This window comes from Staphylococcus sp. EG-SA-17, from assembly GCF_017151845.1.
Taxonomy (GTDB): Bacteria; Bacillota; Bacilli; order Staphylococcales; family Staphylococcaceae; genus Staphylococcus; species Staphylococcus aureus.
Window position 1 is genome coordinate 57672 of record NZ_JACVZO010000007.1, and the last position, 57671, is coordinate 115342.

Here is a 57671-nt window from a genome sequence, read left to right on the forward strand (position 1 = left end):
AGTTGTCATCTGTGCTGGTGCTGCACAAAAACCTGGAGAAACACGTTTAGATTTAGTATCTAAAAACTTGAAAATATTTAAATCAATTGTTGGTGAAGTAATGGCATCAAAATTTGATGGTATTTTCTTGGTAGCTACAAATCCTGTTGATATTTTAGCGTATGCAACATGGAAATTCTCTGGTTTACCTAAAGAACGTGTTATAGGTTCTGGTACAATTTTAGACTCTGCACGCTTTAGATTATTGTTAAGCGAAGCGTTCGATGTTGCGCCACGTAGTGTCGATGCTCAAATTATTGGTGAACATGGTGACACTGAATTACCAGTATGGTCACACGCTAATATTGCGGGTCAACCTTTGAAGACATTACTTGAACAACGTCCTGAGGGCAAAGCGCAAATTGAACAAATTTTTGTTCAAACACGTGATGCAGCATATGACATTATTCAAGCTAAAGGTGCCACTTATTATGGTGTTGCAATGGGATTAGCTAGAATTACTGAAGCGATTTTCAGAAATGAAGATGCCGTATTGACTGTATCAGCATTATTAGAAGGCGAATATGATGAAGAAGATGTTTACATTGGTGTTCCAGCAGTCATCAATAGAAACGGTATTCGCAACGTCGTAGAAATCCCATTAAACGACGAAGAACAAAGCAAGTTCGCACATTCAGCTAAAACATTAAAAGATATTATGGCTGAATCAGAAGAACTTAAATAACTTTTTATAAAATCTATACCATTCCAAAAATTGTAAAACCTTACCCCAAAAAATTGTATAAAGGGCTATTTGATACAACTATATGTGTCGAGTAGCCCTATTTTTAATGTAGTGAAAGTCGTTGTTGAAATTAAATTCAAATCTGGCACTTAAGCGTTAATCATAGCATTAAGATGATTGTCTAGCAGAGGCGATTTGCGGGCTCACTACAGTGCATGATGAACTTAATGCTTCAAATGTAACATTAAAAATAAAAGCAACGATGTCACTTCTTACTTCGTACATCGTTGCCATTAGTTCTGTTGATATTTCGGTTAGTCTTAATCCCCGAGCAATTCTTCAATTTCATTTTTGATAACTGTAACGTGAGGCCCATAAATTACTTGCACACCAGTGCCTTGCTGGATTACACCTTTGGCACCAGTACTTTCGAGTAATACTTTATCGACTTTGTCATTTTGATGAAGTGTGACGCGTAGTCTCGTTGCACAACAGTCAACGATTTCAATGTTATCTTGGCCTCCCAAACCAGCAACAATAGTTTGTGCTCTTTCAGTAGCCTCAACTTGTTGTGCTGCAGCTTTATCTTCTCGACCAGGTGTTTTGAAATTAAATTTCGTAATTAAGAATCTGAAAACGATGTAATACAAACAGAACCACACAATTCCAATAGGTATGACGTATAGGTAGTTTGTTTTACTATTACCTTGTAGCACACCAAAAAGTAAGAAATCGATAAAGCCTCCACTGAAGGTTTGACCAATTGTAATGTTGAAAATGTCTGCCATCATAAATGCTAATCCATCAAAGAAGGCATGGATTACATAAAGAATAGGTGCGACAAACAAGAAACTAAACTCTAAAGGTTCGGTAATACCTGTTAAAAATGAAGTGAGTGCAGCGGATAACATTAAACCGCCGACAACTTTTTTATGTTCAGGTTTAGCTGTGTGATAAATTGCAAGTGCGGCACCACATAAGCCGAACATCATCGTAATAAAACGGCCTGACATAAAGCGTGACACACCTGAATAATACTTCGTCACATCTGGATCACCGAGTTGAGCAAAGAAGATGTTCTGCGTACCTTGAACTAAGTGCCCTTTGACTTCTAAAGTACCACCAAGTGCCGTCTGCCAAAACGGTAAGTAAAAAATATGATGTAAACCGAGTGGACCTAACAATCTTAAGATGAAGCCATAAACAAAAGTACCGATGGCACCTGTTTTCGTTACAAATCCACCAACATGATAAATGCCGGCTTGTATGCTTGGCCAAATGAAAAACATCAATACACCTAAAAAGATTGCGGCAAATGCTGTGACAATAGGGACAAATCTAGAGCCACCAAAGAAACCTAAATACGGTGGTAATACCACTTTGTGATATTTGTTGTGAAGTATTGCGGTCATAATACCTGTGGTAATACCGCCAAAAACACCGGTTTCAACCGTTTGTATACCGAGCACCATGCCTTGTCCATTTTGTGCAAGCTGATCTTTTGCCAATGTGCCCGTGATAGTTAATAAGCCATTCATAGTTGCGTTCATAATTAAGAAACCGAGCAGCGCAGCTAAACCTGCAGTACCTTTATCGCTTCTAGATAATCCGATTGCGACACCAATTGCAAAGATGACCGGTAAATTTTGGAAAACAATACTACCTGCAGCTGACATTAATGTAAAAATATTTTGTAATAAGGTAATATCTAAAATAGGGTATGCTTTAACGGTGTTTGGATTACTTAATGCACCACCGATACCCAACAATAGACCTGCAGCTGGTAAGATTGCGATAGGTAGCATAAAGGACTTGCCGAACTGCTGTGCTTTTTCAAATAAAGATTTCATCAACATCCCTCCTAATTATTCTCAATATAGCTTTTGAGAAATTTAATATCAATATATATTCTGTGTATGAAAATATTTTTCATAAAAATTGTTTGAATCATGTAACAATCATATAAATTGCTGTTTATATTGTTGTGAAAATGAGTTGACAAAAGTCGGTATAGATATGTAGACATCCTATTTTTAGCGAGGTAGGTTGATAAGGCATATCGGATAAATTTATAAGCCATAAAATAGATAAATAGTGTTTGTATCCAAAAATATGAGAAAGTTAAAACTATTTTTCAAAATAAACATGATTCACCACATAAATAAATATACATAAGCTATCGATAACAACTTAAGAAAGGTGGATATATAAATGAAAAGAAAGATTATTATGGATTGTGATCCAGGACACGATGATGCAATAGCATTAATTTTAGCGGGGGCAATTGACAGTCCACTAGAGATATTAGCTGTAACAACAGTCGCAGGTAATCAATCAGTTGACAAGAATACGACAAACGCCTTGAACGTATTGGATATTATGGGACGTCAAGATATAGCAGTAGCGAAAGGTGCGGATAGGCCGTTAATTAAATCAGCTGCCTTTGCTTCTGAAATACATGGGGAATCTGGATTAGATGGCCCGAAACTACCGTCGACACCATCACGTCAAGCAGTTGCAATGCCAGCATCAGATATGATTATAAACAAAGTGATGACGAGTGATACACCTGTAACAATTGTAGCGACAGGTCCTCTTACGAATGTAGCAACGGCATTGATTCGTGAGCCAAGAATCGCTGAGCATATTGAATCTATTACTTTGATGGGTGGTGGTACATTTGGAAATTGGACGCCTACAGCAGAATTCAATATTTGGGTTGATGCTGAAGCAGCGAAGCGCGTTTTTGAAAGTGGGATTACTATAAATGTGTTTGGTTTAGATGTAACACATCAAGTTTTAGCCGACGATCTCGTGATTGAACGCTTTGAAAGTATCAATAATCCTGTTGCACAGTTCGTCGTAGAATTATTGCAATTCTTTAAGAAGACATACAAGACTCACTTTAATATGGACGGTGGTCCAATACATGATGCTTGTACAATTTTGTATTTGTTACAACCAGAATTGTTTACAATGGTACCCGTTAATATCGACATTGAACATCAAAGTCCACTAACTTATGGTACTATGGCTGTCGATTTAAATCATGTTACAGGTAAGCCTGCCAATGCTTATTTTGCTACAGCAGTTGATGTTGAAGAAGTGTGGAACTTGATAGATTATAAGTTACGTACTTACGAATAATAATACTTAATTAAATAGATACAGTTAGCCCTAAGGCGCCTGATATAAGCGTCCTTAGGGTTTTTGTATTGGATTACAATGGTCATGACAATTTGATAATGATTGAGATATGTATGTTAAAAATGCTTCAAAAAAACACAAAAATATATGTAAAAATTTCAATTGCTTTATTTTAAAAGATTAAAATCACAAAGAATACCGATATAATTGGAATGTTGTCGAAACATCACAATGATGTACATACTCATTTTGAAAATATGTGTTCAAAGTGTGTACATCGGTGTGACGATTGATGATAAATTGAGCTCAGATGCTCAAAGGAGGATCGAACATGAACGGGGATAATCAGCAAATACTCAGAGAAATTGTATTGAATCCTACTATTCATGGTAAAGAACTTGAATCGATATTTGGTTTATCTCGTAGACAACTAGGATATCGCATTCAAAAAATCAATTTGTGGCTTGAACAAGAGGGTTATCCAAAACTTGAAAGAACAAGCCAAGGAAATTTTATTGTAAGTTCTGAAATCATGACGTTATTCAAGCGAGATGTATCGGAGCAGCAAATGTTAAACGGTAACAATGTCATTTTTAGCATAGAAACACGTCGTTATTATTTAATGCTCATGCTTTTTAGTAAGGAAAACGCAATGTCTCTAAACCATTTTTCAATTGATTTACAAGTCAGTAAAAATACTGTCATTCACGATATAAATCATGTGAAAGAGCAATTGGAAAATCATGGTTTGTCACTTAAGTATTCTCGAAAACATGGTTATGAAATTGTTGGTGATGAATTTGAAGTTCGCCGTTTCTTCATTAAATTGATTGATCAAAGGTTGAATCATGATATTACTAAAAGTGAAGTTTTAAAGGCGCTCAACTTAACATTCGAAGATATCGCATATCAAAAAGACAAAATCAAACAGGTAGAACAATTTTTGAAGAGTCGCTTTATAGACAAATCACTTAGTTCACTGCCTTATGTCCTTTGTGTGATTCGTAGACGAATTCAAAGTGGTCATGTGATGAATCCATTAAATATTAATTATCAGTATTTGAGGGATACGAAAGAATATCAAGCAACGGAGATTATGACGCAACATGAGCCGGATTTGCCAGAAGCGGAAAAGTTATATTTGACATTACACTTACTTTCAACAAGTGTGCAATGGACTGATTTGCAAGAATCAGATAGCATATCGAATTTAACGATGGCCATCGCTCAAATGATTCACCATTTTGAACAAATCACTTTTATTAACATTGAAGATAAGGAGAAATTATCACAGCAACTCTTGTTACATTTAACGCCTGCTTTTTATAGGATTAAATATAACTTAACGGATCGTGATGAATTAATCAATCCTTTACAAGGAAATTATCAATCCTTATTTCATATGGTGAAACAATCATGCCAATCGTTAACTGAATATTTCGGAAAATCGTTGCCTGATAATGAAATAGCATATTTAACCATGTTGTTCGGAGGTAGTTTGAGACGTCAAGATGAAAACTTCGATGGCAAGATAAAAGCTATTATCGTGTGTACACAAGGCACGTCAGTATCACAAATGATGTTATACGAGTTGCGAAACTTATTTCCAGAAATTATTTTCTTAGATGCGATTTCACTTAGAACATTTGAAAATTACACATTAGATTATGACATCGTCTTTTCACCAATGTTTGTCCTAACACATAAAAAATTATTTATCACAAAAGTAGCTTTATCTGAAAATGAGCAACGAAAGTTACGTAAAGAAGTGATGAAGTACATTAATAAGGAATCGGCTGACATTGATAAGGAAATAAACAAGTTAATGGCATTAATTGAACGCACAACGACAGTTAATGACATTACAGAACTACGTGATGGTTTAGAAGATTTTATTGCGAATTATAATTCAATTTCAACCATTAATGGATCGATTGTCACACAAAATAAGACATTAGATTTAGCTGACTTGATACCAGCAAGGCACGTGAAAAGAATACATCATGTTGAAAATATTGATGAAGCTATTGCTAAAGCAAGTGATGTGTTAGTTGCTAATCATTTTATTGATATTAAATATATTCATGAGATGCAACAGGTATTTGATGATTCGTATATGGTTATCATGCAAAATATTGCTATTCCACATGCATACTCTGAAAAGCATGTACATAAAACGGCGATGAGTATGTTGATATTACAAGAACCAATATACATGTCAGATGGCACAGCAATCCATATTATTGTACCTATTGCTGCTGTTGATAAAGTGACACACTTAAGAGCGTTACTACAATTGAGAGATGTGGCGCAAGACAATGATGCAATTAAGCGCATCATACAAAGTCGCAAAAATTCTGATGTAAATGAGATTTTAAAAAATTATTCAAATAAAGAAGCGAGGGAAAATGGATGGGACAGCAATTAGTGCATAAAGAAAATATAATGCTCAATTTGTCGGCAACTGATAAAGAATCCGTATTGTCACAAATGTCAGATGTGTTATTTCAAAATGGGTTCGTGAAGTCAACGTTTAAAGATGCAGTCATCGACAGAGAAAAAGAATTTGCTACTGGTTTACCAATGCATCTATGTTCGGTCGCTATACCGCATACAGATGTCGAACATATTAACCATAGAACGATAGGTGTGGCTGTTCTAGAAAAAGAAGTGCCGTTTATTGAAATGGGAACACTTGATCAACAGACAGAAGTGAAAATCGTTTTTATGTTAGCAATGGATAAAGTAGATGATCAACTTAAGCTGTTACAACAGTTGATGCAAATTTTTCAAAGTGAAGAAAAATTGGAGCAGATTCTGCGAACGAAAGATGAAACAATTTTAGCAACACTAATCAATGATTATTTGGAATATAACTAAAAATTAATTGGAGGAATTGAAAATGAAACAAGTATTAGTAGCATGTGGTGCAGGTATTGCAACGTCAACAGTAGTAAATAATGCAATTGAGGAAATAGCAAAGGAACACAATATTAAAGTAGATATTAAACAAATCAAAATTACAGAAGTTGGACCTTATGAAGACACTGCAGATTTATTAGTTACAACTGCAATGACAAAAAAAGAATATAAATTCCCAGTTATCAACGCACGTAATTTCTTAACTGGTATTGGTATTGAAGAAACAAAACAACAAATCTTAACAGAGTTACAAAAATAACGGAATTGATATGTAACGTGGTTCAATAACATATAAATATATGCAAATTGCATATAAATGACTATCACGACAAATGATTGTTGATGACATAGAAACGCAGTGACTGTAATTCAAAGGGACTGCAGTCGAATGTAGCAAGGGTTGTCGTTGAAATGACTGTAACGTCAAATGTAATCACAATCGGAAAGTATCGTGACAATGCATATATAACAGGGAGGGTTTAAATATGAGTTACTTCACTGATTTTGTAAGGGGATTTTTAGATTTAGGTGCAACTGTTATTTTACCGGTTGTCATATTCTTGCTTGGCCTATTCTTTAGGCAGAAAATTGGAGCGGCATTTAGGTCTGGTTTAACAATAGGTGTGGCTTTTGTAGGGATTTTCTTAGTCATCGATTTATTAGTTAAAAATTTAGGGCCAGCAGCACAAGCGATGGTTAAAAATTTAGGCGTCAGTCTGAATGTGATTGATGTAGGTTGGCCAGCAACATCATCTATCGCTTGGGCATCATCTGTCGCAGCATTTATTATTCCACTCGGAATCATAGTTAACGTTGTATTGCTAGTAACTAAAGTGACAAAGACGATGAATGTAGATATTTGGAATTTTTGGCATTATACGTTTACAGCAGCAATGGTTTATGCCGTATCAGGCAGTATTTGGCAAGCGTTATTAGCAGCAGTTATTTTCCAAGTTATCTGTTTGAAAGTAGCAGATTGGACAGCACCGATGATGAGTGAGTTCTTTGATTTACCAGGTGTATCGATTGCTACAGGAAGTACAATTTCTTATGCACCAGGTATTTACTTAGTTAAATTGTTACAAAAAGTACCCGGTCTGAATAAGTTAGATGCTGATCCTGAAACAATTCAAAAACGTTTTGGCGCATTTGGAGAATCTATCTTTGTCGGCTTAATTTTAGGTTTAGGTATTGGTGTGTTAGCAGGTTACAAACCTGGAGACATCATTAATTTAGGAATGTCAATGGCTGCAGTAATGGTATTAATGCCTAGAATGGTAAAAATCTTAATGGAAGGTTTAATGCCAGTTTCAGAGTCTGCAAGAACATGGCTAAACAAACATTTTGGCGAACGTGAAATTTATATTGGATTGGATGCGGCTGTAGCATTAGGTCATCCAGCGGTTATTTCGACAGCCTTAATTTTAGTACCTATCACTGTTTTATTAGCCGTTATTTTACCAGGAAACCAAGTACTACCTTTTGGTGACTTAGCAACTATACCATTTGTTGTCGCGTTTATTGTTGGTGCAGCAAGAGGAAACATTATTCATTCTGTCATTGTGGGTACGATTATGATTGCAATTTCACTATATATTGCAACAGACGTAGCACCCATTTTCACAGATATGGCGAAAGGTACGAATGTACAAATGCCAAAAGGTTCATCTGAAATTTCAAGTATTGATCAAGGTGGTAATATCGTTAACTATCTTATCTTTAAACTATTTAGTCTATTCAATTAAAAATCGAGGTGTTTGTGGTGAAAGCTTTAGTAAAAACAAGAGAAGGACATGGCAACTTAGAACTTCTTGATAAAGAAGTTGCAACACCGCTAGATGATAAAGTAAAGATTAAAGTACATTATGCAGGAATTTGTGGCACAGATATTCATACTTATGAAGGTCATTATAAAGTTAATTTTCCAGTGACATTAGGTCATGAATTTTCTGGTGAAATCGTTGAAGTTGGAGCAGACGTTAAAGATTTTAAAGTTGGTGACCGTGTCACTTCTGAAACGACATTCTATATTTGTAATGAGTGTGAATACTGTGAATCAAAAGACTATAATTTATGCAACCATCGAAAAGGTATTGGAACACAAGTTGATGGCGCATTTACTAATTATGTCATTGCACGTGAAGAAAGTTTGCATCATATTCCAGACGAAGTATCGTATCAGTCTGCAGCTATGACAGAACCATTAGCATGTGCACATCATGGTGTTTCTAAGATTCAAGTCAATTCAGGCGATGTAGCAGTTGTAATGGGACCTGGGCCAATCGGATTACTTGTAGCACAAGTGTTGAAAAGTAAAGGCGCAACTGTTGTGGTAACTGGATTGGACAATGACAAAGTCAGATTAGATAAAGCAGAAGCATTGCACATGGATTATGTAGTCAATTTACAACAAACAGACTTAAAAACGTATATCAATGGCATTACAGACGGTTACGGTGCAGATGTTGTTGTTGAATGTTCAGGTGCAGTTCCAGCAGCACGACAAGGTTTGGATATTTTACGCAAAAAAGGTTTCTACAGTCAAATAGGTATTTTTAAGGATGCTGAAATTCCATTTGATATGGAAAAAGTGATTCAAAAAGAAATAACAGTTGTTGGTAGTAGAAGTCAAAAGCCAGCAGATTGGGAACCTTCATTGCGACTTATGGCGGATGGTTTAGTAAATGCTGAAGCTTTGGTGACAAAAATATATGATATTTCGAAATGGGACGAGGCGTATCAACATTTAAAATCAGGCGAAGGTATTAAAGCATTACTTAAGCCGCTCGATTTAGATGAAAATGAAGGAGAGAATTAATATGGTAGAATCAATGCTAACTTTTATGCTTGGGCCATTAAGACAAATCACTGATTTTTATATGGAACATTTACTCGTAAGTAATTCCATTGTCATTGCAGGTTATTTTGCGACAGGTATTTTTAAAAAGAAAAAAGTTGTGAATTAAATCAGAGTTGAGGTGATTTACAAGTGAAAGCTTTGAAATTATATGGCGTGGAAGATTTACGGTATGAGGATAATGATAAGCCAGTCATTGAAAGTGCGAATGACGTTATTGTTAAAGTGCGCGCAACGGGTATATGTGGTTCAGTCACGTCACGATACAAAAAAATGGGCCCATACATTCAAGGTATGCCATTTGGTCATGAATTTTCAGGTGTTGTAGATGCCATTGGAAGTGATGTTACGCATGTTAAGGTCGGCGACAAAGTGACAGGTTGTCCAGCCATACCTTGTTATCAATGTGAGTACTGTTTGAAAGGTGAATATGCACGATGTGAAAAGTTGTTCGTCATTGGCTCATATGAACCTGGATCGTTCGCGGAATATGTCAAATTGCCAGCGCAAAATGTTTTAAAGGTTCCAGACAATGTTGATTACATTGAAGCAGCAATGGTTGAGCCATCAGCCGTTGTTGCGCATGGATTTTATAAATCGAATATACAACCTGGTATGACTGTTGCAGTAATGGGGTGTGGCAGTATAGGATTGTTAGCTATTCAATGGGCACGAATATTTGGTGCTGCACATATCATCGCTATAGATATAGATGCGCATAAACTAGATATTGCTACATCATTGGGCGCACATCAAACAATCAATTCAAAAGAAGAAGATCTTGAGAAATTCATCGAAAATCATTACGCCAATCAAATCGATTTAGCTATAGAATCATCAGGTGCTAAAGTTACGATTGGTCAAATATTGACGCTACCTAAAAAAGGTGGCGAGGTGGTATTACTCGGAATACCATATGATGATATTGAGATTGATCGCGTTCATTTTGAAAAAATTCTGCGTAACGAGTTGACAGTATGTGGCTCTTGGAACTGTTTGTCCAGTGATTTTCCGGGCAAAGAGTGGACGGCAACCTTACATTATATGAAGACGAAAGATATTAATGTAAAGCCTATTATTTCTCATTTTTTACCGTTAGAAAAAGGCCCAGAGACATTTGATAAATTAGTTAACAAGAAAGAACGATTTGATAAAGTCATGTTTACGATTTATTAGTATGCACCTTCGAGGACGAAAACGCTGGTATAGTTATAGCTATGAAAGTGCGAATGCCGTCTGGTCTACAGATACTATCGAAATAATTCATCTTCGAATATACGTTGCTAAATAGCCGGTTTACTTGTGTGAAATATGCTTGTGAATCGGTTGTTTTGCATTTTGTATACTTAAAATGAGATGGCAATATTTGATAATTTTTAAAGTGAAAATCAAGTACAGCCACTTAATAAGATAAATTTATTATAATATATGGTAAAATGATGGCAGTAATAATGAATTTGAAAAAGAGTAAACATTAATACCTTTAACAATTTAATATCGTCAGTGTTAATGATTAACTGCATGGCAAAACAACTTAGAATGGTCAGTTACAAAAATACATTTTTATAAAAAATTATCACACTATTGTGACAACTACCTTTGGCTTAATAATAGAGGCAAGTGAGCAATAGGTTAGGCTTATGTGCGGGCATAGGTCAGTAATGTATAAATGGAAATGATGTAATGACAGAATGGAGGACAACATGATTTATGCAGGTATTTTAGCAGGAGGTATTGGTTCGAGAATGGGGAACGTGCCATTACCAAAACAATTTTTAGATATTGATAATAAACCGATTTTAATCCATACAATTGAGAAGTTTATTTTAGTGAGTGAATTTAATGAGATTATTATCGCAACGCCAGCACAGTGGATTTCCCATACACAGGATATTTTAAAAAAATATAACATTACAGATCAACGTGTCAAAGTAGTTGCAGGTGGCACGGATCGAAACGAAACAATTATGAACATTATCGACCACATTCGCAATATAAATGGAATTAATAATGATGATGTGATTGTAACTCATGATGCCGTAAGACCATTTTTAACTCAACGTATTATTAAAGAGAATATTGAAGTAGCAGCAAAATATGGTGCAGTAGATACAGTCATTGAAGCAATTGATACGATTGTAATGTCTAAAGATAAACAGAACATACACAGTATCCCTGTAAGGAATGAAATGTATCAAGGCCAAACACCACAATCATTTAATATTAAATTATTACAAGATAGTTATCGCGCCTTAAGTAGTGAACAAAAAGAAATCTTATCAGATGCATGTAAAATCATTGTCGAATCTGGACATCCAGTTAAATTGGTACGTGGAGAACTATACAACATTAAAGTGACAACACCGTATGATTTAAAAGTAGCAAATGCCATTATTCAAGGTGATATTGCCGATGATTAATCAAGTATATCAACTCGTTGCACCGAGACAGTTCGACGTCACATATAATAATGTTGATATTTATGGTAATCATGTCATCGTAAGACCTTTATACTTGTCTATTTGTGCAGCTGATCAAAGGTATTACACAGGTCGAAGAGATGAAAATGTACTGCGCCAAAAATTACCAATGTCATTAGTTCATGAAGCTGTTGGTGAAGTTGTATTCGATAGTACAGGGGTATTTGAAAAAGGTACGAAAGTAGTAATGGTGCCGAATACACCTACAGAGCAACATCATATTATTGCGGAGAATTACTTAGCCTCTAGTTATTTTAGATCTAGTGGTTATGATGGTTTTATGCAAGACTACGTTGTGATGGCACATGATCGTATCGTTCCGCTGCCTAATGACATTGATTTGAGTACGATTTCATACACAGAATTAGTGTCAGTAAGTTATCATGCTATACAACGATTTGAACGTAAATCTATACCTTTGAAAACCAGCTTTGGTATTTGGGGTGATGGTAACTTAGGTTATATTACTGCTATTTTGCTACGTAAGTTGTACCCAGAAGCTAAAATTTATGTATTTGGTAAGACAGACTATAAATTAAGTCATTTTTCATTTGTAGATGACATCTTTACAGTAAATCAAATACCAGATGATCTTAAAATTGATCATGCATTTGAATGTGTTGGAGGTAAAGGAAGTCAAGTTGCACTTCAACAAATAGTTGAACATATTTCACCAGAAGGCAGTATTGCTTTGTTAGGCGTAAGTGAATTACCCGTGGAAGTGAATACACGATTAGTACTTGAAAAAGGATTAACGTTGATTGGTAGTAGTCGAAGCGGCTCTAAAGATTTTGAGCAAGTTGTTGATTTATATCATAAGTACCCAGACATTGTTGAAAAGTTAGCCTTATTAAAAGGACATGAAATTAATGTATGTACGATGCAAGATATCGTCCAAGCGTTTGAAATGGATTTATCGACATCTTGGGGAAAAACAGTATTGAAATGGACGATTTAATAAACCAATGGGGGAATAACAATGACAAAAACGAAACAAGCAATACATATTGATAACATATACTGGGAACGTGTTCAGTTATATATTGAAGGACATAGTGAAGGTGTAGATTTAACATCAGGACAATTTGTTCTGAGGAATTTAACCGAAACAAAAACATTAGAAGCAAATGAAATGAAAATAGACGGTAATACATTTATATGTAGATTCAACGTCGCAATATTAGACGATGGGTATTATTTACCAATGGATAAATATTTGTTTGTTTATCATGACCAGTTAGAGTATATTGGACAACTTAATCCAAATATTATTGATCAAGCTTATGCGGCATTAAATGAAGAGCAAATTGAAGAATACAATGAGCTGACTACACAAAATGGAAAAGCAAACTATGTGTTAGCCAACGAAGCTAAAGTTTTCCGCAAAGGTGGCGTATCACAACATACGGTTTATACCATTACTCCAGAAATAGCAAGTGACGTTAACGAATTTGTATTTGATATTGAAATCACCTTACCTCAAGAGAAATCAGGGGTCATTGCGACAAGCGCACACTGGCTTCATAAACAAGGCCATAAAGCTTCATTTGAAAGTAGAAGTTTCTTATTTAAAGCTATTTTTAATATTACAAAGTTACTACATATTAAAAGAAGCAAAACAATATTATTCACATCAGATTCACGTCCGAATTTATCAGGTAACTTTAAATATGTATATGATGAGTTACTACGCCAAAAAGTAGATTTTGATTATGATATTAAAACGGTATTTAAGGCGAATATTACGGATAGACGTAAATGGAGAGACAAGTTTAGATTGCCATATTTACTTGGTAAGGCCGATTATATTTTTGTCGATGATTTCCATCCATTAATTTATACGGTTCGCTTTAGACCATCACAAGAAATTATTCAAGTGTGGCATGCAGTTGGTGCTTTTAAAACAGTTGGCTTTAGTCGTACAGGTAAAAAAGGTGGTCCGTTTATCGATTCATTAAACCATCGTAGTTACACGAAAGCATATGTTTCATCAGAAACCGATATTCCATTTTATGCTGAAGCATTTGGAATTAGAGAAGAAAATGTTGTACCAACAGGTGTACCACGTACTGATGTACTATTTGATGAAGCTTATGCAACACAAATTAAACAAGAGATGGAAGATGAATTGCCAATTATAAAAGGTAAGAAAGTTATTCTATTCGCACCGACATTTAGAGGTAATGGTCACGGTACGGCACATTATCCATTTTTTAAAATTGATTTTGAACGTTTAGCAAGATACTGCGAGAAGCATAATGCAGTTGTGTTATTCAAAATGCATCCGTTCGTAAAAAATAGACTTAATATTTCACGTGAACATAGACAATACTTTATCGATGTGTCAGATCATCGTGAAGTTAACGATATTCTCTTTGTTACAGACTTGTTGATTAGTGATTATTCATCTTTAATATATGAATATGCAGTATTTAAAAAGCCGATGATTTTCTATGCATTTGACTTAGAAGATTACATTACGACGCGTGATTTCTATGAACCATATGAATCATTTGTTCCAGGTAAAATTGTACAGTCCTTTGATGCATTAATGGATGCTTTGGACAATGAAGATTATGAGGTTGAAAAAGTTGTGCCATTCTTAGATAAACATTTTAAATATCAAGATGGTCGCTCAAGTGAACGTTTAGTCAAAGATTTGTTTAGACGCTAATGTTGGCATATATTACTTGCCATGCAAATGAGTCATAAGGCATAGTTTTCAAGAAGGGTTCTGACAATGAAGTGAGCAACATGTCATGATGAGAAGCAGGACTATACAATGAGAATAACCTTTTGATTTTTCATGCATAAGGCGATTCAATCAAAAGTAATCACCCTTCCAACTGAATTGTCATTTTGTAAAATAAAATAATCAATCCAATCGTTATCTAATTCATAAACGTGTAAACACATACGTTATGAATGGATAACGATTTTTTGTTATGTTAAAGTGGTACATTAATCATGTATTTCGTATGATAATTAACGACAAGTGTAATGGTTAAATGTATTTTATGATGAAATGCTATAATAAGCATGGTTACAATGAGCTTGCTCATACATATTAATATAATTACAAAAACACGTCGGAGGTACGACATGATTAAAACTACAATTAAAAAATTGATAGAACATAGTATATATACGACATTTAAATTACTATCAAAATTGCCAAACAAGAATCTAATTTATTTTGAAAGCTTTCATGGTAAACAATACAGCGACAACCCCAAAGCATTATATGAATACTTAACTGAACATAGTGATGCCCAATTAATATGGGGTGTGAAAAAAGGATATGAACACATATTCCAACAGCACAATGTACCATATGTTAAAAAGTTTTCAATGAAATGGTTTTTAGCGATGCCAAGAGCGAAAGCGTGGATGATTAACACACGTACACCAGATTGGTTATATAAATCACCGCGAACGACGTACTTACAAACATGGCATGGCACGCCATTGAAAAAGATTGGTTTGGATATTAGTAACGTTAAAATGCTAGGAACAAATACTCAAAATTACCAAGATGGCTTTACAAAAGAAAGCCAGCGTTGGGATTATCTAGTGTCACCTAATCCATATTCGACATCGATATTTCAACATGCATTTCATGTTAGTCGAGATAAGATTTTGGAAACAGGTTATCCAAGAAATGATAAATTATCACATAAACGCAATGATACTGAATATATTAATGGTATTAAGACAAGATTAAATATTCCATTAGATAAAAAAGTGATTATGTACGCGCCAACTTGGCGTGACGATGAAGCGATTCGAGAAGGTTCATATCAATTTAATGTTAACTTTGATATAGAAGCTTTGCGTCAAGCGCTGGATGATGATTATGTTATTTTATTACGCATGCATTATTTAGTTGTGACACGTATTGATGAACATGATGATTTTGTGAAAGACGTTTCAGATTATGAAGACATTTCGGATTTATACTTAATCAGCGATGCGTTAGTTACCGACTACTCATCTGTCATGTTCGACTTCGGTGTATTAAAGCGTCCGCAAATTTTCTATGCGTATGACTTAGATAAATATGGCGATGAGCTTAGAGGTTTTTACATGGATTATAAAAAAGAGTTGCCAGGTCCAATTGTTGAAAATCAAACAGCACTCATTGATGCATTAAAACAAATCGATGAGACTGCAAATGAGTATATTGAAGCACGAACGGTATTTTATCAAAAATTCTGTTCATTAGAAGATGGAAAGGCGTCACAACGAATTTGCCAAACGATTTTTAAGTGATAACTTAAAAACAATAAAAAATTATAAATTAATTAGTTAAGTGATATAAATAATAAACGAAATGTTTGCTTGTATGTTATTATTTGTGTATGAAAACGTCTGATATAATGTAATATAGGTTTAAACAAAATATGCTAAAATATAAGCAAAATATGTATAATTTTAAGTAATACATAGACATTTAGAGTTTTGATTTTAAAATGAGTTTTCAATTGGAAAATGCAACGAAATTTAAATAATTAAATATAGATATAGTTGAATGGAGGAAGTATTTTATGAAATACGCTGGTATTCTAGCTGGAGGTATAGGCTCAAGAATGGGTAACGTACCTTTACCTAAACAATTTTTAGATTTAGACAACAAACCGATTTTAATCCATACATTAGAAAAATTTATTTTAATTAATGATTTTGAAAAAATTATTATCGCGACGCCACAACAATGGATGACGCATACGAAAGATACACTTAGAAAATTCAAAATTTCTGATGAAAGAATTGAAGTCATTCAAGGTGGTAGCGATCGTAACGATACAATTATGAATATCGTTAAACATATTGAATCAACAAATGGTATTAACGATGACGATGTTATTGTGACACATGATGCAGTTAGACCATTTTTAACGCATCGTATTATTAAAGAAAATATTCAAGCTGCTTTAGAGTACGGTGCAGTAGACACAGTGATTGATGCTATAGATACGATTGTTACATCTAAAGATAATCAAACGATTGATGCAATTCCAGTGCGTAATGAAATGTACCAAGGTCAAACACCTCAATCGTTTAATATAAATTTATTAAAAGAAAGCTATGCACAGTTGAGTGATGAGCAAAAGAGTATTTTATCTGATGCTTGTAAGATTATTGTAGAAACAAACAAACCGGTTCGACTTGTAAAAGGTGAGTTATATAACATTAAAGTAACAACACCTTACGATTTAAAAGTAGCGAATGCTATTATTCGAGGTGGTATTGCCGATGATTAATCAAGTATATCAATTAGTTGCACCTAGACAATTTGAAGTTACGTATAACAACGTAGATATTTACAGTGACTATGTCATTGTACGTCCTTTATATATGTCAATTTGTGCTGCCGATCAAAGATATTATACTGGTAGCCGTGATGAGAATGTCTTATCTCAGAAATTGCCAATGTCTTTAATTCATGAAGGTGTTGGTGAGGTCGTATTTGACAGTAAAGGTGTGTTTAATAAAGGTACAAAAGTAGTTATGGTACCGAATACGCCGACAGAAAAAGACGATGTCATTGCTGAAAACTATTTAAAATCGAGCTACTTCAGATCAAGTGGACATGATGGGTTTATGCAAGATTTTGTGTTGCTAAATCATGATAGAGCTGTACCACTACCTGATGATATTGATTTAAGTATTATTTCATATACAGAGCTTGTAACAGTAAGTTTGCATGCTATTCGTCGTTTTGAAAAGAAATCTATTTCAAATAAAAATACATTTGGTATTTGGGGTGATGGTAACTTAGGTTACATTACAGCCATTTTATTACGTAAATTATATCCAGAGTCTAAAATATATGTCTTTGGTAAAACAGATTATAAATTGAGTCACTTCTCATTTGTTGATGATGTCTTCTTTATTAATAAAATACCTGAAGGCTTAACATTTGATCATGCATTTGAGTGTGTGGGTGGTCGCGGTAGTCAATCAGCCATAAATCAAATGATCGATTACATTTCACCAGAAGGAAGCATTGCACTGTTAGGTGTAAGTGAGTTCCCAGTAGAAGTTAATACACGTCTAGTATTGGAAAAAGGACTAACGTTGATTGGTAGTAGTCGAAGTGGTTCAAAAGATTTCCAAGATGTTGTAGACTTATACATTCAATACCCAGATATTGTAGATAAATTAGCGTTGTTAAAAGGCCAAGAATTTGAAATTGCAACAATTAATGATCTTACAGAAGCTTTTGAAGCAGACCTGTCTACATCTTGGGGTAAAACAGTATTAAAATGGATTATGTAAATAGAAAAGGATGAATTAACGTTGGTTAAAAGTAAGATATATATAGATAAAATCTATTGGGAACGTGTTCAGTTATTCGTTGAAGGACATAGTGAAAACCTAGATTTAGAAGATAGTAATTTTGTATTAAGAAATTTAACTGAGACACGTACAATGAAGGCGAATGATGTCAAAATAGATGGGAATCAATTCGTTTGTCGTTTCAATGTAGCTATCTTAGATAATGGTTATTACTTACCTGAAGATAAGTACTTATTAGTGAATGAGCAAGAACTTGATTATATTGCACAGTTAAACCCAGATGTGATTAATGATGCATATCAAAATCTAAAGCCAGAACAAGAAGAAGAATACAACGAATTAGAAACACAAAATGGTAAAATCAATTTCTTATTGCAGACTTACCTAAAAGAATTTAGAAAAGGCGGCATTTCGAAGAAAACGGTTTATACTGTTACACCTGAAATTTCTAGCGATGTTAATGAATTTGTCCTTGATGTTGTTGTAACGACTCCGGAAGTTAAAAGTATTTATATCGTTCGTAAATATAAAGAATTACGTAAGTATTTCCGCAAACAATCATTTAATACAAGACAATTTATTTTTAAAGCGATATTTAATACGACGAAATTTTTCCACTTGAAAAAAGGGAATACGGTGTTGTTCACATCAGACTCTAGACCAACGATGTCTGGAAACTTTGAATACATCTATAACGAAATGTTACGTCAAAATTTAGATAAAAAGTATGATATTCACACTGTTTTTAAAGCGAATATTACAGATAGACGTGGCATCATCGACAAGTTTAGATTGCCATATTTACTTGGGAAGGCAGACTACATCTTTGTTGATGACTTTCACCCATTGATTTATACAGTGCGTTTTAGACGTTCTCAAGAAGTTATTCAAGTATGGCATGCCGTTGGTGCCTTTAAAACAGTTGGCTTTAGTCGTACTGGTAAAAAGGGTGGACCATTTATTGATTCATTAAATCATCGTAGCTATACAAAAGCTTATGTATCATCTGAAACCGATATTCCATTCTACGCTGAAGCATTTGGTATTAAAGAGAAAAATGTAGTGCCTACAGGTGTTCCACGTACTGATGTACTATTTGATGAAGCTTATGCGACACAGATCAAACAAGAGATGGAAGATGAATTACCAATTATTAAAGGTAAGAAAGTCATTCTTTTCGCACCAACATTTAGAGGTAGTGGTCATGGTACAGCACATTACCCATTTTTCAAAATTGATTTCGAACGTTTAGCAAGATATTGCGAAAAAAATAACGCGGTTGTATTATTTAAAATGCATCCATTTGTGAAAAATAGACTTAATATTGCAGACAAACATAAACAATATTTTGTTGACGTTTCTGACTTTAGAGAAGTTAATGATATACTGTTCATAACAGATTTATTAATTAGTGACTATTCATCTTTAATATATGAATATGCAGTATTTAAAAAGCCAATGATTTTCTATGCATTTGATTTAGAAGATTATATTACGACGCGTGATTTTTATGAACCATATGAATCATTTGTTCCAGGTAAAATTGTGCAATCATTTGACGCATTAATGGACGCCTTGGACAATGAAGATTATGAAGGAGAAAAAGTCATTCCATTCTTAGATAAACATTTTAAATATCAAGATGGCCGATCAAGTGAGCGTTTAGTCAGAAATTTATTTGGTAGCTAAGTTTATATAGTATTCAAAGTGGGAGAGGTATAATGATGAAATTTTCAGTAATAGTTCCAACATACAATTCAGAAAAGTATATAACAGAATTACTTAATAGCCTTGCGAAACAAGATTTTCCGAAAACTGAATTTGAAGTGGTTGTAGTTGATGACTGTTCAACAGATCAAACGTTACAAATAGTTGAAAAGTATCGCAATAAATTGAACTTGAAAGTAAGTCAACTCGAAACAAATTCTGGTGGTCCAGGTAAACCTAGAAATGTGGCGTTAAAACAAGCAGAAGGTGAATTTGTATTATTTGTGGACTCCGATGACTATATAAACAAAGAGACTTTAAAGGATGCAGCAGCATTTATTGATGAACATCACTCAGATGTCTTATTGATTAAAATGAAAGGTGTTAATGGTCGTGGTGTACCACAATCTATGTTTAAAGAAACAGCACCTGAAGTTACATTGTTAAATTCAAGAATTATCTATACTTTAAGCCCGACTAAAATCTATAGAACAGCATTACTAAAAGATAATGACATTTATTTTCCAGAAGAATTAAAGAGTGCAGAAGATCAATTATTTACAATGAAAGCATATTTGAATGCAAATCGAATCAGTGTGTTAAGTGATAAAGCGTATTATTATGCTACAAAGCGTGAAGGGGAACATATGAGTAGTGCGTATGTTTCACCTGAAGACTTTTACGAAGTCATGAGATTGATTGCTGTAGAAATATTAAATGCAGATTTAGAAGAAGCTCATAAAGATCAAATCTTAGCAGAATTTTTAAATCGTCATTTTAGTTTTTCTCGTACGAATGGCTTCTCACTTAAAGTTAAACTAGAAGATCAACCGCAATGGATTAATGCTCTAGGAGACTTTATACAAGCAGTTCCAGAACGTGTAGATGCATTGGTGATGAGTAAATTACGACCATTGTTGCACTACGCGAGAGCGAAAGATATAGACAACTATAGAACTGTAGAAGAAAGTTACCGTCAAGGTCAATACTACCGTTTTGATATTGTAGATGGTAAATTAAACATTCAATTCAATGAAGGCGAACCATACTTTGAAGGCATTGATATCGCTAAGCCAAAAGTGAAAATGACAGCATTTAAATTTGATAATCATAAAATTGTTACAGAGCTAACGTTAAATGAATTTATGATTGGCGAAGGACATTATGATGTCAGACTTAAATTACATTCACGAAACAAGAAGCACACAATGTATGTACCTTTAACTGTCAATGCGAATAAACAATATCGTTTTAACATTATGTTAGAAGATATTAAAGCGGATTTACCTAAAGAAAAAATTTGGGATGTTTTCTTAGAAGTCCAAATAGGTACGGAAGTATTTGAAGTGCGTGTTGGTAATCAACGTAATAAATATGCATATACTGCAGAAACAAGTGCATTAATTCATTTGAATAATGATTTTTATAGATTAACACCGTATTTCACAAAAGACTTTAATAACATTTCGTTATACTTTACAGCTATTACATTAACGGATTCAATCTCAATGAAGTTAAAAGGTAAAAACAAAATCATTTTAACCGGTCTGGATCGTGGTTATGTATTTGAAGAAGGTATGGCTAGTGTCGTGCTAAAAGACGACATGGTGATGGGAATGTTAAGCCAAACGTCAGAAAACGAAGTGGAAATCTTACTTAGTAAAGATATTAAGAAGCGAGACTTCAAAAATATTGTTAAGTTAAACACTGCACATATGACTTACTCGCTAAAATAAATAATAAATGCCCTCAAATCTATGTGAACTAACATGATTTGAGGGTTTTATTTTGCTGTTTATGACATGATTATGACATTTCCTCGTTTATCATTTTCAAATACATTAAATTGTATACACTGAAAATGAGGAGGTTATCTATAATGATAAATAAAAATGACATAGTAGCAGATGTAGTAACTGATTATCCGAAAGCAGCAGATATTTTTAGAAGTGTGGGAATAGATTTTTGTTGTGGCGGACAAGTAAGTATAGAAGCAGCAGTCTTAGAAAAGAAAAATGTAGATTTGAACGAATTATTACAACGTCTCAATGAAGTTGAACAAACGAATACACCAGGTTCGTTAAATCCTAAATTTTTAAATGTTTCATCACTTATTCAATATATTCAAGCAGCATATCATGAACCTCTAAGAGAAGAATTTAAAAATTTAACACCTTATGTGACAAAGTTATCGAAAGTACATGGACCTAATCATCCATATTTAGTTGAGTTAAAAGCAACATACGATACATTTAAAAATGGCATGTTAGAGCATATGCAAAAAGAAGATGATGTTGATTTTCCAAAACTCATTAAATATGAACAAGGTGAAGTAGTAGACGATATTAATACAGTGATTGATGATTTAGTATCTGATCACATTGCAACGGGACAATTGTTAGTGAAAATGAGCGATTTAACATCAAGCTATGAACCACCGATAGAGGCATGTGGTACTTGGCGACTCGTTTATCAGAGATTAAAAGCACTTGAAGTGTTAACACATGAGCATGTTCATTTAGAGAATCATGTTTTATTTAAAAAAGTATCATAAATAACGCGATTAGAAACTGTTGGCAAAGTAATGTCAGCAGTTTTTCGCTATACTTAACAGAAATTTAGTGACATGATAGTCATTATTTTGAAAAGGAAAATTGTCAACTTAGCATAAGAATTGATATGAAATTTTAATGGTATAGGTAATTAAATAGTATCGTGTTTTTTTAATAATTTATTCATGAATTTTACATGCACTATTATGATAAAATAAACATAATTATAATTCACTGAGGTGCTATCGTGCTATCGCTAACAATGTTATTACTTGAGCGTGTAGGTTTAATTATTATTTTGGCCTATGTGTTGATGAATATTCCATATTTTAAAAACTTAATGAATCGTCGACGTACATGGAAAGCACGTTGGCAATTATGTATTATTTTCAGTTTGTTTGCCTTAATGTCTAATTTAACTGGTATCGTCATCGATCATCAACATAGTTTGTCAGGAAGTGTGTACTTCCGTTTAGATGATGATGTATCTTTAGCTAACACACGTGTATTGACAATAGGTGTCGCAGGATTAGTTGGTGGCCCTTTTGTAGGTCTATTTGTTGGCGTTATTTCAGGTATTTTCAGAGTGTATATGGGTGGGGCGGATGCACAAGTTTATCTTATCTCATCTATATTTATCGGTATAATTGCTGGTTATTTTGGTTTACAAGCTCAAAGACGCAAGCGTTACCCGAGTATTGCGAAAAGTGCCATGATTGGAATTGTTATGGAAATGATTCAAATGTTGAGCATTTTAACATTTTCCCACGACAAAGCATATGCGGTTGACCTCATATCATTAATTGCACTACCAATGATTATTGTTAATAGCGTTGGTACGGCGATTTTTATGTCTATTATCATTTCAACATTAAAGCAAGAGGAGCAAATGAAGGCTGTTCAAACACATGATGTACTGCAATTGATGAACCAGACATTGCCGTATTTTAAAGAAGGATTGAATAGAGAATCGGCACAGCAAATTGCGATGATTATTAAAAATTTAATGAAAGTATCTGCCGTAGCAATTACAAGCAAAAATGAAATCTTATCGCATGTAGGTGCAGGTAGTGATCATCACATACCAACAAATGAAATATTAACAAGTCTGTCTAAAGATGTATTGAAATCAGGAAAGTTGAAAGAAGTTCATACTAAAGAAGAGATTGGTTGTAGTCATCCGAATTGCCCGCTTAGAGCAGCTATCGTGATACCACTTGAGATGCATGGTTCTATCGTCGGTACATTGAAGATGTATTTTACAAACCCTAATGATTTAACTTTTGTGGAACGTCAACTTGCAGAAGGATTGGCAAATATTTTTAGTAGCCAAATTGAACTTGGTGAAGCCGAAACGCAAAGTAAGTTATTGAAAGATGCTGAAATTAAGTCATTGCAGGCACAAGTGAGTCCGCATTTTTTCTTCAATTCAATTAACACGATTTCAGCTTTAGTTAGAATAAATAGCGAAAAGGCACGAGAGTTACTATTAGAATTGAGTTATTTTTTCAGAGCGAATTTACAAGGCTCAAAGCAACATACGATTACTTTAGATAAAGAGTTAAGTCAAGTGCGTGCATACTTATCACTCGAACAAGCACGTTATCCAGGAAGATTTAATATCAATATTAATGTTGAAGACAAGTATCGCGATGTGCTTGTACCACCATTTTTAATTCAAATTTTAGTTGAAAATGCCATCAAACATGCGTTTACGAATCGAAAGCAAGGTAACGATATTGACGTGTCAGTGATTAAAGAAACTGCAACACATGTACGTATTATTGTACAAGATAATGGTCAGGGTATTTCTAAAGATAAAATGCATTTGTTGGGAGAAACATCTGTAGAATCAGAGTCTGGAACTGGTAGTGCTTTAGAAAATTTAAACTTACGCCTAAAAGGATTATTTGGAAAATCCGCAGCATTACAATTTGAATCGACATCGAGCGGTACCACTTTTTGGTGTGTACTTCCTTATGAAAGACAAGAGGAGGAATAAATATGAAAGCATTAATCATAGATGATGAGCCATTAGCACGTAATGAATTAACATATTTATTAAATGAAATTGGTGGTTTTGAAGAAATTAATGAGGCAGAAAATGTAAAAGAAACATTGGAAGCACTACTGATAAATCAATATGACATTATATTTTTAGATGTCAATTTAATGGATGAAAATGGTATCGAATTAGGAGCTAAAATTCAAAAGATGAAAGAGCCACCTGCGATTATTTTTGCAACTGCACATGACCAATACGCAGTACAGGCATTTGAATTAAATGCGACAGATTATATTTTGAAACCGTTTGGTCAAAAACGTATTGAACAAGCAGTCAATAAAGTTCGTGCGACTAAAGCCAAAGATGATAATAGCGCAAGTGCAATTGCGAATGATATGTCGGCGAATTTTGATCAAAGTTTACCTGTTGAAATTGACGATAAAATTCACATGTTAAAGCAACAAAATATTATTGGGATTGGCACACATAATGGTATTACAACCATACATACAACAAATCATAAATACGAAACAACAGAGCCATTGAATCGTTATGAAAAACGATTGAATCCCGCTTATTTCATACGTATTCATCGTTCATATATTATTAACACGAAACACATTAAAGAAGTGCAACAATGGTTTAACTACACTTATATGGTAATATTGACAAATGGTGTCAAGATGCAAGTTGGACGTTCATTTATGAAAGATTTTAAAGCGTCGATAGGATTACTTTAACAGTAATCCTTTTTTTTATGCATTTTACCTATGATATTTTGTATTTCGGACTAAAAATCACGCAAATCGAAGTGAGCCATCTATACTTTAGTTAAATCAAACGTAGGAGGCAATGGTCGTGAAACAACAAAAAGACGCATCAAAACCAGCACACTTTTTTCACCAAGTCATTGTAATTGCTTTAGTACTCTTTGTATCGAAAATAATTGAATCATTTATGCCAATTCCTATGCCTGCATCAGTAATCGGTTTAGTATTATTATTTGTATTATTATGTACTGGTGCTGTTAAGTTAGGCGAAGTCGAAAAAGTAGGAACGACACTAACAAATAACATTGGCTTACTCTTCGTACCAGCCGGTATCTCAGTTGTTAACTCTTTAGGTGTCATTAGCCAAGCACCATTTTTAATCATTGGACTAATAATCGTCTCAACAATACTATTACTTATTTGTACTGGCTATGTCACACAAATTATTATGAAAGTTACTTCGAGATCTAAAGGTGACAAAGTCACAAAAAAGATCAAAATAGAGGAGGCACAAGCTCATGATTAACCACTTAGCACTAAACACACCTTACTTCGGAATACTGTTATCCGTTATACCATTTTTCTTAGCGACCATATTATTTGAAAAAACTAATCGTTTCTTCTTATTCGCACCGCTATTTGTCAGTATGGTATTTGGTGTGGCCTTCCTCTATTTAACAGGCATTCCGTATAAGACTTACAAAATAGGTGGAGATATTATTTACTTCTTCTTAGAACCGGCAACAATCTGTTTTGCGATTCCGTTATATAAAAAGCGTGAAGTGCTTGTTAAACATTGGCATCGTATCATCGGAGGTATTGGTATCGGTACAGTTGTAGCGTTATTAATTATTTTAACTTTTGCGAAGTTAGCACAATTTGCCAATGATGTTATTTTATCAATGTTACCTCAAGCAGCAACTACAGCGATTGCGTTACCAGTATCAGCTGGTATCGGTGGTATAAAAGAATTAACATCATTAGCAGTTATTTTAAATGGTGTCATTATTTATGCCCTAGGTAATAAATTCTTGAAGCTTTTCCGAATTACTAACCCTATTGCCCGAGGATTAGCACTTGGAACAAGTGGTCACACATTAGGTGTAGCACCAGCCAAAGAATTAGGACCTGTAGAAGAATCAATGGCAAGTATAGCTTTAGTGTTAGTTGGTGTAGTTGTTGTAGCAGTTGTGCCTGTCTTTGTAGCAATATTCTTCTAAAACGAAAAACCTAAGCAAGATAATAGCAATTTGAGCCATTGTTATTATCGTAAAAAAACGTCTATACTCCGGTTTATAACTGGGATATAGACGTTTTTATGTATGTATTACTTTTTACTAGGAATTATGGTATTTAGGCGTTCGTTTTATGTATTGCCACTTTTGAAAAATGGTAGAACGAATTAATTTAAACAAGAATTAAAATTTAAGTTATATCATTTGTGAAATTTCAATTAAATATTTTTCGACAAATTCTTGAAATTACTTAATGTCATCAACACTTTATAAAAAAACGGCGTATGCTTATATGTAAGAATGCAATTAAGAGGAGATTTTATAAATGAGTATGCAAAGTTCATATAAACGTTTAGTTAAAGTGCTACTAACGATTTTAGTGATTGTGTTTTCAATTTTACTAGTAGGTGGTTGGTATATTTTTAAAAATGAAGCACCTCGTCCAACAAAGATAGTAGATCAACAAGGTCATACGCTTGTTACAAAAGGCGAGCTGATCAGTGGGCAAGCGATATATGAGAAATATGGGTTAACAGATTATGGCTCCTACCTAGGCAATGGTTCCTATTTAGGTCCAGATTATACAGCAGAGGCATTACATCATTACCTGATTGGCATGCGTAAATATTATGCACAAGATATTTATCATAAGCAACTTCATAAATTAAATCATGCAGAGTTAGCCGTAGTTAAAGATAAAGTGATGAAAGAAATACGGATTAATCGTTATTCTGAAAAAGAAGATCAACTTGTATTAACGCCAGGACAAGTATACGGTCTAAAATATTTGCAAGATTATTATAAAAAAGAGTTTGTTAATAACCCTAAACAAGTAGGGTTAAATGAAAATATGATTAAACAGTTTCAAAATGATGATTATATGGTCGCAGGAAATAAAGTTGAACATTTAAGTCAATTCTTTTTCTGGGGTGCTTGGCTATCGTCAACAGATAGACCTGGAAAAACATTTTCATATACAAATAATTGGCCATACGATGTGGATGCAGGAAATACGTTGCCTAGTGCAGGGATTTTATGGACTGCTATATCTGTAACATTACTGATTGCAGGCTTGGCATTCATTATATATATTCAAAAGCGTTATCAATTTGACATGAAGCCGACGTATGAGTCGGAACGGGAACTACCAAAGATTGAAGTGGATCGTAAAATCACTGATAGTCAACGAAAAGTTGGGAAATATTTAGTCGTTGTCATGTTACTATTTTTGGTTCAAATATTATTAGGCGAATTACTGGCACATTATTATGTAGAGAATAAATTTTTTGGTATAGAAATACAAAGGCTCTTTCCATTTAATATTGCGAAGACATGGCATGTGCAATTAGTTATTTTCTGGGTTGCTACGACTTGGTTAGCAGCAGGAATATACATTGTACCTAAAGTATTGGGCAAAGAACCAAAGAAACAAGGCGTATTAGTAGATATCTTGTTTTGGGCCTTAATCATAGTTGTGATGGGCAGCATGATTGGAGAATGGGGTCATATTTTAGGTTGGATTGATTCTCATTGGTGGCTATTCGGGCACTTTGGTTGGGAATATATAGAATTAGGTAAATTTTGGCAAATATTATTTATAGTAGGTATGGTCTTATGGGTTATCATTCTTTGTCGAGGTTTTTTACCAGCTATTCGCAACAAAGTACAAGTGAATCATGATAAACGTCACTTATTGACGCTATTGTTTGTTGGAGCAATTGCAATTCCGTTATTTTATCTTGCATCATTATTTATAATGCCGAATTCACATGTGACGTTTGCCGATTACTGGCGATGGTGGATTGTTCACTTATGGGTTGAAGGTATATTTGAAGCATTTGCCGTAGTGTTGATTGGTTTCTTAATGGTTAATATGAAATTAACTACCATTGAAACGACGATTCGTGCATTATATTTTCAATTAATCTTATTACTAGGTACAGGTATTGTTGGTATGGGTCATCATTACTATTGGCAAGGTGATCATTCCATATGGCTAGCACTGGGTTCTTGTTTTTCAGCATTAGAAGTCGTGCCGCTTTGTTTATTAATTTGGGAAGCATACACACACTATCGCTTATATAAGAATAGTGACATCGCTTTTCCTTACAAAGGTACATTTATTTTTCTTGCTTCAACAGGATTGTGGAATGCAATTGGTGCTGGAGCATTAGGCTTTTTAATTAACACACCAGCAGTTAACTACTTTGAACATGGTACGCAATGGACTGCAGCACATGCCCATGGTTCTATGGCTGGCGTGTATGGTATGTTCTCAATTGCAATTGCGTTGTATGTTTTTAAAAATATTACTAAAAAAGAATTTTGGACACCGAAAGTTGAAAAATGGATTAAAATATCATGTTGGGCTTTAAATATTGGCTTGGCAGGTATGGTGTTCGTTACATTAATGCCAGTAGGTTATATCCAACTTAAAGATGCATTAGAACATGGTTATTGGCATTCAAGACTAACGTCATTTTATGAACAACCACTTGTAAAAGCAATCATGTGGGGGAGAATGCCTTGGGACATTATATTCACAGTAGGTGTCATTATATTAGTAGTTATTTTTATAAGGGGATACAGACACTTAAAACCAAAATACAGAGTATAGATCATCATATTACCGAGTGATTTTAGTGTGTTTTAACGTTTGAGGGGAAGAGATATTATACAATAGGATTCAAACTATAAGTTCTTAGATCATGTAAACATAAAGAACAGTATAAAGTAATTTTCTGATTAAAAATGTACTTCTCACTGTTTTTAAAGAAATTATGTCTTATAAAACGTCTATACTCCGGTTTATAACTGGAATATAGACGTTTTGATGTATGTATTACTTTTTACTAGGAATATAAAACTGTGCATGACGATAATGAAATACGATGTCAGACGAATCAAAAGGTTTGCCAGTCATTGTATAAAACGTTTGGTGATAACGTAAACATGGTTCGCCCTTAGATAATTGTAGTAATGCCGCTTCACTTGAATTGAGTTGATCTACATTAAAGAAAATATCTGAAAAACCAATACGAAGTTTCATGTTTGATTCTAAATAGTCGAAGATAGAGCCCTTAGCAATATCATCATTTAAATATTTCACGATTTCTTTATGATAATAAGAATATTCGATACATAAAACATCATCGTCCACGAATCTTAATCGCTCTAAATAGTAGACGGTATCATCTGCATTTAATTGGAGTTCATCTTGTACAGATTTAGGTGGCGTTGCAATCTCCTTAAAAACAAGCACCTTACTTGTCATTCGATGTTCGCCTAAACTTTTAGAAAAACCATTGGTCTTAAAAACATTGATACGATTTGCATCTGCAATATTTCTCACATATATACCGCTACCTTGTGCCTGATAGATCAAACCATCTTGTTCCAATAAGCCTAATGCTTTAATGATAGTACTCTTACTTACTTGATAACGTTCTTTTAATTGCGTTACACTTGGCAACTTATCACCAGGTTTGAAATTAGAATGATGTATAAACGCATTAAGTTGCTTAGCAATATGTTCGTACTTTAACAATATTTTATCCTCATTTCACTTTGTCTGTAATTATTATAGCACAAAATATTATAATTGTATCGTCATTTACAAAATGAACCGGTACAATTATAATTGGAGGTAAGTAAATACATTTTCATTCTACTATCAAGTTGAGGGGGTAATATTTATGAGTAATAAATATAAAGACCAAGCCCAAGACATTCTTACAGCTGTGGGTGGTGTCGAAAACATTGTTGATGTAACGTATGACACGAAGGGCATTACAATTCATATGCAACATACAATTCCTTCTACAGCAAATGAAGTGAAACAAATAGTTGATGTGACATCTGTAGCAGAAAATGATGCGCAGTTAGTCATAAAATTAAACGGAAATGTCGATGAAGTGTATCAGCAATTACAGCGATTAATTAAGGATGCTAATGTTGAAGAGGGTGCGAATACTGACAATATTAATAGCCAAGATACAAGTTATACACCTCAAGCAAAAGTGACAACACCGATTTTAGTGAAAGCACCAATCGCTGGTCGTCGTATTTTACTTAAAGAAGTAAGAGATTCAATTTTTAGAGAGAAAATGGTAGGTGAAGGCTTGGCAATCAAAGCTCATGAAGAATCCAAAGTAATCGCACCGTTCAATGGTTTAATATCTATGATTGTACCTACTAAACATGCTATCGGTATTCGTTCAGAAGAAGGTGTGGACATAGTCATTCATATTGGCGTGAATACAGTTGACTTGGAAGGTAAAGGATTCAAGTGCTTTGTAAAGCAAAATGATCGTGTTGAAGCTGGGCAAACACTGTTACAATTCGATCAACAATATATTCAGGAACAAGGTTATAACTCAGACGTTATTGTCGTTATTAGCAACTCTGCCGATTTAGGAAAAGTAGAACTGACAATGAATGAAATCATTACGACTGAAGATGTTATTTTTAAAATATTTAAAAACTAGGAGTGTGTTGTAATAATGACAAAATTACCGCAAAATTTTATGTGGGGTGGCGCTCTTGCCGCAAATCAATTTGAAGGTGGATATGATAAAGGTGGCAAAGGATTAAGTGTAATTGATGTTATGACGAGTGGTGCACATGGCAAAGCACGTCAGATTACAGAATCTATAGATCCAAATCACTATTATCCAAATCATGAAGGTATTGATTTTTATCATCGTTATAAGGAAGATATTGCCTTGTTTAAAGAAATGGGATTGAAATGTTTACGTACGTCGATTGCGTGGACACGTATCTTTCCGAATGGGGATGAAGATGTGCCAAATGAAGAAGGACTTGCCTTTTATGATCGTATCTTTGATGAATTAATTGCACAAGGTATTGAACCTGTTGTGACGTTATCACATTTTGAGATGCCACTTCATTTAGCGAAACATTATGGTGGATTTAGAAATAGAGAAGTTGTCGATTATTTTGTGCATTTTGCGCGTGTTGTATTTGAAAGATATAAAGATAAAGTGACATATTGGATGACGTTTAATGAAATTAATAATCAGATGGACACATCAAATCCTATCTTTTTATGGACAAATTCTGGGGTAGCATTAACAGAAAATGATAATCCCGAAGAAGTCTTGTATCAAGTAGCACATCATGAACTTTTAGCCAGTGCTTTAGCGGTTCGTCTTGGTAAAGAGATTAATCCGAAATTTAAGATTGGAACAATGATTTCACATGTACCCATTTATCCATATTCGTGTCATCCGAAAGATATGATGGAAGCACAAATTGCGAATCGCTTACGTTTCTTTTTCCCGGATGTTCAAGTAAGAGGTTATTATCCAAGCTATGCTAAAAAAATGTTGGCACGAAAAGGATATGATTTTGGATGGCAAGAAGGGGACGACAGTATTTTACAGCAGGGCACGGTTGATTATATTGGCTTTAGTTATTACATGTCTACGGCTGTAAAACATGATGTTGATACTACAGTTGAAAACAACATCGTCAACGGTGGTTTGAATCATTCTGTGGAGAATCCGCATATCGCAACGAGTGATTGGGGTTGGGCGATTGATCCAGATGGCTTAAGATATACATTGAATGTGTTATATGATCGTTATCAGTTGCCACTTTTTATTGTGGAAAATGGTTTTGGTGCAGTTGATGAAGTGGTAGATGGACATATTCATGATGATTATCGCATTGAATATTTAAAAGTACATATTACAGCAGCGATAGAAGCAGTTGATCAAGATGGTGTAGATTTAATCGGTTATACGCCGTGGGGAATCATTGATATTGTTTCATTTACAACTGGTGAAATGAAGAAACGCTATGGTTTAATATATGTTGATCGAGATAATGATGGTCATGGCACGATGGAACGCTTGAAAAAAGATTCGTTCTATTGGTATAAACAAGTGATAGCATCAAATGGAGATAAATTATAAAGGTATATTATAAGTATTTTAGAGTTAGAGCCCGAGACATAAATTAATATAGTAGGACCTAAAGTGTTGTATTGGCGGGCCCCCAACGCAAAAGCTGGCGGAAAGTCAGCTTACAATAATGTGCAAGTTGGCGGGGCCCCAACATAGAGAATTTCGAAAAGAAATTCTACAGGCAATGCAAGTTGGCGGGGCCCCAACATAGAAGCTGGCGGAAAGTCAGCTTACAATAATGTGCAAGTTGGGGAGGGACATAAATAAATTTTGCGAAAATATCATTTCTGTTCCAATCCCGTGATGTTAAAATTTTAAGAAAAAAATAATGCCACTAACTAAGTATGTATAGTGTTAATGTTTGAGTGTTTATAAAAGTCTTTAACCAAAATTGATGACCTACTAATCAACGATAACGATATTGTTAAGTAGATGATTAGTGTCACAAAGAAATTAAAGTAACAGTCAAACATAGATATAAAGTACAGTTAGTGGCATTATATTTAGTGCTCTTTTTTAGCGACAAAAGTAATATAATTCATATCTTTTCGCAGTTTAGTCATCGTTTTAAACATTTTACAAAACATTGGTCGATTTTCTTTTTTTAAAGCATTGTTGATAATCTTTAAAGTTCCGACAATACCTTCATCATAAATTAAACCTTTAGGTGTCATTAAACTCATTGGACCAGTATGATAATGTACATGATTAAAACCAGCTTGATGATATAAATCTAACCAGCCAAGTTTCGTCTGCGGTGAGACATTGACATTAATTGCTGCAGATAATGATTTAACTACATGTGTGGCATGTGATTCATTAACGATGACAATATCATGTGTTAACAAGATACCCCCAGGCTTTAAGACTCGGTAGTACTCGCGTAATGCTTTTTCCTTTATGGCGATGGGTAACATTGTTAACATTGCTTCATTTAAAACGATATCGAATTGATTGTCATCAAAGGGCAATTTAACAGCATTCGCTTGTTGAACTTGAATATATGATTCAAGACCTGCTGCTGAGATATTTTCTTGTGCTTTTTCTAATGCTTTCTTATTTATATCAACGCCTTGAATGTGACAGCCATATGTATGAGCTAGATAAATAGATGTCGTACACATATTACATGCCACTTCTAACACTTGTTTATCTTGTGAAAATGCCCCTTGTTGTATTAACCAATCTGTTGCTTCTTTACCACCGGGGCGTAGACGAGTTTTTCCTAATTTAGCTAAAAATGTATGACCGGCTTCTTTAGACATAACATAACCTCCTTATTAATTGATAATCATTATCATTAATATAGCATATTTATATGCGATAATTTGAAAGTTAAACAGATGACAAAAAATTGTCACTTCATTTATAACTAAACATGAGTCATCAAGCATAGGTTTAGTGGAAAATTATTTCTAGTAGATGATGTTTTATAAAGATAAAAAGCACAGCCATGATATACGAATGTTGCATGTTATATGCTAAACCTTCAAATCATAGCTGTGTTTGATTCATTTAAACTTGATTTACTTCTTCTAGTAGAGGAATAGATGCTTGCGCGCCGTGTTTTTGTACAGTGAGTGAGCTCGCTTTATTACCAAAATCAATAGCATCTGCTAAGTTATCTTGCGACTTGTTTAAGCGACTGACAAATGCACCAATAAATGTGTCGCCTGCAGCAGTTGTATCAATCGCATTTACTTTATAAGCTTCGATGTGTTGGCTTTGATTTTTAGTAGCAAAATATGTACCTTGCTTACCTAACGTAATCAAAACAGTCTTAATGCCTAAAGATAAAAAGTAATTAGCATTGTCTTTCATAGATTGTTCATTAGTTACTTTAATCCCAGATAACAATTCGGCTTCTGTTTCGTTTGGCACAATAATATCGATTAGTGACAATAATTCATTAGGTAATGCTTTCGCTGGTGCAGGATTTAATACTGTCGTCACACCATGTGACTTGGCAATTTCAAATGCAGATATAATAGCCGGGATGGGTACTTCTAATTGTGCAACGACAAAGTCTGCATTGATTATAGCGTCTTTTGCGTTAATAACATCTTCAGGTGTCATCGTCATATTCGCACCACCATAAACATAGATGGTGTTTTGTCCTTCTGCATTCACAGTGATAAAGGCTTGGCCCGTTTTTGCCTCAGCTGTTTTGATAATATATGATGTATCAATATGAGCCGCTTTAAAATCTTCTAAGATGAAATCAGCAACGCCATCAGTGCCAATTTTAGTAATAAATGTTGTGTCTGCTTGCATGCGTGCAGTGGCAATAGCCTGGTTGGCACCTTTACCTCCGCCGAATGCTTTTTGTGCTTCTTCAACATGTAATGTTTCGCCTGGTTGTGCATATCTTTCAACTGTTAAAAATTGATCGACATTCGTTGAACCTAAAATAACAACTTTGTTGGTCATGTGTACGCTCCTTTCAAGTTATAACTTTTAAAAAGTAACATTCGATTCTAATGCAATATTAGAGTAGGGCGTTGTTTCACCAGTACGAATATTACCTTTATTTAATGGGTGAGCTAAGTTACTTTTCATTTCTTCGTGAGGAATGAAAATGATTTCGATTTCCGATGAAATCAATTGTTTAATTTGTTGCAATTGTGTAGGGTTATGTTCTTTTATTTCTTCTGCTAAGTATATTTTTTGGATTTCCATTTCTTCTAACACTGTAGCTAAGACATCAATAAAGCGTGGTAAGTTTTTAGTTACAGCTAGGTCGATACGACGATGATCATTTGGAATTGGCATGCCAGCGTCATTAATCGTTAATAGATCAAAATGACCAATTGTCGCGATTGCTTTTGAAATATGTTCATTTAAAACAGCTGTTTTTTTCATGACATCTACACTCCTTATTTTATAAATACTGTAACAGAAGTGGCTACTAAAATGAGTACTAAGCCGATGATTGTAATAACCATTTCTTTTGACGTTTTATGTTGTTTTAAGAAATAAATACCAGTTAATGTAGCAAGCACAACGGATGTTTGAGAAAGAATAAATCCAGTTGCTAAACCATTCATATTAGGTTGTGCTGAAATAAGATATGTTAAGGCACCAAATGCAAAGAAGAAACCTGAAATAATTTGTAACCACGTAATTTTATTACGGAATGGATTCTCTGCTTTCATATTCATAAAGCCATAAATGACTGCAACAATTACCATACCCATTGCTTGAGGTAAAAAGGCAGTTAGGCCATCAATAGAAGTTGCTTGCGGTGCAGCTGAATATAACCAGTATCCAAATTCACCAATTAACAGAAGTACCACTGCACGACGTAAATTTTTGGCGTTACTTGCTTCTTTGCGTTCACTCCAAACTGTCATACGCGCACCAATTAGAATAACGACTAAAGCTGTAAATCCAATGATTTTATGACCAATGCCTGGCCAATTTCCTAATGCAAAGACACCCCATAAAGATGCGCCTAATAATTGGAATGCTGTTGTGACTGGCATGGCACGAGATGAACCGACTAATTCGAACGCTTTAAATGTAATGATTTGTCCGAATCCCCAACCAGCACCTGATAATAAGGCGAATAGCAAATTGGTTCCAGTAGGGAAGCCGCTTGATGTGACTACGGCTAATATAATAGCGAAGATTAACGTACCTACAGTAGCACCGATAATTTGATGTACAGGTTTACCACCAAACTTTGAAGCGACTGTTGGGAAGAATCCCCAGCCAATTAAGGGGCCTAACCCGATAAGTAATGCAACAATGCTCATGTTATACACCTCACGATTTGTTTTTAGTAAAACGTTTTACCAGTGCCATCGTACCATTTTTATTTGTAAAATGCATGCGTTTTCATAAAAGCTGAAAACGTTTAAATCATATTTAAAAATTCATACATTATTATTTTAATTTCTTAGTGAAATAATTATGATTAAAAACCCTCAGCATTAAAGCAACGCTAAGGGCCTAACAATGATGAGTATATTTCGGAAGATACGTAGTTAGTTTGAAAGATGATAGCCAGTTGTTGCACGAATTTTTAAAGTCGTTGGTAATTCAATCATATCAATGGATTTATCTAAGTGCTGTAATCGTTGAAGTAATAAGGTTAAAGATGTTTTGCCAATATCAGTTATAGGTTGTGCCACAGTAGTTAAAGGTGGCGAGACGTACGCTGCATAATCAATGTCGTCATAACCTATTAATGAGATATCTTTCGGGATACTGATGCCATGTTCAATTAGTCCTCGTAAAATGCCAATAGCGAGTTCATCGTTAATAGCGAAGATTGCAGTGGCAGATTGAACCATGATGTCATCAACAATGGTTAGCCCACCGCGCTTAGATAATTCAGTATGGACGATTTGTGGTTCTGGCAATTGATTCGCGCGCAAAGTATCGACAAATCCAGCGACACGAGTCGACATATTCGCCATCATGTCATATGGTGCAACAACTATCATATTGTTGTGACCGAGTTCTATTAAATGTTGTGCTGCAAGTTGTCCACCTTGATATTCATTTGTCCGAACAAAATCTGTATAGCCTTGATGGTCATTTTGATCCAGTACGACATAAGGTACATGATGTTTCTTTAGATAGTTATTTAGGGCGTCCGGGGATGATATGTATTGTGCGATAATTAATCCGTCAATACCTCGATCAATTAAATGTTTAATATTGTCATACAAATCAGTTGCTGTAGATGTTAAAAAGCATAAATCAACATCAGATGGTTTATGGTCATGAATACTTTGCATTAGTGCTGAGAAAAACGGATTTGTTAAGCTAGGTAAAATGACGCCAATAGTTTGAATTTTACTGCCGCGCAATTGTTTTGCATGTTTATTAGGGGCATAGCCTAAACGTTCTGAAACAGCATGTACGTTTTTTATCGTTGTTGCGGAAAAACGACTATCATTATGATTTAAAATATGTGACACAGTTGTAACTGATACACCAGCTTCTCTAGCAACATCTTTAATTGACACTTTTTTCATATTATATTCCTTCTCTTTATTGTGTAATTAATCATACAGTTATATACCCGATTATTATATTCATCATATCATGATAAACATTTGATGACATATGAAGACGTGAATGACTTTTATTGTCTACAAACAGACGCCTATAGTATGCGATTAAGGTTGAGGCGAGAGAATATATTATTAAGGTTAATACCTTTTAATGATTATGATAACTAGAATTTTAAAATGTTTATTGTGATGAGGAATACAAAAGTCATTATTTTAAAGAATAAAATATTTGTTTTTGAAAAAAAGTATTAAAAAATATAACGAAATGATGTATATTGAACTATGTGATTGAAAAAATTTTTAATTAAGGCTTGTTAAAACTTAAGAGAGGATGTTTTTAAATGCAATTCAAATTAAAAGAAGAAGAGATTATTAGTTTTTTAGAATTGAAATATCCAGAAAAAGAGTTCGAATATGGTCGTTTGTTAGTTGGACAACATAAACTTGATGATTTAGATGTTTATTACTTTGGTGATACGTTTTTAATGTGCACGATTATTTCATTCAAGACATTTGAAATTAAAGAAACAGTAGAATTATCATATGATGCTGTTAATCGTATTGTGTTAAAAGATGGATGGTTATTTAGAAAAATGAGAATAGAAACAATGCAAAAAGTGTTAAAATACGGTACATCTAAATTAATGTTAACTGATTTTCAAAAAGAGAATTATAATAAATATATTCAAGGTCAGAAACAACGCGTGATATTTGAAAATGGCCATTTTGTCTAATTGATAGTGAATATAATTAGAGTAAGCGAAGAACAGAGAAAAACGTTCTTCGCTTATTTTTCTTGAATTTCTTGTATATCATTTTAAAGTGATAAAGATATTTCGAAACATAATTCTTCTATTATATTTAAGATTTAACTGTTTTTGGAATGATCATGTATGCAGACAATGAGCCAAGGATCATCAATACAATGCTGACGATAAATGTTACGGTTGCAGCTACACTTGGTGCATAGTTTAGTTGTAACATACTGAAAACTGTAGTACTTAGTGCTATACCAAAGGCGCCACCTAATGTACCACTCATTTTATATAATCCTGTAGCTAAACCAACTTTTTCATTTGGCATACTGAAAATTGCAATTGTAAGGCCGGGTGTTGCGACTAAACCATTTCCAATTGCGCAAATGACGAAACCAATGATAACTGCAATGACATATTGTGATGCCGATAATTGAGTCATGCTAATAATAGTGATGCCGATGACAGGGAACAACGGACCAATGATGAGCATCAATTTGCCACCGAAACGTAATGTTGCTTTTTCACCTAAACGAATCATCGCAACTGCCACAATGGCATATGGCAATGTAACAAGTCCAGATTGCGCAGCTGATAAACCAAGGTGTGTTTGAGCATATATGAAAAAGACCACTGTTACGCCTAGACCGCTATTTAAAACAAAGTTATTTAAAAATGCACCAATGAACGGACGGTTGCGTAATACTGAAAAATCAATAAAAGGTACTTCATGTCGACGTTCGATGATGATGAATATCAACGTAGTGATGATAAAAATGCTCAGACAAATGAATGAAAATGTACTAAACCAACCTTGTTCGAATCCTTGTGTTAACAATAATGTAAAGCTACCAATCATAACAGCGAAAATCGACATACCTTTGTAATCGAATGGATGACGATGGCTATGTTGACTTACTTTTTCAGGTGTGCCTTTTAGAAGCAATATGGCAATGAAAGCAATGACTATACTAATGATGAAATTCGTTTGCCATCCGAAATTTGTGGCGATTAAACCGCCGATAACACCAGCTAGGCCGATGCCACCAACAGTACTAATCATTAGATAACTAATCGCTCGTCTTAAATGTTCTCCTTTAAATTGATTATTTAAAACGCCAACTGTTGAAGGTAACAAGATAGCTGCTGATAGACCTTGTAAAATTCTACCGATGATGAGCAGTGCAGTGATGTCCGATATAATTAATAGAAGAGATGCAAACATACTGATTATGAGACCCATGTATGTCATTCTCAGTTGTCCTATTTTATCAGCAATATCACCTGCAGCCACCATGAAGATACCTGTGGCGAAGGAAGTTAAACTAATAGATAAATTTAACACGGCAGGAGAGGTTTGATACGTTTGACCAACGAGAGGTCCTATATTAATAAATGATTGTGCAAACAACCAATATGTTAATGCAGACAACATAATCGCAATAATAATATTACTGCGTGGTGAAGATTGTGTGTTATTCACAGATGTCACTCCTTGTAAAAATTAAATATAGAAAGTCATGAGATGAAGTGAACGGATGTATAGATGATCGTTCACTCACACATAAGTCATGATTTCCTTACATATCATACCACAGTTATTGAGAATGAATATCAATTAATTGCTTGTATGATTGATTTTTTATAGTATGTTTAAGTGAAACAGCTTTATTTGAAAGTGATTAAAGTAAATGAAGGTACAGAGGAGTGAGAACAATGTGCACAGGATTCACAATACAAACTTTAAATAATCAAGTACTTCTTGGACGCACGATGGATTATGATTATCCATTAGATGGTTCGCCAGCAGTGACGCCTAGAAATTATCGTTGGACATCTCGCACTGGCACGACAGGCCAAACGCAATATGGCTTTATTGGCACAGGAACAGATATGGAAGGTTTTATTTATGGTGATGGTGTTAATGAACATGGCGTTGCCATTTCAACACAATATTTCCGAGGTTATAGTTCATATGGATCAACACACAAAGCGGACGCGATGAATATTACGCAAAATGAAATTGTAACATGGATTTTGGGATATACAACAAGCATTGAAGATATGAAACAACAAGCATCCCAAATACATGTTGTAGCTGTATATTTAAATGATATCGGTGAAGTTCCGCCATTGCATTATCATGTTTCCGATGCAACTGGACAATCAGTCGAAGTTTCATTTAAAGAGGGTGAAGTGGTTATAAAAGATAACCCTATTGGTGTCTTAACAAATCATCCAGACTTAGATTGGCATTATAGTAATTTAAGGCAATATATCAATATTTCTCCTTATCCAGCAACAGCAAATTTATTGGAAGGTGTAACGATTGAACCTTTAGGCAATGAAGCAGGTACATTTGGATTGCCAGGTGGATTTACTTCAACTGAGCGCTTTGTGAGAATGGCATTTATGAAAGCAAACATTGCTCAAAACAATGATAAAGAAATGGATTTAATGAATGCATTTTATTTATTAGATGCGGTAAATATACCGATTGGAATTGTACGTCCGCATGATGCTGACAATCACTATACGATGTATCAGACCGTAATAAATTTAACTACAAGAACGTTATATATTAAGTATTATGGTAGCAATGAAATAGTAGCATTAAAGCTCACAGATGATTTAATTAATAGAAAAGATATGACGATTTTTAAGCCTGAGAAGCATATCACTATTAGAAAGTTGAATGACAATCAATAGCGATTGATAATGGAATTTGGTTGATATGATTTGATGGATGATTACTATCATACATTAGCGTTGAACCGCGAACATGGACGAATGATTAGTTGTTAGTTTTGAAAATTTATAAAAGGTTAAACGAATGCAGTGAGAGATGTCATTTTAATATCAATGTATGGCTATTTTGTAATGACAATGTAATGAGTTTAGTAAAACATTTCGGGAATATTAAATAGTTGGAAAATGAGAATTAAATCCTTTACTCAGTTGTCTAATTCTTTTAGTATGTGCAGTACAGTTTAATTGAAAACTAACTTTAACTTTAATGGAGGATGTTTTATACATGAAAAAATTAACAGCAGCAGCGATTGCAACGATGGGCTTCGCTACATTTACAATGGCGCATCAAGCAGATGCAGCAGAAACGACAAACACCCAACAAGCACATACACAAATGTCAGCACAATCACAAGACGTATCTTATGGTACTTATTATACAATTGATTCTAATGGGGATTATCATCACACACCTGATGGTAACTGGAATCAAGCAATGTTTGATAATAAAGAATATAGCTATACATTCGTAGATGCTCAAGGACATACGCATTATTTTTATAACTGTTATCCAAAAAATGCAAATGCCAATGGAAGCGGTCAAACATATGTGAATCCAGCAACAACAGGAGATAACAATGACTACACAGCGAGTCAAAGCCAACAGCACATTAATCAATATGGTTATCAATCAAATGTAGGTCCAGACGCGAGCTATTATTCACATAGTAACAACCAAGCGTATAACAGCCATGATGGTAATGGAAAGGTCAATTACCCTAATGGCACGTCTAATCAAAATGGCGGATCAGCAAGTAAAGCGACAGCTAGTGGTCATGCGAAAGACGCAAGCTGGTTAACAAGTCGTAAACAACTACAACCATATGGACAATATCACGGTGGTGGTGCGCATTACGGTGTCGACTATGCAATGCCTGAAAATTCACCAGTTTACTCATTAACTGATGGTACAGTAGTACAAGCAGGTTGGAGTAACTATGGTGGTGGTAATCAAGTAACGATTAAAGAAGCGAACAGTAATAACTACCAATGGTATATGCATAATAATCGTTTAACTGTTTCAGCTGGTGATAAAGTCAAAGCTGGTGACCAAATTGCATATTCAGGTAGTACGGGTAATTCAACAGCGCCTCACGTACACTTCCAACGTATGTCTGGTGGCATCGGTAATCAATATGCAGTAGACCCAATGTCATACTTGCAAAGTAGATAATACAGAAAATCCCAAGTTGCGATATCATACGCAGCTTGGGATTTTTTCGTTTTAATAATAGGTATAAGTCCATTGTTTGTCCTCTAAAACATGTTGATAAAAAGGATCTTGGCCAATTAACTTGATATCATCTGCAAGTGCTTCAACTTCATCTAAATGATGGGTAGTTAATATAATTAAACATTTAGATTTCATAATGTTAAGTAGTTGGTGGATGTCATGTCTAGATTTTAAATCAATACCAACTGTCGGTTCATCTAAAATGAGAATTCGAGGTTTACCTAGTAAACCTACTAATATATTAATTTTACGTTTATTCCCACCGGACAATGTAGATACTTTGGCAGACGTATCATCAAAATTTAATTGCTGTAAATATTCGTTGATAGTTGTATCGTTAATTGGATTTTTACAAAGTGATTTAAAAAATTTAATGTTTTCAGCCACTGTCATGTGTTCAAATAACGCAATGTCTTGTGGCACATAACCGATGTGATTTTGTATTTGTCTTTGATTCCATTTTTCGCCGAAATAGTTGATAGTTCCATCATTAGCTTTTTCAATACCAGCAATCATACGAAGTAATGTTGATTTTCCAGCGCCATTATCACCAAGTAATACGGTTAATCGATTACTATCAAAGGACATGGTTAAATGATTGAAAATCTGTTTGTTACGGTAACGCTTTGAAAGGTTATTAATTTCTATCATCAGTTACGCTCCTTTACATGAAAATGGTCAAGTATACGATACCCATAGCAAGTGCATATATAAATGTCATGAATAATCGATGACTTATTGTTTGAATATGGAATAAGATAAAGACGATACCTATCTCATAAATCAATATAAGTAACAGTGATTTTAAGTAAAATATTAAGCTGAGTGGTTGAGACAAATATAGACTAACTGCCAATAGTACCAACAATAACAAAATCGTATGTGTCATTACATAAGTACTATATAGTTTGAAACGGCTTAAATGATATTGTGATAATCGTTGCAATGCTGCTTGTTGGTTTAAACGATAATGAAGTACTACTTGAACAGCGCTAACAAATAAAATCACCGCAAAGATTAAGCTAATTGAAATAGAGTGTTGTGCTTGTTTAGTAAGCGACACAAATTTGATTTTAGATTCAGGTGTATGTTTATGATAGGACTTGTTGATAGCATCGATGGATTGATGCTGTTTCATATCCTCAAGGTGTTCATAAATAATGTTAGGAATTTGCTGCTCATATAATGAACTACTAACAATTTCTACAGCAATACCACCTATAAAGTCATCTCTACCATATAACTGTATCGTTTCTTTTAAACGGTTCTCTTTTAATTTTTGAGAGAAACCTTTAGGAATTTGCATACTTAAAATAGCTTCCTTTTTAGTAACATCATCTTCAATATAGCTTTCATCTTCATCGACTTTTTTAATAGTTACATAGTCAGATTGTTTAATTTTATTGACGAATGATTTTGATGCAGTGGTTTGGTCTAAATCTTGAATGGTAATCGGTATTTTGAAGTTGTCATGTGCTACACGGTAACCGATACCAATAAGTACGAGTGCGATGACAATGGTTGTTACGAGCAAGATGTATTGTAACCATTGCTTGAACACAACAAGTTGTATATAAGGCTTCATTGACGATACCTCCAAACCAATACAGCTAAATTAATTATCAAAAGTGCGATGAAGCTAAGATAGAAACTAGGGTGCAGTTCTAAAATGTAGTTGTTTAAAATAATTTCTAACAATTGATTTGTTACAACTGCGAACGGTTGAATATTGAAAACGCCATTTGCTATATGTTGTAAAAAAATCGTAGGTATTGTTAAACCAGATAACACCAGGATGACAATAGCTAATATGACTTTACTAATACTATTCAACAAGCCTGTAGTTAAAAGTTCGATGAGTAATAACCACAGTATTAAAAAGGTAACATAATAGCTTAAATGAATGGCTAACGTTGGCCAATTATATAATTCAAAGGTATTCGGAATACTGAACACAATCCAAACTACACCAACGATACTCCATAACATAGTATAAAACCATGTAATCAACGCACGAATGATTAACAAACGCTCTTTAGAAAAATGAAACATTTTCAATCGCGCTTTCAATACAGTATCTTGATTCATTTTCAAAACTGTAAATAAAGATAGTGCAAAGATGAATACCGTTGTTAAAAATCCTGTAATTGCATAATAACTGCCCGTATCGTATAAATGAATCGGTTCTAAGTTAAATGCACCTGAACGGTTTAATCCTGTAATCAGCAAATCAGTCATAACATTGATACTGTCAGAATGTGATGCTTTCGGTGCTAAGTCTTGAAAAGCTAAGATGCCACCCATTGATCGCATAAGACGTTGGTAAACAGAATCTGTTAGCTGAGATAGCACGACACTTTTCATGGATTGTTGATCATATGTATATACTGAAATTGGTAGTTCGCCTTGTTTATAAAATGCCTTGGTCATACCTTTATCAAAAACAAAATAACCTTGAAGTTTATGTTTTTTTAACAAAGTATGTGCTTGCTTATCATCATATGCTTTAATGCTCACATTTTTTCCTAGGTTACTCCCTTTACCAATAGAGTTTAAGATTAATTTCGTTTCACTTGATTGATCTTTATCTACGACACCTATATTAAAATGATTGTCATCTTCTGTTACATGTTGGATTGTCGTTAATGTAATAACGAGTGCCGCTAATATAAATAGTAAATAGATAATCAAATACCACTTTTTCAATAAAAAAGAGTGGTAGATGCGAAACAAATGTATTGTTTTCATTTAACCACTCCTCCAATGATAAGATTGAAAGGCAAGATGACCTTCCAATCTTATTTTTATATTTTAGTTATTTAGATGCCTTTTTTAAAATTGATTCAAACATTTTGCCGCCATTTTTTTCGATTTCTTTTTCAAGTTTTTCACGATCTTTTGAAGATAGACTATTGAAATCTTTCGCACCACTATCATCAAAATCAATATCTGCTTTCAATTTTGTGCTAGATTTTAAAATGAAATTAATTGGTTCTTCAGCATATTTGATGCCGATATTTAACGTAGATTTCTGAGTGTTATTTTTTACGTCAGAATCTATATTATTTTCAAAAGTGAATTCATTTTCGTCGCTATATTTATCTAATGCGACAGTAATTTTACCTTTATCTTGACGTTTTGTGCCATCTACTTTCTCTTGGTTATCTAATTTGATTTTTGATTCATCATATTCTGTCTTTTTACCAAATTCGTATTTATCACTGTATTTATTGTCTTTTTCCTTAGAAGATACGCCTTTAATTGTATATTTCGCTTCAGCATACGTGTATTTATCTTGATCGAAATCAAGTGCGTAATCTAGTTTTAACTTATTGTCTTCTAAAGTATTAGTACCTTTGATTTTAGTTTTATTATTTTCTTTGTCTGTAATAGTAATTTCTCGTTTTACAATCGTATGTTTTTCGGTATAAATTTTAGATTGAATTTTAGCAAATTCATCTTTTTTAGTTTCTTTGACATCGTCAATTGCTTTTTTGATGTCTTTTTCAAAGTCTTTTGTAGCACCTTGTTCTTCCATTAATTTTTTAAGGTCTTTATCCTTTTTAGCTTCTTCTAATACAGCTAATGTAATTTTTTTAGTGTCAGCTCTGCTAAGTGTTAACGTGACAGGTCTAACTTTGTACTTTTCACCATTAACCTTAATTTCTTCTTTTTTACCTTTATCAAAATTATCGTCATCTAATTTGTCGACAATAAGTTCGGAATATTTTTCGGCAATTTTGCTGTAGTCACTTTGTTGTGCTTGAGCATTACTAAAAAGAGTATTTAAATTTAGTTGTTGGTTTGTAATACCATTTTCTTTTGCTGTTTCTTCATCTTCACCTGTAAGTTTTGAATAAGTTGATAATAAATCAGAATTATTAACACTATATTTCCCTTTAAATAATGGTGATTCGAAATAATGCTTATCTTTATCTGCAGCTAACTGGAATTTCCCTAATTCAGAGTCTGCTATTGTTGGTTCAAGATTAATCATTGATTTCTCTTTTTTAGGATCATGTCCATATGACATTTTAATTTTCGAAGCATTAACAACAGATTTAGGAATACCAAGCCCCTTAACAATTTCATCTGATGCATCTGCGCTTAATTCTAATGAAGATAAAAATGAATTATCTTTCATCTTTTCTTGGAACTTCACTTCGTTTTCAAAACGGTCATTAAAATAATCTTTATACATTTTTGCAGTTTGTTGTTCACTTTTTAAGTATGTATTTTTCGGTGTGTTTGCAAAAAATGCATAAACTCCCCATGCGATTCCACCTATTAATAATAAGACAATAATAATAGGAATTATAATTTTTAACTTTTTAGACATTTTGCTTCCTCCCAATTATTTATGAGTTAATCATATCAGAACAATACATTTTATTAAATGGTTTATTTTAAATTTTGTTTAAATTAATAGAATTTTAGTTATAATAATGTTTAATAAGTTATTGAAAATCTAATAAACTACAAAAAATAGTTTGATTACATAATGATTCTTGAAAAATGTCGGTTAACTTTAAGGTGACAAGTTATTGCAATTTTGAAGGTAAACATCATATTTTATAATCGAATAACATACAAAATAAAGCGACCAATTTTGCAGTGTTACGAATTGTAAACTGCGAACTGGTCGCTTTTTATTGATGTCATGATTAATTTAATGGATGTAACTATATGATGAAACTTCTGAAGCAGAGATGGTTCTTGATGAAACGATATATTCACCAATCCAATTCATTTCTGAAATTAGAATACTTCCATCAATATTAACTTTCTCAACGTAGGCTACATGACCAAATGGACCGTTTACTGTTTGCAAAATTGATCCTCGTGTTGGGTGTCTATCTACTTTGAAGCCATTGCTTGAAGCTTGGCCTGCCCAGTTTTTAGCATCTCCCCAAAATGTACTAATCGTGTGTCCATCTTTGACACGTTTATCAAAGACATACCATGTACATTGTCCAGCAGTATATAAGTTGTTCTTACTTGTGATAAGAGGCTGATCAATGATTTTACCGTTACCTAATGCTAAAGGTTTACCGTCAGCAGTCTTTGCTTTGTCATTAAATTCGGCGATTTGTAATTCGTCATACAATTCGTCTAAATCGATGCCTGTAATAAGCCCTTTGTTATCTTTTGAAAAAGCGTTATTTAATTCATCGTCATTGTCTTCGACATTCGGTATGGCTGGTGTCAAAGGATTGCTTGGTGACGTTTGAGGCGGTGTGTGTGAATCAATTGCGTCATTAATGTGCGTATACTGACCACTTAATGAAGAATGGTACTGATTGTTGTTAAAATCACGTTGATTTGCGTGTTGATGATTGTCGTTTGTACGTGACTGATTTTGATGATTGTTGTTTGGCGCGTTGTTTTTGTCATAAGTATAAGTATACGCGCCGGTGTCTTTATTCACTTTGAACTGTGCGTTTGGGTGTGCTTTCTTTGCTTCTTCTAATGTTTTGCTATCATTCGTGTATGCTTGAGCCGAGTTAGGCGACATACTAAATAAAGTAAGAGTTGTCATCGTCAGTAAAATTGTTTTCTTCATAATAACCATTTAATCCTTTATGTATTTAATTTAATTTTAGTATACACATTTATATTACAAAAATGAATGGTTAATTAAAAATATATGGATATATTCAATATATTTATTTAAAAAAAGCTAAAAATACTTAAAAAACTATATACATATACTAATAATTTATATATTATTTGAGTAAGGAGCACTTTTTCAAAAAATAGTGTCCCTAAAAAGTTTTGATAAACTTAAAATATTCAGGAGGTTTCTAGTTATGGCAATGATTAAGATGAGTCCAGAGGAAATCAGAGCAAAATCGCAATCTTACGGGCAAGGTTCAGACCAAATCCGTCAAATTTTATCTGATTTAACACGTGCACAAGGTGAAATTTCAGCGAACTGGGAAGGTCAAGCTTTCAGCCGTTTCGAAGAGCAATTCCAACAACTTAGTCCTAAAGTAGAAAAATTTGCACAATTATTAGAAGAAATTAAACAACAATTGAATAGCACTGCTGATGCCGTTCAAGAGCAAGACCAACAACTTTCTAATAATTTCGGTTTGCAATAAGCATTCTGAAATTGGCAAAGTCACATTTTCTAATGTGGCTTTGCTTATCATTTTTTAAGAAAACAACTGAAAGGAAATAAGCATGAAAAAGAAAAATTGGATTTATGCATTAATTGTCACTTTAATTATTATAATTGCCATAGTTAGTATGATATTTTTTGTTCAAACAAAATATGGAGATCAATCAGAAAAAGGATCCCAAAGTGTAAGTAATAAAAATAATAAAATACATATCGCAATTGTTAACGAGGATCAACCAACGACATATAACGGTAAAAAGGTTGAGCTGGGTCAAGCATTTATTAAAAGGTTAGCAAATGAGAAAAACTATAAATTTGAAACAGTAACACGAAACGTTGCTGAGTCTGGTTTGAAAAATGGTGGATACCAAGTCATGATTGTTATCCCAGAAAACTTTTCAAAATTGGCAATGCAATTAGACGCTAAAACACCATCGAAAATATCACTACAGTATAAAACAGCTGTAGGACAAAAAGAAGAAGTAGCTAAAAACACAGAAAAAGTTGTAAGTAATGTACTTAATGACTTTAACAAAAACTTGGTCGAAATTTATTTAACAAGCATCATTGATAATTTACATAATGCACAAAAAAATGTTGGCGCTATTATGACGCGTGAACATGGTGTGAATAGTAAATTCTCGAATTACTTATTAAATCCAATTAACGACTTCCCGGAATTATTTACAGATACGCTTGTAAATTCAATTTCTGCAAACAAAGATATTACAAAATGGTTCCAAACATACAATAAATCATTATTGAGTGCGAATTCAGATACGTTCAGAGTGAACACAGATTATAATGTTTCGACTTTAATTGAAAAACAAAATTCATTATTTGACGAGCACAATACAGCGATGGATAAAATGCTACAAGATTATAAATCGCAAAAAGATAGCGTGGAACTTGATAACTATATCAATGCATTAAAACAGATGGACAGCCAAATTGATCAACAATCAAGTATGCAAGATACAGGTAAAGAAGAATATAAACAAACTGTTAAAGAAAACTTAGATAAATTAAGAGAAATCATTCAATCACAAGAGTCACCATTTTCAAAAGGTATGATTGAAGACTATCGTAAGCAATTAACAGAATCACTGCAAGATGAGCTTGCAAATAACAAAGACTTACAAGATGCGCTAAATAGCATTAAAATGAACAATGCTCAATTCGCTGAAAACTTAGAAAAACAACTTCATGATGATATTGTCAAAGAACCTGATACAGATACAACATTTATCTATAACATGTCTAAACAAGACTTTATAGCTGCAGGTTTAAATGAGGATGAAGCTAATAAATACGAAGCAATTGTCAAAGAAGCAAAACGTTATAAAAACGAATATAATTTGAAAAAACCGTTAGCAGAACACATTAATTTAACAGATTACGATAACCAAGTTGCGCAAGACACAAGTAGTTTGATTAATGATGGTGTCAAAGTGCAACGTACTGAAACGATTAAAAGTAATGATATTAATCAATTAACTGTTGCAACAGATCCTCATTTTAATTTTGAAGGCGACATTAAAATTAATGGTAAAAAATATGACATTAAGGATCAAAGTGTTCAACTCGATACATCTAACAAGGAATATAAAGTTGAAGTCAATGGCGTTGCTAAATTGAAAAAGGATGCTGAGAAAGATTTCTTAAAAGATAAAACAATGCATTTACAATTGTTATTTGGACAAGCAAATCGTCAAGATGAACCAAATGATAAGAAAGCAACGAGTGTTGTGGATGTAACATTGAATCATAACCTTGATGGTCGCTTATCGAAAGATGCATTAAGCCAGCAATTGAGTGCATTATCTAGATTTGATGCACATTATAAAATGTACACAGATACAAAAGGCAGAGAAGATAAACCATTCGATAACAAACGTTTAATTGATATGATGGTTGACCAAGTTATCAATGACATGGAAAGTTTCAAAGACGATAAAGTAGCTGTGTTACATCAAATTGATTCAATGGAAGAAAACTCAGACAAACTGATTGATGACATTTTAAATAACAAAAAGAATACAACCAAAAATAAAGAAGATATTTCTAAGCTGATTGATCAGTTAGAAAACGTTAAAAAGACATTTGCTGAAGAGCCACAAGAACCAAAAATTGATAAAGGCAAAAATGATGAATTTAATACGATGTCTTCAAATTTAGATAAAGAAATTAGTAGAATTTCTGAAAAGAGTACGCAATTGCTATCAGATACACAAGAATCAAAATCAATTGCAGATTCTGTTAGTGGCCAATTAAATCAAGTCGACAATAATGTTAATAAGCTACATGCGACAGGTCGAGCATTAGGCGTAAGAGCGAATGACTTGAACCGTCAAATGGCTAAAAACGATAAAGAAAATGATTTATTCGCTAAAGAGTTTAAAAAAGTATTACAAAATTCTAAAGATGGCGACAGACAAAACCAAGCATTAAAAGCATTTATGAGTAATCCGGTTCAAAAGAAAAACTTAGAAAATGTTTTAGCTAATAATGGTAATACAGACGTGATTTCACCGACATTATTCGTATTATTGATGTACTTACTATCAATGATTACAGCATATATTTTCTATAGTTATGAACGTGCCAAAGGACAAATGAATTTCATTAAAGATGATTATAGTAGTAAAAATCATCTTTGGAATAATGTCATTACGTCAGGTGTTATTGGTACAACTGGTTTGATAGAAGGATTAATTGTCGGTTTAATTGCAATGAATAAGTTCCATGTATTAGCTGGCTATAGAGCGAAATTCATCTTAATGGTGATTTTAACTATGATGGTCTTCGTACTTATTAATACGTATTTACTAAGACAGGTAAAATCTATCGGTATGTTCTTAATGATTGCTGCATTGGGTCTATACTTTGTAGCTATGAATAATTTGAAAGCAGCTGGACAAGGTGTGACTAATAAAATTTCACCATTATCTTATATCGATAACATGTTCTTCAATTATTTAAATGCAGAGCATCCTATAGGCTTGGCGCTAGTAATATTAACAGTACTTGTGATTATTGGCTTCGTACTGAACATGTTTGTAAAACACTTTAAGAAAGAGAGATTAATCTAATGTTGATGAATAGCGTGATTGCTTTAACTTTTTTAACAGCATCTAGCAATAATGGCGGACTTAATATTGACGTGCAACAAGAAGAGGAAAAGCGAATCAATAATGATTTAAATCAATATGATACAACGCTATTTAATAAAGACAGCAAAGCGGTTAATGATGCGATTGCTAAGCAGAAAAAAGAAAGACAACAACAAATAAAAAATGATATGTTTCAAAATCAAGCGAGTCACTCGACTCGCTTGAATGAAACTAAAAAAGTGTTATTTTCCAAATCTAACTTAGAAAAGACTTCGGAGAGTGATAAAAGCCCCTATATTCAAAACAAGCAGGAGAAAAAAATATTCCCGTACATTTTGATGTCTGTAGGGGCTTTTTTGACTTTAGGATTTGTCATTTTTTCAATTCATAAAGGGAGACGAACGAAAAATGAATCAGCACGTAAAAGTAACATTTGATTTTACTAATTATAATTACGGCACATATGACTTAGCAGTACCAGCATATTTACCGATTAAGAATCTAATAGCATTAGTGTTAGACAGTTTGGATATTTCGATTTTCGATGTGAATACACAAATTAAAGTGATGACGAAAGGTCAATTACTTGTTGAAAACGACCGACTTATTGATTATCAAATCGCTGATGGAGATATTTTGAAGTTACTATAGGAGGAAAAATAGATGGTTAAAAATCATAACCCTAAAAATGAAATGCAAGATATGTTAACACCTTTAGATGCCGAAGAAGCAGCTAAAACAAAATTACGTTTAGATATGAGAGAGATTCCTAAGTCTTCAATTAAACCAGAACATTTTCATTTAATGTACTTATTAGAACAACATTCTCCATATTTTATAGATGCTGAACTAACTGAACTACGTGATAGTTTCCAAATACATTATGACATTAATGACAATCATACACCTTTTGATAATATTAAATCATTTACTAAAAATGAAAAATTACGTTACTTACTTAATATCAAAAATTTAGAAGAAGTAAATCGTACACGCTACACATTTGTGTTGGCACCAGATGAATTATTTTTCACAAGAGATGGATTGCCGATTGCCAAAACGAGAGGATTACAAAATGTTGTTGACCCTTTGCCAATGTCGGAAGCTGAATTTTTAACAAGATATAAAGCACTGGTTATATGTGCATTCAATGAGAAACAATCATTTGACGCATTAGTTGAAGGAAACTTAGAACTACATAAAGGAACACCATTTGAAACTAAAGTTATTGAAGCGGCAACGTTAGACTTATTAACTTCGTTTTTAGATGAACAATATCAGAAACAAGAACAAGATTATAGTGAAAATTATGCATATGTTCGTAAAGTAGGGCATACCGTTTTTAAATGGGTCGCTATCGGTATGACAACGTTAAGTGTGTTATTAATTGCATTTTTAGCTTTTTTATATTTTTCAGTAATGAAGCATAATGAGCGCATTGAAAAAGGATACCAAGCATTTGTAAAGGATGATTATACGCAAGTACTAAATACGTATGATGATTTAGATGGTAAAAAATTAGACAAAGAAGCGCTTTACATTTATGCCAAAAGCTATATCCAAACGAACAAACAAGGTTTAGAAAAAGATAAGAAAGAAAACTTGCTTAATAATGTGACGCCAAATTCGAACAAAGATTACTTATTATATTGGATGGAATTAGGACAAGGACATCTTGATGAAGCGATTGACATTGCAACATATTTAGATGATAACGATATTACGAAATTAGCGTTGATTAATAAATTAAATGAGATTAAAAATAATGGTGATTTATCGAATGATAAACGTTCTGAAGAAACTAAAAAATATAACGATAAATTGCAAGATATTTTAGATAAAGAAAAGCAAGTTAAAGATGAAAAAGCAAAATCTGAAGAAGAGAAAGCAAAAGCGAAAGATGAGAAATTAAAGCAACAAGAAGAGAACGAAAAGAAACAAAAAGAACAAGCACAAAAAGATAAAGAAAAACGTCAAGAAGCTGAAAGAAAAAAATAGTATAGGACTGAGGCAAAGACAATGCATAAATTGATTATAAAATATAACAAACAATTGAAGATGCTCAATTTGCGAGATGGTAAGACATATACTATTAGCGAAGACGAGCGTGCAGATATTACGTTGAAATCGTTAGGCGAAGTCATTCATTTAGAACAAAATAATCAAGGTACTTGGCAAGCGAATCATACTTCTATTAATAAGGTGCTTGTTAGAAAAGGTGACCTTGATGACATTACATTACAACTTTATACAGAAGCTGATTATGCATCATTTGCTTATCCTTCAATTCAAGATACGATGACAATTGGGCCAAATGCGTATGATGATATGGTTATTCAAAGCTTGATGAATGCCATCATTATTAAAGATTTTCAATCAATACAAGAATCACAATACGTACGCATTGTGCACGATAAAAATACAGATGTGTATATTAACTATGAACTACAAGAGCAATTAACAAACAAAGCTTACATTGGTGATCATATTTATGTTGAAGGGATATGGCTCGAAGTACAAGCTGATGGTTTAAATGTATTGAGTCAGAATACAGTGGCATCGTCATTAATTCGCTTAACACAAGAGATGCCACATGCACAGGCAGATGATTACAATACGTACCATCGTTCGCCAAGGATTATTCACCGTGAACCGACCGATGATATTAAGATTGAAAGACCACCACAGCCAATACAGAAGAACAATACAGTGATATGGCGTTCCATTATACCGCCATTAGTAATGATTGCTTTAACTGTTGTCATCTTTTTAGTGAGACCAATTGGTATTTATATTTTAATGATGATTGGTATGAGTACAGTAACGATAGTATTTGGTATTACAACGTATTTCTCTGAAAAGAAAAAGTATAACAAAGATGTTGAAAAACGAGAGAAAGATTACAAAGCTTATTTGGATAATAAATCTAAAGAAATTAATAAAGCGATTAAAGCACAACGTTTTAGTTTGAATTATCATTATCCAACGGTTGCTGAAATTAAAGATATCGTTGAAACGAAAGCACCAAGAATATATGAAAAAACATCGCATCATCACGATTTCTTATATTATAAGTTAGGTATTGCGAATGTAGAAAAGTCATTCAAATTAGATTACCAAGAAGAAGAATTTAACCAACGTCGTGATGAACTATTCGACGATGCTAAAGAATTGTATGAATTTTACACAGATGTAGAACAAGCACCATTAATCAATGATTTAAATCATGGGCCAATTGCATATATTGGTGCACGACATCTCATTTTAGAAGAATTGGAGAAAATGCTAATCCAATTGTCAACGTTCCATAGTTATCATGATTTAGAGTTTCTATTTGTGACACGTGAAGATGAAGTTGAAACATTGAAATGGGCACGTTGGTTGCCACATATGACATTGAGAGGTCAAAACATTAGAGGGTTTGTTTACAATCAACGAACACGTGACCAAATTTTAACGTCAATTTATAGCATGATTAAAGAACGTATCCAAGCTGTGCGTGAACGCAGCAGAAGTAATGAGCAAATTATTTTCACACCGCAATTAGTGTTTGTCATTACAGATATGTCATTAATTATTGATCACGTCATTTTAGAATATGTAAACCAAGATTTATCAGAATATGGTATTTCATTAATCTTTGTTGAAGATGTGATTGAAAGTTTGCCAGAGCATGTAGATACCATTATTGATATCAAGTCTCGTACTGAAGGCGAACTGATTACGAAAGAAAAAGAATTAGTTCAATTGAAATTTACACCTGAAAATATTGATAACGTCGATAAAGAATATATCGCGCGACGTTTGGCGAATTTGATACACGTCGAACATTTGAAAAATGCAATTCCTGATAGTATTACATTTTTAGAAATGTATAACGTGAAAGAAGTAGATCAGCTTGATGTGGTTAATCGATGGAGACAAAACGAAACATACAAAACGATGGCAGTACCTTTAGGTGTAAGAGGTAAAGATGACATTTTATCATTGAACTTACATGAAAAAGCACACGGACCACATGGTTTAGTTGCTGGTACCACTGGTTCAGGGAAATCTGAGATTATCCAATCATACATTTTATCTTTAGCTATTAATTTTCACCCGCATGAAGTTGCATTCCTATTGATTGACTATAAAGGTGGGGGTATGGCGAACTTATTTAAAGATTTAGTCCATTTAGTTGGTACGATTACAAACTTAGATGGCGATGAAGCGATGCGTGCCTTAACATCAATCAAAGCCGAATTGAGAAAACGTCAACGTTTATTCGGAGAGCATGATGTTAACCATATTAATCAATACCATAAGTTATTTAAAGAAGGTATTGCGACAGAACCAATGCCACATTTATTCATTATTTCCGATGAATTTGCCGAATTAAAATCAGAACAACCTGATTTTATGAAAGAACTTGTATCAACGGCACGTATTGGACGTTCGTTAGGTATTCATTTAATACTTGCGACACAAAAACCATCGGGTGTTGTTGATGACCAAATTTGGTCTAACTCTAAATTTAAATTGGCATTAAAAGTACAAGATAGACAAGACAGTAATGAAATTTTAAAAACACCAGATGCAGCAGACATTACATTACCAGGTCGCGCGTATTTACAAGTTGGTAATAATGAAATTTATGAATTGTTCCAATCTGCATGGAGTGGAGCAACATATAACATCGAAGGCGATAAATTAGAAGTTGAAGATAAGACGATTTACATGATTAATGACTATGGTCAACTTCAAGCAATCAACAAAGACTTGAGTGGACTTGAAGATGAAGAAACGAAAGAAAATCAAACTGAGTTAGAAGCGGTTATCGATCATATCGAATCTATTACAACACGATTAGAAATTGAAGAAGTTAAGCGTCCATGGTTACCACCATTACCAGAAAATGTATATCAAGAAGATTTAGTAGAAACAGATTTCAGAAAATTATGGTCAGATGATGCAAAAGAAGTGGAATTAACATTAGGACTTAAAGACGTACCAGAAGAACAATATCAAGGGCCGATGGTATTACAATTGAAAAAAGCTGGTCACATCGCGTTAATCGGAAGTCCAGGATATGGTAGAACAACGTTCTTACACAACATTATTTTCGATGTTGCAAGACACCATCGTCCTGATCAAGCACACATGTACTTGTTCGATTTCGGAACTAATGGTTTGATGCCAGTCACAGACATACCACATGTTGCTGATTATTTTACAGTAGATCAAGAAGACAAGATTGCGAAGGCGATACGTAAGATACATGATATTATTTCTGAGCGAAAAAGACTATTAAGTCAAGAGAGAGTAGTTAATATAGAGCAATATAATAAAGAAACTGGAAATTCAATTCCAAATATTTTCTTAATTATCGATAACTACGACACGGTGAAAGAATCACCATTTATGGAAGAATATGAAGAAATGATGTCTAAGGTAACACGTGAAGGTTTAGCATTAGGGGTATACATCATTCTTTCAGGATCAAGATCAAGTGCAATAAAATCAGCTATATTTACTAACATTAAAACAAGAGTTGCACTATACCTCTTTGAAAATAATGAATTAACAAATATTATTGGTTCTTATAAAAAAGGTGTGAAAGATGTTAAAGGTAGAGCTGCAATAAATGATGATAACTTCACACAGTTCCAAATTGCGCAACCATTTGAATTAGCAGAAGGACAAACATATAACGAGCGCATTAAAAATGAAGTAGCACAAATGAAAGAATTCTATGTAGGAGATTATCCAAAACATATCCCAATGATGCCAGATAAGGTATTAATGGATGATATTCAAGAAACATATGATTTGGAAAAAATCATTCATGAAGAACACAAATTACCATTAGGATTAGACTTTGAGGATGTGGAACTAGTTGGTTTCGACTTAAGTCAAACAAATATTTTCACTTCAGTTAAACCTGTTGATATAGATAATGGTTTAACTTTATTAGAGAAACAGCTAAATATAATTTC

The 57671-nt window shown here is 33.6% G+C and carries 47 protein-coding genes and 3 pseudogenes (2 of these 50 cut by a window edge); 37 read left to right on the top strand and 13 right to left on the bottom strand.

What is annotated here, in order from left to right; genetic code table 11:
- Nucleotides 1-724, top strand: partial view of an L-lactate dehydrogenase gene (locus IDG65_RS05075; RefSeq protein WP_001031881.1) — the 3' portion only. Its footprint begins 230 nt before the window's first position; the window shows 724 of its 954 coding nt (coding positions 231-954); its start codon lies beyond the left edge, outside the window; its stop codon occupies nucleotides 722-724.
- Between the two features lie 320 nt (nucleotides 725-1044).
- Here IDG65_RS05075 and IDG65_RS05080 read toward each other — a convergent pair whose 3' ends face one another.
- On the bottom strand, nucleotides 1045-2574 hold the full coding sequence (locus IDG65_RS05080) for a PTS transporter subunit EIIC (RefSeq protein ID WP_000838212.1): 1530 nt from the start codon (nucleotides 2572-2574) through the stop codon (nucleotides 1045-1047).
- Between the two features lie 361 nt (nucleotides 2575-2935).
- Between IDG65_RS05080 and IDG65_RS05085 the strand changes: the two genes are divergently transcribed.
- The 23 genes and pseudogenes from IDG65_RS05085 (at nucleotide 2936) to IDG65_RS05195 (ending at nucleotide 29319) form a co-directional block, all read left to right on the top strand.
- Nucleotides 2936-3871, top strand: coding sequence for a nucleoside hydrolase (locus IDG65_RS05085; protein WP_000823228.1), 936 nt, complete (start codon nucleotides 2936-2938; stop codon nucleotides 3869-3871).
- Nucleotides 3872-3980: 109 nt separating this feature from the next.
- Nucleotides 3981-4078: pseudogene (locus tag IDG65_RS05090) on the top strand (hypothetical protein).
- 124 nt (nucleotides 4079-4202) lie between these two features.
- A complete protein-coding gene (locus IDG65_RS05095; protein WP_001012746.1) occupies nucleotides 4203-6299 on the top strand; it encodes a BglG family transcription antiterminator in 2097 nt (698 codons plus the stop codon).
- On the top strand, nucleotides 6284-6751 hold the full coding sequence (locus IDG65_RS05100; RefSeq protein WP_206174034.1) for a PTS sugar transporter subunit IIA: 468 nt from the start codon (nucleotides 6284-6286) through the stop codon (nucleotides 6749-6751). The genes IDG65_RS05095 and IDG65_RS05100 overlap by 16 nt, the downstream gene beginning before the upstream one ends.
- 22 nt (nucleotides 6752-6773) lie before the next feature.
- Nucleotides 6774-7052: a PTS sugar transporter subunit IIB gene (locus IDG65_RS05105; protein WP_000815793.1), complete on the top strand. Its 279-nt coding sequence runs from the start codon at nucleotides 6774-6776 to the stop codon at nucleotides 7050-7052.
- Nucleotides 7053-7278: 226 nt separating this feature from the next.
- Nucleotides 7279-8538, top strand: coding sequence for a PTS galactitol transporter subunit IIC (locus IDG65_RS05110; protein WP_061385124.1), 1260 nt, complete (start codon nucleotides 7279-7281; stop codon nucleotides 8536-8538).
- A gap of 17 nt (nucleotides 8539-8555) precedes the next feature.
- The gene (locus tag IDG65_RS05115; RefSeq protein WP_000646190.1) at nucleotides 8556-9611 is read left to right on the top strand and encodes a zinc-binding dehydrogenase; all 1056 of its coding nucleotides are present in this window, start codon (nucleotides 8556-8558) and stop codon (nucleotides 9609-9611) included.
- Nucleotide 9612: 1 nt separating this feature from the next.
- Nucleotides 9613-9759 (top strand): hypothetical protein, encoded by a 147-nt coding sequence (locus IDG65_RS05120; protein ID WP_000230358.1) that lies wholly within the window; start codon nucleotides 9613-9615, stop codon nucleotides 9757-9759.
- A gap of 23 nt (nucleotides 9760-9782) precedes the next feature.
- Nucleotides 9783-10826 carry a galactitol-1-phosphate 5-dehydrogenase gene (locus IDG65_RS05125; RefSeq protein WP_000645596.1) on the top strand — a complete coding sequence of 348 codons (1044 nt, stop codon included), beginning with the start codon at nucleotides 9783-9785 and terminating at the stop codon, nucleotides 10824-10826.
- 527 nt (nucleotides 10827-11353) lie between these two features.
- On the top strand, nucleotides 11354-12070 hold the full coding sequence (locus tag IDG65_RS05130) for a 2-C-methyl-D-erythritol 4-phosphate cytidylyltransferase (RefSeq protein WP_000638466.1): 717 nt from the start codon (nucleotides 11354-11356) through the stop codon (nucleotides 12068-12070).
- The gene (locus tag IDG65_RS05135) at nucleotides 12063-13088 is read left to right on the top strand and encodes an alcohol dehydrogenase catalytic domain-containing protein (RefSeq protein ID WP_000610195.1); all 1026 of its coding nucleotides are present in this window, start codon (nucleotides 12063-12065) and stop codon (nucleotides 13086-13088) included. Before IDG65_RS05130 ends, IDG65_RS05135 begins: the two co-directional genes overlap by 8 nt.
- 21 nt (nucleotides 13089-13109) lie before the next feature.
- A complete protein-coding gene (tarK, locus tag IDG65_RS05140) occupies nucleotides 13110-14804 on the top strand; it encodes a teichoic acid ribitol-phosphate polymerase TarK (protein ID WP_000167967.1) in 1695 nt (564 codons plus the stop codon).
- Between the two features lie 428 nt (nucleotides 14805-15232).
- Complete coding sequence (gene tarF / locus IDG65_RS05145; protein WP_000598252.1) at nucleotides 15233-16402, top strand: teichoic acid glycerol-phosphate transferase TarF; 1170 nt, start codon at nucleotides 15233-15235, stop codon at nucleotides 16400-16402.
- 275 nt (nucleotides 16403-16677) lie between these two features.
- A complete protein-coding gene (locus IDG65_RS05150) occupies nucleotides 16678-17394 on the top strand; it encodes a D-ribitol-5-phosphate cytidylyltransferase (protein ID WP_000872486.1) in 717 nt (238 codons plus the stop codon).
- A complete protein-coding gene (locus IDG65_RS05155; RefSeq protein ID WP_000610203.1) occupies nucleotides 17387-18412 on the top strand; it encodes a ribitol-5-phosphate dehydrogenase in 1026 nt (341 codons plus the stop codon). Before IDG65_RS05150 ends, IDG65_RS05155 begins: the two co-directional genes overlap by 8 nt.
- A gap of 21 nt (nucleotides 18413-18433) precedes the next feature.
- A complete protein-coding gene (gene tarL, locus IDG65_RS05160; RefSeq protein ID WP_000240920.1) occupies nucleotides 18434-20122 on the top strand; it encodes a teichoic acid ribitol-phosphate polymerase TarL in 1689 nt (562 codons plus the stop codon).
- Nucleotides 20123-20154: 32 nt separating this feature from the next.
- Nucleotides 20155-21876: a poly(ribitol-phosphate) beta-N-acetylglucosaminyltransferase gene (gene tarS, locus IDG65_RS05165; RefSeq protein ID WP_000975348.1), complete on the top strand. Its 1722-nt coding sequence runs from the start codon at nucleotides 20155-20157 to the stop codon at nucleotides 21874-21876.
- A 143-nt stretch (nucleotides 21877-22019) separates the two neighbouring features.
- Nucleotides 22020-22694 carry an iron-sulfur cluster repair di-iron protein ScdA gene (gene scdA, locus IDG65_RS05170; protein WP_000608837.1) on the top strand — a complete coding sequence of 225 codons (675 nt, stop codon included), beginning with the start codon at nucleotides 22020-22022 and terminating at the stop codon, nucleotides 22692-22694.
- A gap of 245 nt (nucleotides 22695-22939) precedes the next feature.
- On the top strand, nucleotides 22940-24694 hold the full coding sequence (locus IDG65_RS05175; protein ID WP_000950281.1) for a sensor histidine kinase: 1755 nt from the start codon (nucleotides 22940-22942) through the stop codon (nucleotides 24692-24694).
- A 2-nt stretch (nucleotides 24695-24696) separates the two neighbouring features.
- Nucleotides 24697-25437, top strand: coding sequence for a response regulator transcription factor LytR (locus IDG65_RS05180; protein ID WP_000645456.1), 741 nt, complete (start codon nucleotides 24697-24699; stop codon nucleotides 25435-25437).
- A gap of 112 nt (nucleotides 25438-25549) precedes the next feature.
- A complete protein-coding gene (gene lrgA, locus IDG65_RS05185) occupies nucleotides 25550-25993 on the top strand; it encodes an antiholin-like murein hydrolase modulator LrgA (protein WP_001792906.1) in 444 nt (147 codons plus the stop codon).
- Nucleotides 25986-26687, top strand: coding sequence for an antiholin-like protein LrgB (lrgB, locus tag IDG65_RS05190; protein ID WP_000607067.1), 702 nt, complete (start codon nucleotides 25986-25988; stop codon nucleotides 26685-26687). The genes lrgA and lrgB overlap by 8 nt, the downstream gene beginning before the upstream one ends.
- Nucleotides 26688-27027: 340 nt before the next feature.
- A complete protein-coding gene (locus IDG65_RS05195; RefSeq protein WP_000062639.1) occupies nucleotides 27028-29319 on the top strand; it encodes a nitric-oxide reductase large subunit in 2292 nt (763 codons plus the stop codon).
- A 225-nt stretch (nucleotides 29320-29544) separates the two neighbouring features.
- On the opposite strand, the gene IDG65_RS05200 is transcribed toward IDG65_RS05195, so the two are convergent.
- Nucleotides 29545-30249 carry a GntR family transcriptional regulator gene (locus IDG65_RS05200; RefSeq protein WP_000922316.1) on the bottom strand — a complete coding sequence of 235 codons (705 nt, stop codon included), beginning with the start codon at nucleotides 30247-30249 and terminating at the stop codon, nucleotides 29545-29547.
- Nucleotides 30250-30397: 148 nt separating this feature from the next.
- Here IDG65_RS05200 and IDG65_RS05205 point away from each other — a divergent pair, with 148 nt between their 5' ends.
- Nucleotides 30398-31189, top strand: a complete 792-nt coding sequence (locus tag IDG65_RS05205) for a PTS sugar transporter subunit IIAB (RefSeq protein WP_000066927.1) — start codon at nucleotides 30398-30400, stop codon at nucleotides 31187-31189.
- Nucleotides 31190-31204: 15 nt separating this feature from the next.
- Nucleotides 31205-32641 (top strand): 6-phospho-beta-glucosidase, encoded by a 1437-nt coding sequence (locus IDG65_RS05210; protein WP_000163986.1) that lies wholly within the window; start codon nucleotides 31205-31207, stop codon nucleotides 32639-32641.
- 494 nt (nucleotides 32642-33135) lie between these two features.
- Here IDG65_RS05210 and IDG65_RS05215 read toward each other — a convergent pair whose 3' ends face one another.
- Nucleotides 33136-33897, bottom strand: a complete 762-nt coding sequence (locus tag IDG65_RS05215; protein ID WP_000031266.1) for a class I SAM-dependent methyltransferase — start codon at nucleotides 33895-33897, stop codon at nucleotides 33136-33138.
- 19 nt (nucleotides 33898-33916) lie between these two features.
- On the opposite strand from IDG65_RS05215, the pseudogene IDG65_RS05220 reads away from it, so the two are divergent.
- A pseudogene (locus IDG65_RS05220) lies at nucleotides 33917-34051 on the top strand (hypothetical protein).
- A gap of 96 nt (nucleotides 34052-34147) precedes the next feature.
- Here the strand turns inward: IDG65_RS05220 and rbsK are convergent.
- The 4 genes from rbsK to rbsR all read right to left on the bottom strand — a co-directional run bounded on the left by rbsK (nucleotide 34148) and on the right by rbsR (nucleotide 37620).
- Nucleotides 34148-35062 carry a ribokinase gene (gene rbsK, locus IDG65_RS05225; RefSeq protein WP_000182743.1) on the bottom strand — a complete coding sequence of 305 codons (915 nt, stop codon included), beginning with the start codon at nucleotides 35060-35062 and terminating at the stop codon, nucleotides 34148-34150.
- Between the two features lie 27 nt (nucleotides 35063-35089).
- On the bottom strand, nucleotides 35090-35494 hold the full coding sequence (gene rbsD / locus IDG65_RS05230; protein ID WP_000750483.1) for a D-ribose pyranase: 405 nt from the start codon (nucleotides 35492-35494) through the stop codon (nucleotides 35090-35092).
- A gap of 14 nt (nucleotides 35495-35508) precedes the next feature.
- Nucleotides 35509-36390: a ribose/proton symporter RbsU gene (gene rbsU / locus IDG65_RS05235; protein ID WP_052997587.1), complete on the bottom strand. Its 882-nt coding sequence runs from the start codon at nucleotides 36388-36390 to the stop codon at nucleotides 35509-35511.
- Nucleotides 36391-36621: 231 nt separating this feature from the next.
- Nucleotides 36622-37620, bottom strand: coding sequence for a ribose utilization transcriptional repressor RbsR (gene rbsR, locus IDG65_RS05240; protein ID WP_000757882.1), 999 nt, complete (start codon nucleotides 37618-37620; stop codon nucleotides 36622-36624).
- Nucleotides 37621-37770: 150 nt separating this feature from the next.
- Here rbsR and IDG65_RS05245 point away from each other — a divergent pair.
- Both IDG65_RS05245 and IDG65_RS05250 read left to right on the top strand, forming a co-directional pair.
- Nucleotides 37771-37951: pseudogene (locus tag IDG65_RS05245) on the top strand (NADH-quinone oxidoreductase subunit L).
- Between the two features lie 49 nt (nucleotides 37952-38000).
- A complete protein-coding gene (locus IDG65_RS05250) occupies nucleotides 38001-38393 on the top strand; it encodes a hypothetical protein (protein WP_061385125.1) in 393 nt (130 codons plus the stop codon).
- Between the two features lie 127 nt (nucleotides 38394-38520).
- Here IDG65_RS05250 and IDG65_RS05255 read toward each other — a convergent pair whose 3' ends face one another.
- Nucleotides 38521-39897 (bottom strand): MFS transporter, encoded by a 1377-nt coding sequence (locus IDG65_RS05255; protein WP_001066553.1) that lies wholly within the window; start codon nucleotides 39895-39897, stop codon nucleotides 38521-38523.
- A gap of 233 nt (nucleotides 39898-40130) precedes the next feature.
- On the opposite strand from IDG65_RS05255, the gene IDG65_RS05260 reads away from it, so the two are divergent.
- Both IDG65_RS05260 and lytM read left to right on the top strand, forming a co-directional pair.
- The gene (locus IDG65_RS05260; protein ID WP_000337376.1) at nucleotides 40131-41123 is read left to right on the top strand and encodes a choloylglycine hydrolase family protein; all 993 of its coding nucleotides are present in this window, start codon (nucleotides 40131-40133) and stop codon (nucleotides 41121-41123) included.
- Nucleotides 41124-41448: 325 nt separating this feature from the next.
- A complete protein-coding gene (gene lytM, locus IDG65_RS05265; protein WP_000736787.1) occupies nucleotides 41449-42396 on the top strand; it encodes a glycine-glycine endopeptidase LytM in 948 nt (315 codons plus the stop codon).
- Nucleotides 42397-42447: 51 nt separating this feature from the next.
- Here the strand turns inward: lytM and IDG65_RS05270 are convergent, their stop codons facing one another.
- From IDG65_RS05270 to IDG65_RS05290, 5 genes are all read right to left on the bottom strand, one after another.
- Nucleotides 42448-43107: an ABC transporter ATP-binding protein gene (locus IDG65_RS05270; protein WP_000570067.1), complete on the bottom strand. Its 660-nt coding sequence runs from the start codon at nucleotides 43105-43107 to the stop codon at nucleotides 42448-42450.
- 13 nt (nucleotides 43108-43120) lie between these two features.
- Entirely contained in the window at nucleotides 43121-44041 is a 921-nt protein-coding gene (locus tag IDG65_RS05275; protein ID WP_000806114.1) for an ABC transporter permease, read from the bottom strand.
- The gene (locus IDG65_RS05280) at nucleotides 44038-45204 is read right to left on the bottom strand and encodes an ABC transporter permease (RefSeq protein ID WP_000848780.1); all 1167 of its coding nucleotides are present in this window, start codon (nucleotides 45202-45204) and stop codon (nucleotides 44038-44040) included. The genes IDG65_RS05275 and IDG65_RS05280 overlap by 4 nt, the downstream gene beginning before the upstream one ends.
- Nucleotides 45205-45271: 67 nt before the next feature.
- On the bottom strand, nucleotides 45272-46795 hold the full coding sequence (locus IDG65_RS05285) for a DUF6583 family protein (protein ID WP_000038538.1): 1524 nt from the start codon (nucleotides 46793-46795) through the stop codon (nucleotides 45272-45274).
- A 330-nt stretch (nucleotides 46796-47125) separates the two neighbouring features.
- The gene (locus IDG65_RS05290; RefSeq protein WP_052997589.1) at nucleotides 47126-48019 is read right to left on the bottom strand and encodes a CHAP domain-containing protein; all 894 of its coding nucleotides are present in this window, start codon (nucleotides 48017-48019) and stop codon (nucleotides 47126-47128) included.
- A 247-nt stretch (nucleotides 48020-48266) separates the two neighbouring features.
- Here IDG65_RS05290 and esxA point away from each other — a divergent pair, with 247 nt between their 5' ends.
- The 6 genes from esxA to essC all read left to right on the top strand — a co-directional run.
- A complete protein-coding gene (esxA, locus tag IDG65_RS05295) occupies nucleotides 48267-48560 on the top strand; it encodes a WXG100 family type VII secretion effector EsxA (RefSeq protein ID WP_001240827.1) in 294 nt (97 codons plus the stop codon).
- A gap of 82 nt (nucleotides 48561-48642) precedes the next feature.
- On the top strand, nucleotides 48643-51672 hold the full coding sequence (gene esaA, locus IDG65_RS05300) for a type VII secretion protein EsaA (RefSeq protein WP_000728950.1): 3030 nt from the start codon (nucleotides 48643-48645) through the stop codon (nucleotides 51670-51672).
- Nucleotides 51672-52130, top strand: coding sequence for a type VII secretion protein EssA (gene essA, locus IDG65_RS05305; protein ID WP_000928935.1), 459 nt, complete (start codon nucleotides 51672-51674; stop codon nucleotides 52128-52130). Before esaA ends, essA begins: the two co-directional genes overlap by 1 nt.
- Entirely contained in the window at nucleotides 52102-52344 is a 243-nt protein-coding gene (gene esaB / locus IDG65_RS05310) for a type VII secretion protein EsaB (protein WP_001071606.1), read from the top strand. Before essA ends, esaB begins: the two co-directional genes overlap by 29 nt.
- 12 nt (nucleotides 52345-52356) lie before the next feature.
- Nucleotides 52357-53691, top strand: a complete 1335-nt coding sequence (essB, locus tag IDG65_RS05315) for a type VII secretion protein EssB (protein ID WP_000240335.1) — start codon at nucleotides 52357-52359, stop codon at nucleotides 53689-53691.
- Nucleotides 53692-53712: 21 nt separating this feature from the next.
- On the top strand, nucleotides 53713-57671 hold the 5' portion of the coding sequence (essC, locus tag IDG65_RS05320; RefSeq protein ID WP_000549297.1) for a type VII secretion protein EssC. Its footprint extends 472 nt past the window's final position; the window shows 3959 of its 4431 coding nt (coding positions 1-3959); its start codon is at nucleotides 53713-53715; the stop codon falls past the right edge of the window.

Coding starts and splice junctions, on each gene's coding strand:
- IDG65_RS05080 (WP_000838212.1), bottom strand. CDS start 2,574: ATGAAATCTTTATTTGAAAAAGCACAGCAGTTCGGCAAGTCCTTTATG.
- IDG65_RS05085 (WP_000823228.1), top strand. CDS start 2,936: ATGAAAAGAAAGATTATTATGGATTGTGATCCAGGACACGATGATGCA.
- IDG65_RS05095 (WP_001012746.1), top strand. CDS start 4,203: ATGAACGGGGATAATCAGCAAATACTCAGAGAAATTGTATTGAATCCT.
- IDG65_RS05100 (WP_206174034.1), top strand. CDS start 6,284: ATGGGACAGCAATTAGTGCATAAAGAAAATATAATGCTCAATTTGTCG.
- IDG65_RS05105 (WP_000815793.1), top strand. CDS start 6,774: ATGAAACAAGTATTAGTAGCATGTGGTGCAGGTATTGCAACGTCAACA.
- IDG65_RS05110 (WP_061385124.1), top strand. CDS start 7,279: ATGAGTTACTTCACTGATTTTGTAAGGGGATTTTTAGATTTAGGTGCA.
- IDG65_RS05120 (WP_000230358.1), top strand. CDS start 9,613: ATGGTAGAATCAATGCTAACTTTTATGCTTGGGCCATTAAGACAAATC.
- IDG65_RS05130 (WP_000638466.1), top strand. CDS start 11,354: ATGATTTATGCAGGTATTTTAGCAGGAGGTATTGGTTCGAGAATGGGG.
- IDG65_RS05135 (WP_000610195.1), top strand. CDS start 12,063: ATGATTAATCAAGTATATCAACTCGTTGCACCGAGACAGTTCGACGTC.
- tarK (WP_000167967.1), top strand. CDS start 13,110: ATGACAAAAACGAAACAAGCAATACATATTGATAACATATACTGGGAA.
- tarF (WP_000598252.1), top strand. CDS start 15,233: ATGATTAAAACTACAATTAAAAAATTGATAGAACATAGTATATATACG.
- IDG65_RS05150 (WP_000872486.1), top strand. CDS start 16,678: ATGAAATACGCTGGTATTCTAGCTGGAGGTATAGGCTCAAGAATGGGT.
- IDG65_RS05155 (WP_000610203.1), top strand. CDS start 17,387: ATGATTAATCAAGTATATCAATTAGTTGCACCTAGACAATTTGAAGTT.
- tarS (WP_000975348.1), top strand. CDS start 20,155: ATGATGAAATTTTCAGTAATAGTTCCAACATACAATTCAGAAAAGTAT.
- scdA (WP_000608837.1), top strand. CDS start 22,020: ATGATAAATAAAAATGACATAGTAGCAGATGTAGTAACTGATTATCCG.
- IDG65_RS05180 (WP_000645456.1), top strand. CDS start 24,697: ATGAAAGCATTAATCATAGATGATGAGCCATTAGCACGTAATGAATTA.
- lrgA (WP_001792906.1), top strand. CDS start 25,550: ATGGTCGTGAAACAACAAAAAGACGCATCAAAACCAGCACACTTTTTT.
- lrgB (WP_000607067.1), top strand. CDS start 25,986: ATGATTAACCACTTAGCACTAAACACACCTTACTTCGGAATACTGTTA.
- IDG65_RS05195 (WP_000062639.1), top strand. CDS start 27,028: ATGAGTATGCAAAGTTCATATAAACGTTTAGTTAAAGTGCTACTAACG.
- IDG65_RS05205 (WP_000066927.1), top strand. CDS start 30,398: ATGAGTAATAAATATAAAGACCAAGCCCAAGACATTCTTACAGCTGTG.
- IDG65_RS05210 (WP_000163986.1), top strand. CDS start 31,205: ATGACAAAATTACCGCAAAATTTTATGTGGGGTGGCGCTCTTGCCGCA.
- IDG65_RS05215 (WP_000031266.1), bottom strand. CDS start 33,897: ATGTCTAAAGAAGCCGGTCATACATTTTTAGCTAAATTAGGAAAAACT.
- rbsK (WP_000182743.1), bottom strand. CDS start 35,062: ATGACCAACAAAGTTGTTATTTTAGGTTCAACGAATGTCGATCAATTT.
- rbsD (WP_000750483.1), bottom strand. CDS start 35,494: ATGAAAAAAACAGCTGTTTTAAATGAACATATTTCAAAAGCAATCGCG.
- rbsU (WP_052997587.1), bottom strand. CDS start 36,390: ATGAGCATTGTTGCATTACTTATCGGGTTAGGCCCCTTAATTGGCTGG.
- rbsR (WP_000757882.1), bottom strand. CDS start 37,620: ATGAAAAAAGTGTCAATTAAAGATGTTGCTAGAGAAGCTGGTGTATCA.
- IDG65_RS05250 (WP_061385125.1), top strand. CDS start 38,001: ATGCAATTCAAATTAAAAGAAGAAGAGATTATTAGTTTTTTAGAATTG.
- IDG65_RS05260 (WP_000337376.1), top strand. CDS start 40,131: ATGTGCACAGGATTCACAATACAAACTTTAAATAATCAAGTACTTCTT.
- lytM (WP_000736787.1), top strand. CDS start 41,449: ATGAAAAAATTAACAGCAGCAGCGATTGCAACGATGGGCTTCGCTACA.
- IDG65_RS05270 (WP_000570067.1), bottom strand. CDS start 43,107: ATGATAGAAATTAATAACCTTTCAAAGCGTTACCGTAACAAACAGATT.
- IDG65_RS05275 (WP_000806114.1), bottom strand. CDS start 44,041: ATGAAGCCTTATATACAACTTGTTGTGTTCAAGCAATGGTTACAATAC.
- IDG65_RS05280 (WP_000848780.1), bottom strand. CDS start 45,204: ATGAAAACAATACATTTGTTTCGCATCTACCACTCTTTTTTATTGAAA.
- IDG65_RS05285 (WP_000038538.1), bottom strand. CDS start 46,795: ATGTCTAAAAAGTTAAAAATTATAATTCCTATTATTATTGTCTTATTA.
- IDG65_RS05290 (WP_052997589.1), bottom strand. CDS start 48,019: ATGAAGAAAACAATTTTACTGACGATGACAACTCTTACTTTATTTAGT.
- esxA (WP_001240827.1), top strand. CDS start 48,267: ATGGCAATGATTAAGATGAGTCCAGAGGAAATCAGAGCAAAATCGCAA.
- esaA (WP_000728950.1), top strand. CDS start 48,643: ATGAAAAAGAAAAATTGGATTTATGCATTAATTGTCACTTTAATTATT.
- essA (WP_000928935.1), top strand. CDS start 51,672: ATGTTGATGAATAGCGTGATTGCTTTAACTTTTTTAACAGCATCTAGC.
- esaB (WP_001071606.1), top strand. CDS start 52,102: ATGAATCAGCACGTAAAAGTAACATTTGATTTTACTAATTATAATTAC.
- essB (WP_000240335.1), top strand. CDS start 52,357: ATGGTTAAAAATCATAACCCTAAAAATGAAATGCAAGATATGTTAACA.